Raw genomic sequence first — 57,671 nt, 5'->3', positions numbered from 1 at the left:
TGGCAACCCTTTTGGTTAGGATTTATGTAAATATAGTCATTAACAAGGTCACTTTCTTCATTTTCAAGAATAATTAAATCAATACCTAGTTTTTTGCATAGCTCAACTTCTTCTTTAGATTTTAATCCAACACCTAAAGTTATTAATAGTTCAGCACCTAAAAAATCTACGTTATTTTTTATATCTACCGAATTTATTCTAGCATCAGTTTCTTGCCTATCGTATATTAAATATTCTACATCAGCATTCAAATATCTTAAAACAAGAATTAACGATGAAACTGCACAAATCCCATCGACATTATATGTACCATAAACAACTATTTTTTGCCTATTATTTACCGCCAAAGCTAATCTCTCTATTGCTTTGTTCATACCCTTAAGTATAAATGGGTTATATCCGCTAATATAATTTGGACAATATATACTTTCCCAGAATTTACGCATGGTTTATTCCTCCATAAAATTAGAAAACACCTTTATTATAAATGATTATAATAAATTTTACAATTATTTTGTTAACAAATGAAAAAACCCCCATTGTGCTGGAGGTTTTTTTCATTTCCAGTAATTAAGCTTTTTGTAATTTTTTCTTTTGGCTTCTAACTCTATCTTTTAAGTATACCCAAATTGGTGATGCTATACATATCGATGAATATGCTCCACTTATGATACCTACAATTAAAGGAATCGTAAATGCTTGAACAGATGGTACTAAAAAGTTCATCGCTATTATAGTAACAACTGTTGCCGAAGAAGTATATAATGATCTTGCTATAGTTTCAGTCAAACTCACATCTGCTACTTCAATTGATTTAGCCCTTCTCATTATCTTTGTATTTTCTCTAATTCTATCAAAAATAACTATCGTATCACACATAGAATATCCTACTATAGTTAATATCGCTGCTATAAAAGGTGTATTTACTGGAATATAAAATATTGAATAAACAGAAATAGTTACTAATATATCATGAATTGTAGCTGCTATAGCCGCTACTCCAAATTTGAATTCAAATCTAATAGCTATATATACTAACATTACTGCAAAAGCCGCAAGTAATGCATATATAGAATTTTGAGTTAACTCTCTACCTACTGATGATCCTATTTCATTCTGTGAAACTAGTACTTTATCATCCAGTTTATATTTAGATTCTAAATCTGAGACAATTGATCCTAACTTATCACTATCAAGATCTGCTGATTTTATTTCATATTGATTATTATTAACTGTATTCGTTGAAGCATCTGGTGCATAACTTCGAATGATTGTATCAACCTCTTCTTTATTTATACTTTCATCTAGTTGAAGTACTATTTCAGAACCACCTTTAAAATCTATACCAAAGTTTAGTCCTCTAACACATAAGAATCCCATTCCGATTATAATAATTATTAGGGATATTGAAAACCATAATTTTGTCTTTTCCATTATTCTAAGCATGTTTTTCATCCCCCTTTTTCAAAGTAACACCAAAATGTGATGGTTTATTTATAATTCCACTTTCAACAGCTAAATTAACAAGTACTTTGGTTACTACTAGACCTGTAAATAAACTTATAACTATACCTATCATAAGTGTAATTGCAAAACCTTTTACCGCTCCAGATCCTATAAAATATAGAATTAGTGATGCAAGTAAAGTTGTCATGTTAGAATCTACTATTGAAGATAATGCATGCTCTGATCCTTTTTTCACTGCCGCCTTAACAGTATAACCTTTCTTTAACTCCTCTTTAGTTCTTTCAAACGTTAGTATATTAGCATCAACAGCCACACCAATTGTAAGTAAGAATGCTGCTATACCAGGAAGAGTCAATGTAACACCTACTTCTATAAAAGCAAAAAGTGTAAGTGTTATATACAAAGTCAAAGCAATATTAGCCATTAATCCTTGAATTCTATAATGGAATAGCATGAATAAAAATACTAATCCAACTCCTATAATTCCTGCCTTAACAGAGTTTGGAAATGCTGTAGCTCCTAGTTCCGCTCCAACATTGCTAACTGAAACTTCTTTAACTGGAAGTGGAAGTGCACCTGCATTAATCATTCCAGCTAATTCTTTATTCTTTTGTAATGTATCATGTGTTTCAATACTTGCTTTTCCACCTGAAATTTGCGAATTTACTCGCGCAGTTGATATTTCTTCGTCATCAAGGTAGATTGAAATATTTTGCCCAATATATTTTCCTGTTGCATCTGCAAACTTTTGTGCACCTTCATCATTTAATTCTAAACCAACTTCATATCCACCATTTTGTTGATTCATTTGTGCAGTTGCTTTTTTTACATCTGAACCTGTTAAAATTTCAGTTCCATCTGGCCCTTTAAAACTCAAATTACCAGACTTAACCAAACTATCTACTATTTCCTTAGAATTAGTTAATCCCGGTACATCTACTCTTATTCTCTTTGGACCTTCTGTTGCTACAATTGTTTCTGCAACACCAAGTTTATTTACTCTTAAAGATAAATGTTCCTTAGCACTTTGTAATTCTTCTGCAGTTACATCATCTTTTTGAATTTCCATAAGAACAGAAACTCCGCCTTGTAAATCTAGTCCTCTAGTTATTACTTTATCAAATGATTTAAATTCCCATCCTCCTAGAACAAATCCTTTAAATCCTGCAAAAGCTAACAGTCCAATTACAGCAATAATTAATATCAACAATGCTGAACTTTTGCTTTTTCTTTTCATCTTAATCCCCCTCTGCATATTATGTCTTTCATTAGGTTAGTATTTACTATATATTCCTTACTGAAAATTTTGGATTACAATTTCATTAACAGTTTCCTTTATTATGTAAAATACTTTAATATTTAAAATTAAGAAATTAAAGTCTTTAAGCTGAATTTTAAAGAACTTATTACTTCTTAATTTTAAATATTATTACATTCTTATGTTGCACATTGTTCATTATAGCACACTATAATTTCTTAATAAAGTTTTTTATTAATGTATGATATAACAATAAAATACTGTTTAACCTTCATTTAAATAAAAATGATTTCACATATGTATAACTTCTTTTAATCTTTGTAACGTTAGTCATTAAAAAGCTGAAGTATCTTATAAATTTATCCCTAGCATCCCAGCAAGAGTACCTACAACTAGTGCTATAATCAATTTAATGAAGTCAAAAAGCTTAAATGCTAATTCTCCATTAAAGCTACTAGATAGTATAAACAATACTAAATAATATGATAGTGCTACTCCAAAGCCTACAAGCCATCCCTTTGATTCATTTTTCTTTGCTCCTATCATTGCTCCTAAACTTAAACTGCATAAAGATATTATTACATATATCATGTTAAAAATACCTTTACTAAATACTAGTTTAGTCATCAATAAAGATAGAATTGTGACTCCTATGAAGCTTAAAATCAAAGTTCCAATAGTACCTTTTACTACTGATCTAAAATATTTACTATTTTCCATCAAAAACACCCCCCAACACTTCATTTTATGAAATATTAAAGGGCATTATGATTAATCCATCTTTATTTTATGAGATATTCCACTCTTCTCTAATTTAATCCTAGTTTTTGCAGGACCACTTTCAATTGTAACTGATTTTTCATCTATATGTGTAATCTTACCTATGATTCCACCTCTTGTCACAATTTCATCATTTACTTTTAATTCATCAATCATACCTTGATATTTCTTTTTTCTCTTCTTTTCAGGTAATATAAGAAGGAAAAAAAATATCACAAATACAAGTAAATAAGGCACTACGCTCGTAAGTAACGCTAACATATTATCCATACTCTTCCTCCAATGTGTTTATTATATTTTTTTCTATTCATGATATGTAGTTTACATTTTATTTACTTTAATGTCAATATAAACCTACTTTTGTTACTCATGTTCATTTAGAAATTGTGTAAAGATCTACATCCTATCCAAATTCATAAATAATCATTTTCAATTATCTGCCTTCCCATTGTGCTAATTTTTCTTCCTTAAATTGCTTGAAATAACCGCCTTCAATTGCATCTCTTATATCTTTCATTAGCTTATTATAAAAATACAAGTTATGTAAAACACATAATCTCATCGCAAGCATTTCCTTTGCTTTAAATAAATGTCTTATATATGCTCTTGTATAATTCTTGCACGTTGGACATTCGCAACCTTCATCAATAGGTCTATCATCAAGTTCATATTTAGCATTCATAAGATTAAGCTTGCCTTCACTACAAAATACATTTCCGTGTCTCCCATTTCTGGCTGGAAGTACGCAATCAAAGAAATCCACACCTCTGTCGACTGCTTCCAATATATTGCTAGGTGTACCTACTCCCATTAAATATATAGGTTTATCTTCTGGCAAATGTGGCACAACTGCATCTATCACTCTATACATTTCTTCATGAGTTTCTCCAACAGCAAGCCCACCTATGGCATATCCATCTAGATCCATCTTAGTTATTTCTTCAGCGTGCTTTATTCTTATATCTTCATAAACTCCACCCTGATTTATTCCAAATAGCATTTGTTCCTTATTTATTGTATCTGGCATAGAATTTAATCTATCCATTTCAATTTTACATCTTTCAAGCCATCTTGTAGTTCTTTCTACTGATCTTTCCACGTATTCTCTAGGTGCTGGATTTTCAATACATTCATCAAAAGCCATTGCTATTGTAGATGCCAAATTACTTTGAATTTGCATTGATTCTTCTGGTCCCATAAATATTTTCTTTCCGTCTATATGTGAATTAAAATACACGCCTTCCTCTTTTATTTTCCTCATCTTAGCTAACGAAAATACTTGAAATCCACCTGAATCTGTGAGAATTGGCCTATCCCAATTCATAAATTTATGTAATCCTCCAAGTTTTTTAACTACTTTATCACTTGGTCTTAAGTGAAGATGATATGTATTAGAAAGTTCAACCTGGCATCCTATCTCCTTTAAATCCATGCTAGAAACTGCACCTTTTATAGCTGCTAATGTTCCAACATTCATGAATACTGGAGTTTGTATAGTTCCATGAGGAGTTTCAAACTGCCCTCTCCTTGCTTTTCCATCCTTTTTTAATAAAGTATACCTTTTACTCACAAGCGTTCACCTCTTAATTATATTTTTACGAAACTCAGCTACCTTTGTTTACTGAGCAACTCTGAGATTCTTTAAAGAAACTAACTTCCATTTAGTTGTTAGCTGAATTATAAAATCAATATCTATTTTCTAATTCATCCCATTTTATATTGAAACACTTGACTATGTCACCTCATCAATGTAATCAAAACTTTTATTTAATAAACATAGCATCTCCAAATGAGAAAAATCTATATTTTTCATTTACTGCTTCTTCATATGCATTCATAACATTTTCTCTTCCTGCTAAAGTTGAAACAAGCATTATCAAAGTAGATTCTGGTAAATGGAAGTTTGTAATTAACTTATCCACTACTTTAAATTTATATCCAGGATAAATAAATATATTAGTCCATCCACTTTGTTCCTTAACAAATCCATTTTCATCGCCAATAGTTTCTAATGTCCTTGTTGAAGTTGTTCCAACAGATATAACCGCATTTCCTCTTTTTTTAGTTTCGTTTATTATATCTGCACTTTCTTTTGAAAGCATATAAAACTCTGAATGCATTTCATGCTCCTCTAGAGATTCAACTTTTACAGGTCTAAAAGTTCCAAGTCCAACATGTAATGTTAAATATACTATGTTAATTCCTTTATTCTTTATTTCTTGCAGCAACTCTTTTGTAAAATGTAATCCCGCAGTAGGTGCTGCAGCAGAACCATTTTCTTTAGAATACACTGTTTGATACCTTTCCCTATCTTCTAATCTCTCATGAATATATGGTGGCAAAGGCATCTCCCCAAGCGAATCTAGAACTTCCTCGAATATTCCATCATAGAAAAATTCAACTATTCTATTTCCATTTTCCTTCACTTCAACTACTTCTGCTTTTAACTTACCTTCTCCAAATGTAAATTTTCTACCAACCTTTGCGGATTTACCTGGCTTTGCTAGACACTCCCATTTATCCTTTTCAATTCTTTTAAGTAGAAGGAACTCAATTTTTCCGCCCGTACCTTCCTTTTCTCCAATCAATCTTGCTGGCATTACTCTCGTATTATTTAATACTAAAGTATCTCCTTCATTTAAGTATTCTATAATATCATGAAATCTCTTATGCTTAATTTCACCAGTTTTCTTATCTAAAACCATAAGTCTTGATGAATCTCTTTGTTCCAACGGATGTTGAGCTATCAACTCTTCTGGTAAGTAAAAATCAAAATCTTTTACGTTCATTTATTTATCTTCTCCTAACTAACAGCTTATTCTTATTATTGACACTTCTAACGAAGTTAAACTTTTGAGAAACTATATCAGTTGTTCAGAACTCAATTTTAAAGTGCTTATTAATAAATCACTACTTAATCTCTATTTATCAAAAAAGCTACCTTGTACTTTCCCATTATTACTTTTGTTTTTTGAAGTATTTACTCTTCCAAGATGTTCATAGGCCTTATCACTAGCTATTCTTCCTCTTGGTGTTCTTATTATAAAGCCTTTTTGAAGCAAGTATGGTTCATATACGTCTTCTATAGTTCCCAATTCCTCACCTATAAAATAGGAAAGTGTTTCAATTCCAACAGGTCCCCCGTTAAAATTATCAATAATAGCTTCAAGTATTTTATTATCAACTTTATCAAATCCCTGATTATCAACTTCCAATAATTCTAAAGCCTCTCTAGCCTCTTTTAATGATACTAGCTTATTAGATTTTACTTCTGAATAATCCCTAACTCTTTTTAATAGCCTATTGGCAATTCTAGGTGTTCCTCTAGATCTCTTAGCAATTTCCAAAGCTCCTTCTTCAGTAATTGTACACCCAAAAACTAAAGCGCTTCTACTTACTATCTCTTTAAGTTCTTCATCTGTATAATATTCCATGGCACAAAGCACACCAAATCTATCTCTAAGTGGAGATGTAAGCATTCCAATCCTTGTTGTTGCTCCAATTAGTGTAAATTTGGGAAGATCAATTCTTATAGATTTCGCTGTAGCACCTTTTCCTATAACTATATCTAAAGCATAATCCTCCATAGCAGGATATAATATTTCCTCAACATTTCTATTTAACCTATGTATTTCATCTATAAATAAAACATCATAATCTTTTAGTGTTGTTAATATCGCTGCTAAATCTCCTGCTCTTTCTATTGCTGGTCCAGAAGTAATTTTTAAATCCCCACCCATTTCTTTTGCTATAATATTAGCTAAAGTAGTTTTTCCAAGTCCAGGTGGTCCATATAAAAGTGTATGATCTAATGCTTCTTTTCTATTTTTTGCAGCTTTAATAAAAATATCTAATCGCTCTTTTACTTTATCTTGTCCTATATATTCATTTATTTTTTGAGGTCTTAAACTAAGTTCAGAATTAAAGTCTTCTTGCATCTCAGATGGATTAACTATTCTTTCCAAAAAACCTCCCCCTTTTCTTATGAGTCATATATGTATAATTTTTTGCTACTTATGTCTTAGAAGTTTTATCCCATTAACGCCTTTAATGCATTTTTAATGATATTTTCTACACTGTCATTCTTATCTATCTTTTTAAGTACTGATTCTGCTTCCTTCTCGCTATACCCTAGCGCAATTAACGCGCTTAAAGCTTCTGATAATGCCATAACATTCTCATTATCCTTAGTATGAATTTCCACACTACTATCCAATAATTCATCTGGCTTTAGTTTATCTTTGATCTCTAAAATAATTCTAGCTGCTGTTTTTTTCCCTATTCCCACACCTCTACAGATGTGTTTCTCATCGCCAATCATTATTGCATATTTTAAATTATTAACTCTGCTTATAGATAATAAAGATAATGCTGCTTTTGGTCCAACTCCACTTACTGTTAAAAGAAGCTTAAACATCTCTAGCTCTTCCTTTGAATCAAATCCATATAATCCAATAAAATCTTCCCTTACTATTTGCTCAAGGTAAAGCATAATCTCCTCTCCATTCTTTGGCATAGAGGACATTGTAGCACCTGATGTAAATATCTTGTAGCCTATACCGCTATTCTCTACTATTACATAATCTTTATTTATTCCAATATATTTACCTTTTATATATTCGTACATCTATTTCACACCAACTTTTCTATATCTATAACTATATTTAAAATTTAGCTAAAAAACTAATTTCTACATTATTAAAACCTAACTTATACTTTATCATTTTCAGCCAAATCTTTCAACAATGTATTTTTTAATTAATAAAAGGCATGTAAGTATTAAATTACTAACATGCCTTTTATCAATTAAAATTTACCTATCAGAATTTCCATTATGATAAAAATTCTGACAAGCTTTCTTCTGCATCGTCTTTTGAATTATATTCAAGCTCAAAATTCTTAATTTTGTCTTTATCTATCTCACTTAATTTATCTACTTTTTTGCTATTAGTATACACATCTTCGCTGTTTTCAATTGATAAAGTTCCATTATCATCAGTTTTATATATAGCTAAAAAGCCATCTTTTTCTCCAATATAATATTTATTAGGTTTTACAGCTTTAGAAGCATCTCTTTTATAAGTCATTTCTCCATTAGATTCTACTTCTAAAACATATCCCTTATCTTTTAATGCCTTTGATAATTCCGTTTCTGTTAAATTCTTATCTATATTTAACTCTTTCTTTAACTCTGACAATGTTAATTCTTTTTCTTTCTTTTCACCTGCATATAAATAAATTTTTATATTATCATTTAATTTATTATTTATTTCACTTGATGATACAGGATTATTTTTAGCATTTTTGTTACTTATATACTTTTCCGAAAAATAATATGTTATAGAAAATATAAGTGCTAATGCTAATGTCATACCTATGAATAATTTCTTTTTATTTACCATAATAATCACTCCTTATCAAGGAGTATAGCCATTATTTCTATATTTATACAAAAATATTCTTCCAAATGTATAAATTAAGAATCTTTATAAAGGATTTACTATTTAGGAGCGATTATCTATCAACTTTTTCTAAAAGCATGTTTTATGGCACTTATTAGTATAATCCATGTTATTTTGAAACAATTCCTATAATGTATAATAGCATTTATTATCAACACGAATATTATTAATTCAATATAATATAATAGTACTGTTAATATTGGCTTTGCATTCATCCACTTCATATCTAAAAACATTGAAGTTAAAAATGATAATCCGAATATAACTGCACTAAGAATTATAAGTCCTTTTATCATTCCCTTAAAATCTTCATGACTTGGTGCTATTCCACTTATTAGCACTAAAAATAAAAATATAGTTATTATACCTTCTTTACTCAATATTATTCTCGGATCTAGTATCCTAGATATATCAGCAACTTTATCTTTTAATACGAATTTACTCTCTATAAATATGAATAATGGTATATTTATTATGACAGGTGCTATAGCTATAAGAAATTCCTTAATGCTAATTAAAAATGGCATACTGCTTCCAACCCTTGACCTTATAAATCCTGGTCTGTTTCCTTTTGGCAAAAGTTGTACTTGTTCTATTTTAGCAAGGCATAAAATTGCAACCAATAAATGTGCAAGTTCATGAGCTGGTGTACTTAACGCATATATAAATTTAGCCACTCCTGCATTTATACTACTCAGTGCTCCTTGAAAAACCGATTGTATAAATCTTAATACATAGTAATACGAAAAATATATCAATAAAAAAATACCCACTGACTTAATTGCTGTTTCCATTTTAACAACGCCCCCACTATCTTACTCTATTTATAAAGCCACATTTCTTACATAATTCTTCTACTGCCTTTCTTCCGGAAAAACCATTATATATGTCTTTAGCTCTTTTTGAACTTAAAATTTCTTCTAATGTATTATCAAAGATATTACCAAGTGCTATGCTGCCATCACTATCTAAACAACAAGGCACTACTGTTCCATCTACTAATATTCCCACTTGATCTCTAAGTCCATAGCAGAAGACTCTTTCTCCTAACTCCTCAACTTGCAATGATGGCCACTTAAATTTCTCTCCCATACTAAGATATACATTATTTTTTAATTTAAAACTATTTTTTTCCTTCAAACTTTCTCTCAAACTGGATTTTATATCAAAACTTTGTTCAAGAAATTCAAAAATATCAATATTCATGCTATTACTAGCAGTATACTTTGTATCTAAATTCCACAACCTTAACGCAGTAATTATATTAGTTTTTTCACTGGCTTCTTTAACAAATTCAATTATATTATCTATATATTTACTAAAGTCAACCTGTCCCTCATTCGCTTCAAAGCTATGAAGGGAAATATTAACTTGCCTTAAAGCATTTGAACTAAGTAATACATCCTTAACTTCACTTATTAAAGTTCCATTAGTAGTTATATTAACCTTTAATGAATTTTCATTACTTATATCCAAAAAACTCTTTATATTTTCATTTAAAAATGGTTCTCCCATTAGATGAAAATATACATAATCAGTATGTGATTTCACACTATTTACGATATGTTGAAAACTTTTCTTATCCATAAACTTAAGTTCCCTATTTGTTTTAGGACAAAAATTACAACTTAAATTACACACATTTGTTATCTCTATATAAATCTTTTTAAATTTCTTCATTTAATTATTACTCCAATCAATACATTTAGATAAAAATAAAGTATATTTTATTTCTCAAACTAGTATATATTTTAATCCCCACCTTTGCAAGAAAATCACTACTTTCTTAAAATTATTTTACAATAAAAATTCCACCTAAATCTAATATAAAATTTAGATGGATATATGAATCAACTTATATTAAACATTTTAATTATAATAATCAATTATTATCTTTATAAAAGACAAAGAGCAAGTGAATCTTACTAACTTCACTTGCTCTTTCTTAGTTACTGATTTTAACGTTGTCCGCCAACTGGGTACGACCGTCTGTCGTACATTGCTTCCGGGATTTTTCCGTTGCCCGTCACCAACTGTGTATCTCTTGAGATATACTCTTCTGCCGGATTGAAGTGTCAGTACACTAAGATAAATTAAACCTTTATCTTGATTTAATTATATCTCATTTTATTATTAATTGCAATAGTTTTTTGAATTTTCTGAATAATTGTATTTTTTATAATAAAATCCATATACTAGATTTAATGCAATATATTTTCTTTTACGTTTAATTACTAAATGTAATTTTATATAATTATTCTTTTAACTTTTAAAGTATTCATCTATCCAAATATATAAATGAAAGTTAATTTATAACTACTTTAGTTCCCCTAGGTATATTGTCATAAATCCACTTAGCATTTTCTTTGGCTAACCTTATGCACCCATCTGATAGCTTCATACCTAACCTTCCATCCCTAACTGATCCATTCAAATTATAGATTATCGAATGAAATAAATAATTTCCTTTAAACTGTGTATAATACCAACACTTGTATCCCTTATTTACGCCAAAATACAGTCCCTTTATTCCAACTTTATAAGTTCCTTTAGGTGTGGGTGTTGAGGCTTTTCCCAAAGTGCACAAATAACTATGAATTAGGTTCCACTTATTTGTACTTCCTTTAAAAATATTCACTTTAAAGCTTCCAGTATCCACCCAAATCAAGTAGTTGGTTTCACTAGAATAATTCTTAGAGTTTACATAATCTGCAGAGCTAATACGGTCACCCGACACATCTGCTCTAATGCCATTTTTTTTAATCCTAATGCCTCTTAATACTTTAGATAAAATTTTTTTCATAATTAAAATCCTAATTTAGTAATACATATTAATATATGTATTATGCATTAATTTTGATTTCTATTATTCTAAATGCTCCACTCTATATCCAATTTCTTTATTTGCTAGTCGATAACCTTCCTTAATCATTTCAACCTCGCTAATTTCATTACCAAGTAAGCTATCTATAGTAATCTGATTCCTATTGCTGAAGTATTTACTTAAAAGTTTCTCTTCTATTTTTTCTTGAGACGCCAAAGTATAGTCATCCAAAATGTGCTTAACATTAAATCCGTTTTCCCTTAATGATCTTCCAACTAATATACTCCTATGACACCTTATAGGATCCTGCATAGCTCCAAGAAGTGCAATATTATAACCTTTCTGACATCCTGTTTTTAATCTCTCAATTCCTATTAAAAAATCTTCTTCTATAATTACCTTTTCAAAATCAGAATATCCTTCCTTATTATAAGACTTTTTATCTTGCCTTTGAGCCGCAAGTTCTTTAGCCATATATATGTATATAAATCCTTCTTTTTTTAAAGTTTCAGCTATTGTTTCCTTATTATATTGAACATTATATTTCGAATACGGAGTTCCTCTTATATCTACAACAGTATCAATATTATAAGTCTTTAGCATGTCTATTAATTTCTCTACAGGATAGTTAGAATGTCCTATTGTGTATATGTCCATTTACTTGAACTCCTCTCTTTATATTATATTATTTTTTCTTTTTCTGTAATTATACCTTGCTCTTTCCGTAAAATTCTCTTAGTATAACCCTTACTTGTATCTTCTCCACAGCTCTTTTAATTTTTTGATATTTTAAATCCTAGCTATAAAAATATAGTAACATAAAATCTAATTAGAAAATAAGAACATGTCTATAATAATACATTTTAAAATATACGTTCTAATAAAAAATATACATCTACCTGTAATTAATAAAACTTATACTATATCTTCATTGTGGTAATAATCACTAAATGGAGGTGTTTTAATGATTACTTTTATAAGAAACTATTCTCTTAAAAATATAAAAATAAAATTTTTAGCTCTATATATTCTGAATGTAACAGACATAATATTTACTATTTTACTCTTAAATACTGGTTTTTACGTAGAAGCAAATATTTTCATGTTAGAAGTAGTAAAAAGTCCAACTATAAGTTTTTTATTAAAAATATTAGCTCCTGCAGTTCTTCTCGTATTCATATATTTTAGAATGAAAGATGCAACGAATAAACAACTAAAGTACTGTAACTACTTTATTAATGGAATCATCATATTCTACGGTCTAATAAACACATTTCATATTATCTGGTTTGCATTATTACCTATGTTTATTTTCATATTTTGATTTGCTAACTCTTTTGAAAATCAGTATCTAATTTTTTAAATATAAATTTATTATATTAATTAATATGTTCAAGTTTCTATCCTAACCCATTTATCTTCGCGCTTTTCTGTTATTATTAAAAGCTAATTTTTCGTAAATGCCCCATATTAAGTTTATTAAAAATATAATTAATAACTAGTAATATTTTCAATTAATTGAACAACAAGAAAAAGATATATTCTTTATTTTTAAAAATGAATTTTTCCTAGAGACAAAATTCATTTTTTATGTTATAATTCAAAATGTTGCTAAGTTATCATAATAATTTGCAACTCGAAATGATAATAGTGTCATATTTAATATTATTTTTATTCAAATTTTAAACTAAGGAAGGAGAATTTACTATGAAGAAAATTAAATTTGGTCTAGCATTACAAATTCTTGCAGGACTTATACTTGGAATTATAGTAGGTGGATTTTTTTATGGAAATCCAGCTGTTGAGGCATATTTAAAGCCTATTGGAGATATTTTTATTCGTCTAATCAAAATGATTGTAGTTCCAATCGTCTTTTCATCTCTTATAGTTGGTATTGCTGGAGCAGGAGATATTAAGCAGGTTGGAAGACTTGGAGGAAAAACTCTTCTTTATTTTGAAGTAGTAACAACTATTGCTATTGTATTAGGACTTTTAATAGCTAATGTATTTCATCCAGGTACAGGAATAAATATGCAAGAGCTTGCTAAATCTAGCATCGATGCTTATGTAAGCACTGCAGAAAATGTATCGCATCATAGCTTTGCTGATACATTTATAAATATTGTTCCCACTAATATTTTTGATTCACTTACAAGGGGAGATATGCTTTCAGTCATTTTCTTTTCTGTTATGTTCGGTCTAGGAGTTGCTGCAATTGGTGAAAAAGGGAAACCTGTTATACAGTTTGCTCAAGGAACGGCTGATGCAATGTTTTGGGTAACAAATCAAATAATGAAGACAGCTCCTTTTGGAGTATTTGCTTTAATTGGTGTGACAGTTTCTAAGTTTGGACTTTCATCTTTAATTCCACTTGGAAAACTAATAGTTACAACTTATGGTTCAATGATTTTATTTATACTACTAATATTTGGACTAATTGCAAAATTAGTTGGGACAAGTATCTTTTCAATCATAAGAATTTTAAAAGACGAACTTATACTTGCTTATAGCACAGCAAGCTCAGAAACAGTTTTACCTAAAATCATGGAGAAAATGGAGAAATTCGGATGTCCTAAAGCTATTGCAACCTTTGTAGTACCAACAGGTTATTCTTTTAATCTAGATGGTTCTACTCTTTACCAAGCTATTGCTGCAATATTTATTGCACAATTATATGGTATTAATTTATCAATACCAGCTCAAATTAATTTAATGCTTGTATTGATGCTTACTTCAAAAGGTATAGCAGGTGTGCCAGGAGTATCTTTTGTAGTTTTACTAGCCACTCTTGGTTCTGTTGGAATTCCAGCCGAAGGCCTAGCTTTTATAGCTGGAATAGATCGTATACTTGACATGGCTAGAACTGTTGTGAATGTATTAGGTAATTCTCTAGCAGTTGTTGTTGTATCAAAATGGGAAGGAAAGTATAATTCTATAAAGGGTAAAGAATATGTAGAATCCATAAAAAAAGCGGCTTAATTCTACAACAAAAAGGTGACTGTTCATTTAGAAATTATTTTCTAAATGAACAATCACCTTTTTATTTCTATATCCTATTATTCTAGATCAATTGTTATATTTATTTATACTTATCTTAATATATAATTATATTAGATAAGTTCTTTTTCTATTATCTACAACTTATCTATAATCTTTTTCTGTATATATCTAATTACATCGCCTCTACTAATAACCCCAACTACTCTTCTATCTTTATCTATAACAGGTATCTTTTTAAAGTTATGTTTTGAGAAAATAGACAAAACCTTTTCCATAGTATCTTCTGGAAGAACACAGCAAATATCTTTACATTTTGCAATAGTCATGATATTAGTATCCTTTATCAGTCCAATCTCTTCTTCTAATTCTTCCCTTTTAAGATAAAATACATATGAAATAAAATCATACATTTTTCCTTCCTTAGGATTTATGCTTCTTATTATATCCCCATCACTTACAATACCCGAAAGTATTCCCTTGTTATCTACTATTGGTACTCCGCCTATTTTATTTGTGACTAATATCTTCATTACATCTTTAATAGTATTTTCTTTACTTGCGGAAATTACATCAGTAATCATAAAATCCTTTACTTTCATTATTCTATCCCCTTTACTCAATTTAATTTATAAGTATTTTCTTATTTATCTATTAAATTCATTAGTAAAATTTTATATTATTTTTATATTAATATCTTTTTAATTTATATATATCTATTATTAAATAACACATTCCTCTATCATGATTTAATTTTTTATATTATCTTCTAGTTCTCATAAATAATGTTAAAAATATAGCAACAACAGCTATAGCTCCAGTTACCGAAATAGAATATGCCATAGCATCTACAGATGCTTGTCCTTGAATAATTTTTGCCAATTGAGATAGTGCCATAACTTTAGAAGTTTCTTGCGGAAAACCTTCATACATATATGATTTTGTTAGTGAATTTATAGTTCCTACTGCTGTTTTATTATAAATATTTATTTGCTCTGCAAGTTTTGAATAATTATAGCTTGTTTTCGATTGTATTATTACTGTCATTATAGTTACAGCAAGAGAACTTGCCACCTGTCTTATAGTGCTATTCAATGCTGATGCTCTCGGAATCATTTCGCCTTTTACTACATTCATACCGGCAGTGCTAATAGGCATCATGGCTATTCCCAATCCAATAGATCTTATACAGTTAATAAATATTATTGATTCTTTGCTAGAATTCATATTTATAGCTGTTGACAGCTTAAATGTAGCTAGTGCTAATATAATAAGACCTGGTATAACTACAGGTTTAGCTCCGAATTTATCATAAAGCGTTCCGCTTAATGGCATTAATGCCCCCATAACTAGTGCTGATGGAAACATAATAAGTCCCGCCTGCATAGCGGTATATCCCCTTACATTCTGCAGAAATAAAGGCAATACATATGACCCTCCCATTAATCCTATAGTTAATACAGTTATTATAACTAAGCTCATACTAAAATCAAATAGTTTGAGAACTCTCAGATCTAATAGTGGGTCTGGATGTGTAAGCTCATTAATCACAAATAATATGAGACTTAAACTCCCCAACGCTACTAACATTGGATTTATCATATCACCCCAATCAATTGAGGATCCCTTTCCAAGTACATATAACAAACTTACTAAACCTACTGTAGATGATAAAAATCCTACTATATCAAATGCCTTAAATGGTTTCATCGGTTGGCCTTTTAAAATAATCATACCCAACAATACTCCTATTATTCCTATTGGGATATTTACAGTAAAAATTAGCCTCCAATCCATTTTTTCTATAATCAGTCCACCAAGAGTTGGTCCTATGGCAGGTGCTGCCATAGCTGCTATTCCATAAACCCCAAGTGCAAGTCCTATCTTTTTTCTTGGAAATACAGAATATATTATACTCATCCCAACAGGCTGCATCATCCCTCCTCCAATAGCTTGAAATACACGAAATGCTATCATACTAGAATTGCTCCATGCAAATCCGCATAGCGCGGACCCCATCGTAAAAATTGCCAATGCAACTATGTATACTTTTTTAGCACCAAAAATATCTTGAAGATATCCTGTTAAAGGAATAATTGCTCCAAGTGCTAATGTATAAGCTGTCATCACCCACTTCACATCATCCAATCCTACTCCAAATACAGACATCATTTTAGTTAATGCAACATTAATTATACTACTACTTAGTACCGACATAAATGTACCAATTATGATAACTATCATTGCTAACCATGGATTTGCCTGTTCATTACTACTATCTTTCATTCTTTGCTCACCTCATTATTTAACATATTACTAGGCATTAAATAAGCTAAAACATTTACATACTCCTGTATCTAAGTTACTTCAACTTCCTTATACGTCTCTTCGCATTAATTTATGACTTTTTATCATATCTACGATTTCGAAAATGTAAGTTACACCATGAAACTTATTTAAGTATAAGTTACACTGCGTAACTTGTCAATGAATTTTGAGTAACATTAGTAACTTGTAAGTTTATGATTCATTTGCTATTATGTAATTGTCAATTAGTAAGGAGGTAAAGAAATGGAATTTCAACGCGCTCGAAACGAAGAACAAAAAAGCATTAGGCGTGAACAAATCATAGAGGCTACATTAAAGCTATACGAAAGAGAGCCCTTAGAAAAAATCACACTTGCTTCAATTGCTAATGAGTTAAATTTTTCAAGAGCAAATTTATATAAATACGTTTCCACCAAGGAAGAAATTTTCCTATGGATATTAAGTTCAGATTTAGAAAAGTGGGTAAAAAAAACATATGATAAACTTAAAGATTATGATCAATTAGAACTTAAAACCTTTTGTCTGTTATGGTCAGAACAAATGTATGAAAATCAGCGTTTTTTAAAGCTGTTCTCAATTTTAGTTTCAGTATTAAGAAGTAATGTGACAACAAAATCACTGGAGATATTGAAACAAGATCTTGCTAATAGCTTTGGTAAATTAAGTTTGATTACTAAAAAATTTATTCCTAACCTGACAGACGATGAGCTTAAACTTTTTAATGAATATCAGATTTATTATGCCTCTAGTTTATATTCTCCGGCAGTATCCTCTAAAAACCAACGTCAAGAATTTCAAACTGTTTCACTGCTCGAAGCCCCTCCTGATTTTGTTTCGCGTTTTGCAGGATATCTTGAAGTAATTATATTGGGTCTTCAAGCGAAAAATAAATAATATTTATTTTATTATTCTTATGTATAAGTCAAACTGTAATTAGTATAATAATTTATCTAAAAAAAGTAGGAATCAATTAAAGATTCCTACTAATTATTTCAATATTAAGATATATCGAGATTATAACTTATTTATCTTTGTCTTCATCTAAAGATATAAACATCTTATTAATTTTATAAATATACATAATCATTCATTACAGGCTGTAAGCCTTTAGACTTAATTGCCTCATACACTTCATCTACAGATCTGTTATCTGCAATTTCAAATTGATTATCTCCCCTGTCTTCTGCATCTTCCGCATGGCTTCCTATTCCTGTACTTACACCTGCTGAAATCTTAGTAGCTGCTAAGCCAATTACATTATTACGAAATCTTTCGCATTCTCTTGTTGAAATTGTAATATTAGCAAAAGGCATAAAAAGACGGTATGCTGTAATAACTTGCAAAAGTTGTTTCTCATGCACATCCTTTGGATTAATTTTATCATTATTAATAATTGGTCTTAGCCTTGGACATGAAAATGCTATCTCTGCATGTGGGTACTTTCTTTGAAGAAGGTATGCATGTACCCCTGTCGCAAAAGCATCTTTTCTAAAGTCATCTAGACCAAGTAATGCTGCAAATCCGACACCACGCATCCCACCTTTTAGAGCTCTTTCCTGCGCATTAAGTCTATATGGAAATATGCGCTTATGCCCTTCAAGATGAAGTGTTTCATATTTATCTGAATTATAAGTTTCCTGGAATACAGTTACAAAATCTGCACCGCATTCTTGAAGATATTCATATTCATCAGAATTCATAGGATATACTTCTAATCCTACCATCTTAAAATACTTGCGTGCTATCTTACAAGCCTCTCCAATATATTTTACATCTGACATCTTTCTGCTTTCACCAGTAAGCAGAAGCACTTCCTCCAAACCTGTTTTAGCTATTGCCTGCATTTCTTTCTCTATTTCATCGAAATTTAACTTCGCTCTGCGTATTTTATTATGACAGTTAAATCCACAATAAATGCAATAGTTCTCACAATAATTTGCTAGATATAGTGGTGTAAACATGTAAACTGAGTTACCAAAATGCTTTCTTGTTTCCTCTTTAGCTAATTGAGCCATTTCCTCTAAAAACGGCATAGCTGCTGGTGATAATAATGCTGCAAAATCTTCTATGGTACGATAATCATTGTTCAAAGCTATTCTAACATCTGTTTCTGTATACTTATCATAGTCATAAGCTTCCATATGATTAATTACTTTATCCATTATATCCGATTCTAATACTTCCATCCCAGTCATATATTCCATGTGATTTATACGTTCTTCGCTCATTGTCTGCCTCCTAATCTTCTAAAAATCCAGTTAATGGTGAAGACGCAGAAGCACCTTTATCTAGAACTCTACCTAGTCCTGAAAGATATGCTGCACGTCCTGCTTCAATTGCTTGTTTAAATGCTCCTGCCATAGCTGGAATATCACCAGCTGTCGCAATTGCAGTATTAGCCATAACTGCTGCTACTCCCATTTCCATAGCTTCACAAGCTTGAGATGGTCGCCCAATACCTGCATCCACAATAATTGGAAGATCTATTTCATCTACTAATATTTTTATAAATTCTTTTGTAGCTAAACCTTTATTAGATCCAATCGGTGATGCAAGAGGCATAATACATGCTGCTCCAGCATTAACTAGATCACGAGCCACATTTAAATCTGCATGCATATATGGCATTACTATAAAGCCTTCTTTAGCAAGAATTTCAGTTGCTTTAATAGTCTCATAATTATCTGGAAGCAAATATTTTGAATCATGAATTATTTCAACTTTTACAAAGTCACCACAATTCATAGCCCTTGCAAGTCTTGCAATTCTAACTGCTTCTTCTGCATTCCTTGCCCCAGATGTATTTGGAAGCAATGTAACACCTTCTGGAATAAAATCCAAAATATTTTCACCTCCGCTTGTATTAGCGCGTCTTAATGCCAAAGTAATCATCTGTGCGCCTGCATTCTCAACTGCAGCCTTAATTAAATTCAAATTATATTTTCCAGAACCTAGTATGAATCGTGATGAGAATTCGTGTCCCCCAAGTGTTAATACATCTTTTTTCATTCCAATACTCTCCTTTAACATTTTTCAGCAAGAACTAGAAGTATATAAAATTCGATTATTAAAATAAATTAATATGTATAACCAAATTATTAAATAAATAACTTAATTTAAAAGCTTGTCCTTTCTAATCTAGATCTTGCAGAAAATTATTATTATTATTTTTGATAATATACATTAGTAATATTTCTAAATTTATTAATACATCAGCCTCCTCCAACAAAGCTAATTACTTCTAAAGAATCACCATCTTTAATATTTGTCTGCTTATATTGAGATTTTGGCATTATTTCACCATTTAGCTCAACTACAATCTTATCTATTAAATATCCTTCACTGATAAGAAAGTCCTCTAACGATAATCCAATTGCATTATCTGCCTCTTTTCCATTCACTTTTACCATTTAATCACCTCTTAAATATTTAATATAACTAAAAAAGGCCACACGAAAAAATACACCCAAGGTGGTGTACCCCTTCGTGTGACCTTCACACTCTGTAAACCATTATACCATTACACTAAGTTAGTGTCAAATTAACTTTAATTCAAAATGTCGTTATAAGTCTATTGTTTAATATTACTATTTGTAACATCAGCAGTTTTATTATAATTTGTTTCTCATACATTCATTTTATTTCTCAATTACCAATTTACTTTAATAAAAAATGCATTACAAAATCAAAAAGCGAATTTTTGTAATGCATTTGTATCTTATTCTGTCTATTTTTCATTATATATTTTAAAAGCATTCTTTAATAAACCTTTATATAAAAGACCACTTCCAACAAGTGAAATAATAATGCAAATTCCAAATATAATCACATAATTCCTCAGAATTATGGCAGCAGCTACTAAACCAGCTCCTAATATAAATATAATAAGCATAATTAACAGAGGTATATAATTATTTTTAAACATTGCTTTTTCATTTTCCCATTCCAATTTTGGTGATCTAAAGTCTATATATAATCCTAATAAAGTTATCATAAGTATTGATCCGAAAGAAGATATTGTTCCTAGTAATATTATAATAGGACTTACATTTACTAGCAAAAGTCCTAAGACAACTATAACCATTCCAAATTCATTTATAAATAATGACGAAAGAATCTTAGAGTATAGCTGAGTTTTATATTCCACAGGAATATACTTCGATACAATAAAATCTTTCCCCTCTCTTGAAAGTGCACTTGCACCTGCTCCACCTGACATTATACATACCGTTCCACCTACAAATGCAATTGCTATGGTAATCGCATTCCATTTGGGACTACTATTTAATAAATACCTATACTCTGATAGTTTACCACCGGAAAAAAATGCAACACCCATTACTGCCGGCATGTAAAACATCATCGCTATGCAATTAATAAAGAATTGAGGAGTTCTGAATAAGATTTTAACATCTTTTATAATTAATGCTTTTAATTTTGAATTTTCTTTTATTATTTTATTTGCCTTACCGTTTTCTAAAATATTTTCCCTCTTGCTATAAGTTTCAGAAATACCTATTACTCCCTTTAAATATAACTTTCCTCCTATATAATAATATATTATGAAAATTATTAAACTTAGGCATAAAGACATAAGTATATTAAGCAAGCCTCTAATGTCATTATTATATAATAGCCCATTTGAAGAAAATCTACTTGTTATGAAAATATCATTTAGTGTACTTATCGCGCTGTTATTTCCATCTGAAAATCTTTGAATCATTTGCTGTGAATTTGTACTTCTTCCAGAACTTGATGTAAAAAGATTGAATCCTACTATCAAAATTAGTGATGCACACCCTGTAAATACTCTAAATGCATCTTTATGCTTAGATAAGCTAGTAAACCTCATAAGAATCATGCATATTAATGATGCCAATACCATCGGTACAATAGGAGTTATTAATAACACTATAATTCCATATAAGTAATATAAGAAGCTTGCCTTTGACACAAATCCATAGACTATAAGTGGCAAAATTAACATTGATGTATACACATACATATTAATTAACACTGCCATAAACTTTCCAAATACTATTTCACTGCTTTTAAAAGGAAGTGGTAATATAACTTCAATATCATTTGAAAAGTATAAGATATTTATTATTGTATACATTCCAAAGATAAAAGAAACACTCTCCCCAATTGACAGTATTATTGATAATAATATTCCTTCCTGTCTCATAGCATGAAGTGGTCCGTAGCCTTCACTTATTATTACAGTAAAAGGCATAGATAGCATTACTACAATAAATATCATTAGCATTACTGCGAACACAGGTTTCATTTTCTTACTACTAGCAAACATTTCCTCAAATGCATTTCTTATAAAATATTTTGTTATTATCTTAAGCCTATTCATCTTGAATCATCTCCAAAAACATCTCTTCTAAGGATTCATTTTCTTTAAACTCTTTTCTCATATTGCTTAGTGTTCCATTAAATATTAATTGCCCTTTATTAATAATCGCGACTTTATCACAGACTTTCTCTGCAACTTCCAACACATGTGTAGAAAAAATCACGGTATTTCCTTCATCAGCATGTTCTCTCATCATTTCTTTTAATGTAAATGCTGATTTTGGATCTAAACCTGTCATCGGTTCATCTAAAATCCAAACTTTTGGCTTATGAATCAAAACTCCCATAAGAACTACCTTTTGTCTCATACCATGAGAATATGAATGTATCTTATCTCCTAATGCCAACTCCATTTCAAACCTTTTTGATATTTCTCTTATCCTTGATAATCTTTCTTCCTTTGAAACCCCATAAACATCAGCCATGAAATTTAAATATTCCATTCCACTTAATCTTAAAAACATATCCGGGCTATCTGGGACATAACCAAATTGCTCTTTTGCTCTAACTGGCTCTTTACTAATATCAATTCCATTAATTTCAATCTTTCCCGATGTAGGCGCTATTATTCCAGTTATCATTTTAATAGTTGTTGTCTTTCCCGCCCCATTAGGTCCTAATAATCCATATATTTCTCCATCCTTGATTTCCAAATTTAAATTGCTTACCGCATTATAATTTCCATTATAACTTTTTGTTATATTGCATATATTTATCATAAATTTATCCTCTCCTTGGAATTATTATACTAAAACTCGGTCTTATAACAACTTAAATAAATCTTAATTTTAGATTAATTATTCATCTCCTTATAATTTAGATAACATTTTTCTCAATTCATCAATATCATTTACTGGAGCCATACACGATTTTCCTTTACATAAATAATATGTAGATTTTTCATTTATAAGATCATATTCCTTAAGAAATGGTGCTAGCTTCTCTATTTTATTTCTATTTTCATCATTCTTAATTATTGTTGTTAAATTGAAAAGAGATCTTTCACTTAATAAATCCTTAATTTTTTCTTCTTCACCTTTATCATTAGTAACACATACTAATTCTTGTGATTCATTTAAAGCAAATGATGCCGCCATTAAAAAAAATGAATGATTTATTTCTTCATTAAATACTGAGCCACAAATAAAATTAAATTGTTTCTCTGCCATTTCTTCAAGAGTTAAATCTCCAGTAAGTCTTGCAAGCTTTATTAAATTATAAGCTGCAACAGAATTTCCTGAAGGCATAGCGCCATCAAAAAGTTCCTTAGGTCTAGCAATTAATTTTTCACTATCCTCACCATAAAGGAAAAATCCATCTTTTTCATTATCCCAAAATAAGTTAATCATATCCTTATTTATTTCAATCGCCTTATTTAAAAACTCAATATCATAGCTACTTTCATAAAGCTCTATAAGTCCAAAACAAAGAAAAGCATAGTCATCCAAATAAGCTTTATGACGTGAATCCTCATCTCTATACCTTGCGAGAAGTCTTCCATTTTCATCAATCAAGTTATTAAAAATAAATTCTACTGCCTTTTTAGCATATTCAAAGTATCTTTCATCCTCAAGAACTTTATAGGCTTTTCCAAGTGCAGCTATCATAAGTCCATTCCATGAAGTTAGGATTTTATCATCTTTATGTAGTTCCGTTCTGTCACTTCTATATTGAAGTATTTGTTCACTAAGTAACTTTATCCTATCATCTGACTTATGAAAGTTTTTATTTTTTATTAAATTTGGAATGCTCTTGCCCTCAAAGTTCCCATCAGAAGTTATGTCAAAATAATCATTAAAATATGTACCATCTTCTTCTCCTAAAACACTTAAAATTTCTAAAGGTTCAAACACATAATATTTTCCCTCTTCACCTTCACTATCTGCATCCTCAGCACAGTAAAATCCACCATCTTTACTAGTAAGTTCTCTAAATACATATTCTAGCACTTTTGTTGCAACCTCTTTGTAAATCTCATTTCTTGTAACCTCGTATCCCTCTAAATATACAATGACAAGCAAAGCATTATCATAAAGCATCTTTTCAAAATGTGGTACCAACCACTTACTATCCGTAGAATATCTTGAAAAGCCAAAACCTATATGATCAAATATTCCACCTCTATACATAGAAATCAAAGTTTTTTCAGCCATTTCTAAAGCTTTAATTTCTTTATGGGATTTATAATACCTAAGCAAAAACATTATAATATGAGGCGTCGGAAATTTAGGTGCATCGCCAAATCCTCCATACTTTTCCTCAAAAGCATGTGAAATTTGATTATATCCATTTTTTAATGTTTTAGATGTCAACTTCATTTTGCTTCTTTCACCATCAAAATAGCTGCCAAGTTCTGATAAAATACTATCACCAGATGATATAAGCTTATCCTTATTATCCTTCCATTGCTTATTTATTGAATTTAAAATATCCATAAGTCCTGGCATATTATATTTAGCCTTTTTAGGAAAATAAGTACCTGCAAAAAATGGTTTTTGATCTGGAGTCATTATCACTGTAAGCGGCCAACCTCCATGGCCGGTTAAGGCTTGGCAAACTGTCATATATACACTATCAATATCTGGTCTTTCCTCTCTGTCCACTTTAATTGCAATAAAACTATCATTCATAATTTCTGCAATTTCTTCATCTTCAAATGATTCATGAGCCATTACATGACACCAGTGACAAGTTGAATACCCAATTGATAAAAAAATAGGCTTATCTTCCTCTTTAGCTTTTGCAAATGCTTCCTCACTCCATGAATACCAATTTATTGGATTATTAGCATGTTGCAATAAATAAGGAGATTTTTCATTTATTAAATTGTTGGCTTTTATTGTAGATAACATATAAACAACACTCCTTTTATGATTTATTAAAATTATCTTTGCCACGCTGAAAAAATATATACACCGATATAAAACATATAATAAAAAGCTTATTACTTTATTATTTTCAGATTAAAATCTTTCTACCTATCCATACTATACTTATGAAAGGAGTGATAATATGAGTAATGATAGCAGTAAATTTGATAATGAATTCAGTGATTTATCTACAGAAGATATATATTTCATAAGACAAATGGAAAATAAAATAAATGAACACCATAATCCTCCAGTATGCCTCATAGCATATGATAAGCAAACTGAAGATAAATAAAATTTATAAATCAGATAATTTAATATTTTTTATAAATCATTATTTAGTATAAAAATATTTTTAGATGGAAAATTATTAATGCAAATAATAAATCTTAAATAAAAAAATGTTAGTATTACTATACTCTATTAGTTTAAAGGAGGAATGAATATGAGAATTCGAGAAGGAGCAATACCAACTGCATTAGGTACAGTTGTAACAGGTGTAGGTGCAGCTATGGTGGCAGTAGAAATGGCACCAGTTATCGCTGCTGGAGTTGTTGGGTTTGGCGCAGCTCACATGGTTCTTGGCGCTATCGATCTAGTTGAACATAAAAAACACCATAGAAGAAGATAAATAAAATAGGCTAATATAATTATCTGACCTGGTAGATTATTAAAATTTAATTCACCAGGTTTTTTATTTATTTGTACAATTTGATTTCAATTATATTGATTATTTGGTATTTATAGATTATACTAAAATTAATTTGTCGACAGTATACATTGTATAAATATTGAAATTAATTAATCGTTTTAACACAATATGTAGGAGGATAAAGTAATGGAAAAATATAAAATTGAAAAAGCGCCTTCTTACTATGATCAAGCTTATAATTCTATAAAATCTATGATATTTAATGGCATTCTAAAGCCTGGAGATAGGATTTATGAATCCAAACTTGCTAGCGAATTTCAAATAAGCAGAAGTCCAGTAAGAGAAGCCATACGTTCTTTAGAAAAAGATGGACTACTTGTTATTGGAGATAAATCAAAAATTACAATTTATAAGCCAACCAAAGAAGACATCGAAAATATTTATGAATGTCGCCAAGCTTTAGAATCTCAAGCTGCAAAATTAACTGCTCTTAAAGCATCTAATAAAGAATTAGATGAAATTGAAAAGATATTAGTAAAAATTCAAAAAAACATAGAAAGCTTTGATGATACACTTACTAAAAGTATTATTGAACTAAATACTAAATTTCATGATTTAATCTTAGATTTCAGCCAAAATAATCATCTAAAAAAATTGAGTAAAGATTTGAGTTCTCTCACTTATTTTTATAGATCTATAGATGTTTATGAACCTGAGCGTAATATGGATATTTTCAATCATCATCTTGAGATATTTCATTATATTAAAAAGAGAGATGAAGAAAAAGCATATAAAGCTATGTACAACCACATAGACAATGATTTAAAACATTTGAAAAACATTTTATCAAAGGATTGCATTATATAAGTCAAAGTGTAATCCATTATTCTTTAATTCAATTAGTTAAAAAATATATTAAAGGAGAATTTATAATGGTTATTTTTAATGCATTAGGAAGTGTATTCAGTATAGTTCTCATGATTTCTACTGGATTCTTTTTATCTCATAAAGGCTGGTTTGATGAAAAAACTTCAAAGCTTTTTTCAAGATTAGTGTGCAATCTTGCTATCCCCTGCCTCATGATTTCACAATTTACAGAAAGCTTTGATAAAGAGAAACTATTGAGTCTTGGTGGTGGATTATTCGCGCCATTTACCTCCATGGCTATTGGTTATATAATTGCCGTAATTGTTTCTAAAGCTATTAAAGTGGAAAAGAAACGAATTGGTACCTTTAGATCAATGTTTTTTGTATCTAATTCTATATTTATTGGTCTTCCGGTGAATATGGCTTTATTTGGTGAAAAAAGTATCCCGAACGTGTTATTATACTACATAGCAAATACTACTTTTTTCTGGACTCTCGGTGTATATGAAATTAGTCGTGATGGCGACTCTACCAATGCCAATATATTTTCCTTTGATACAATAAAACGTATCATGTCACCTCCTTTATTAAGCTTTACTTTTGCTGTTTTACTTATATTACTAGATATTCATCTTCCAAAGTTTGTTCTAGATACTTGCAAATATTTCGGCAATTTAACAACACCATTAGCTATGTTGTTTATAGGGATAACAATTCACTCTGTTAATTTCAAAGAATTTAGATTTAGTTGGGACATGCTGGCAATAATTTTAGGAAGGTTTATCATTTCTCCAATATTAATTTTGTTATTATGTAATTTTGCAAATACTCCCTTACTTATGAAAGAAGTATTTGTTATTCAAGCCGCAATGCCTGTCATGACTAATACAGCAATAGTATCTAAACGATATAATGCAGATTATGAGTATGCTACGGTAAATACAATCATAACAACTATTCTTAGCTTAATTGTCATTCCTATTTATATGCTATTACTAACTTAAATTCATAGCATTTATTTAGCCATTATATATGTATATTATAGAATTTCTTCATTGTAAAATTATTAATCACACACTTTATTCCTTAACACTAAAAAAAGAGCAGCGTTTAAACTACTCTTTCTACTATTAAATTATATATTTATTTTTTATTAAACTTTACAATTTTGATTATATAAAAATCTATTTTTCTTTATTGGATGCGGTACTTGGTTTACGTACCATTGAATAAATTACAAATACTGTTATTATTACAAATGTCATATGTACCCCTCCTAATCTATTTGTTAATTATATATTACTATAACTATGTAATCGTATCAATGAACAATTAGTGGCATGAAAAGATAACAAATACATTTTTTAAAGTAATAAATAAAATATCTTTAGTCATTTTTTGAAAAATATAACTTATATTTTTTCGTATAAAAAAGTTCCATTAACTAATAATATTATTGTTAATTAAAATAATATTATTAGGAGGTAACAGCTATGAAACCAGAAAAAATGGACTCACCAAACCAAGGAATCAAATGTGTTGTTAATACATGTCAATATTATATGTCAGGTGATCACTGTTGCGCACAACAAATAGAAGTGCAACCTAGAAATGCTAGCGATACTCAAGAAACAGACTGTGCTACATTTATCGCTGAAAACCAAATCTAATTTTATTTATGTGCTCGTTGGAATCGCTCCAACGAGCTTTATTTTGTATTTATAGGAATCTTTAATCATAAGACATCAGACATCACCCTTGAAAGCTAGATTTTTTTATTATATTATATAAACATAACCTAAAAGGAGGTTTGTTTATGCCACGAAAAGAAAAAAGCTTATCAGAAAGTGTTGCTGATGATATACTAGCGATGATTACTATAGATAAAAAATTTAATATTGGTGATAAACTACCAAATGAAAATGAGCTTTCTACTGAATTAAAAGTAAGTAGAACTACTCTAAGAGAGGCCATCCGTATTTTAGTTGCTCACAATATTTTAGAAATTAGGCGAGGCAAAGGCACATTTGTATCAGAAATAAAAAACATTACTGAAAGCATGGGATTAGAGAATCTTTCTACTCAAAAATTAGATGTTAAAGATTTATATGAAATGAGATTAATTTTTGAACCCGAGACTGCCTACTATGCTGCTAAACGCGCTACTGATAAAGAATTAGAAAGAATATTATATTACGGAAGACTCGAAGAAGAAATGATCTTAAATAATGAAGATCGAACCGAGGTAGAAAGATCATTCCATAAATCTATTGCAAAAGCCACTCATAATGAATTTATGAATAAGCTGATGCCTATATTATATAAAGCAATTGATAATGGTGTTATTTTATCCGATGAAAATAAATCAATTCTTCAAAATACTTTAAATGATCATCGCATGATAATGGAATTTCTGGAGGCTAGAGATGCTGAAGGCGCAAAAACTGCCATGAAAATTCATATTATTAGAGCAATGAAAGATTTAGGTATACCAAATGAATAAGATAAAGTGCTAATTCTTTATATTTATAGAAATAGCACTTTTTATTTTAATCTTATCTTGCAATTGACAACAGACATCATACAACTTATAATTAGAACATACAACGCGATAATTATAAATATATGTAAGGAGAATATGCTATGAGAAGTGATGTAATAACAAAAGGCTCAAAAAGTGCACCTCAACGTTCATTACTTAGTGCCTTAGGTCTAACAAAAGAAGAAACGGAAAGGCCTCTTATAGGTATCGTAAGCTCACAAAATGATATCGTTCCTGGCCATATGAATTTGGACAAAATAGTTGAAGCTGTAAAAATGGGAGTTTCAATGGCTGGAGGTACTCCAATTGTCTTTCCTGCAATTGCTGTTTGTGATGGTATTGCTATGGGACACGAAGGAATGAAATATTCATTAGTTACAAGAGATCTAATTGCAGATTCTACTGAAGCTATGGCAATGGCTCATGCCTTTGATGCATTAGTGATGGTTCCTAATTGTGATAAAAATGTTCCTGGCCTTCTAATGGCTGCGGCAAGAGTTAATATTCCTACAATTTTTGTAAGTGGCGGACCAATGCTTGCTGGAAAAGTTGACGGATGCAAGACAAGCTTATCAAGTATGTTTGAAGCTGTTGGAGCTTACAATGCTGGAAAAATTACAGCTGAAAAATTAGATGAATATGAAAATAACGTATGCCCTACTTGTGGTTCTTGTTCAGGAATGTATACTGCAAATAGTATGAACTGCTTAACAGAAGTACTTGGTATGGGGCTTCAAGGAAATGGTACAATCCCTGCAGTTTATTCAGAAAGAATAAAACTCGCAAAGCATGCTGGTATGAAAATCATGGAATTACTTGAAAAGAACATAAGACCAAGAGATATTATGACAGAAGATGCATTTATGAATGCTATGACTATGGACATGGCTCTTGGATGTAGCACCAATAGTATGTTGCATTTGCCTGCAATTGCACATGAAGTTGGCTTTGATTTAAATGTTGATATAGCTAATGAAATTAGTGCAAAGACACCGAATCTTTGTCATCTTGCCCCTGCAGGACACACTTATATTGAAGATTTAAATGACGCTGGTGGAATTTACGCTGTTATGAATGAAATAAATAAACTTGGTTTATTAAAAACTAACCTTATAACATGTACAGGAAAAACTGTTGGCGAAAACATTGAAGGATGTATAAATAAAAATCCTGAAGTTATTAGACCAGTCGAAAATCCATATAGTCAAACTGGTGGAATCGCAGTTCTTAAAGGAAATCTAGCGCCTGATTCATGTGTCGTTAAGCGTTCAGCTGTTGTACCAGAAATGTTAAAGCATGAAGGTCCAGCTAAAGTATTTGATTGCGAAGAAGATGCACTTGAAGCCATAAATACAGGAAAAATTGTTGAAGGAGATGTTGTTGTTATACGATACGAAGGACCTAAAGGAGGCCCTGGTATGAGAGAAATGCTTAATCCAACTTCTGCAATTGCAGGAAGAGGTCTCGGAAGCTCCGTTGCTCTTATAACAGATGGACGTTTTAGTGGCGCTAGCAGAGGTGCTTCAATCGGACACGTTTCTCCAGAGGCAGCAGTAGGTGGTAACATAGCATTAGTTGAGGATGGAGATATCATCCAAATTGATATTAATGCTAACACTATTAACTTCTTAGTTAGCGATGAAGAATTAGCAAGAAGAAAAGCAAATTGGAAACCAAGAAACCCAAAAATAACTACAGGTTATCTAGCAAGATACGCTGCTCTTGTTACATCAGGAAATAGAGGCGCTATCTTAGACATTCCTAGATTTTAATTAAACTAATTGTTAATTATATACTTATAGATAACCCAACTAAAACCTGAACTTATGCATATAACTCGCCGAAATGAATAACATACTTTTGTTCCAGTTTCTAGTTGGGATATATTTCATAGTATAAATCTAAAACTAAATTTATGTGGTAACTTACCGAAATCATAAATATTTTGTTCCGAAAATCTATGAAAATATCGCTGAAGATTCCAAGCAGCAGGTTGTTTCCACTTTATTTAATGATAATATAGCTACAGATTTCTGATCTAGGAATAATTCCTATCAGCAGAATTTCTGTAGCTATATTTTTTAACTCCCATCTACTATACTCTCCCTAAAAGTAATTATTTCATTATATCACGTATAATTTACTTGTATTATTTTTACATAAATATGTTATAATTCAAGATATATTTATAGAAATCTTAACAATTATATAGATATAAATAGTACTTTCGGAGGTATATTTATATGACACAAATAGTTAAAAGAGGCTTTGTTCCATCTGACGAAATTGAATTTAATGAAGAAAACCTAAAATCATTAAAAAAAGCTCAAAAGGATATCTATTACTTAATAAATCAAGGGTATAGTATAGATAAAAGTGTTGAATTTGTAGGAAATCATTTTCTATTTTCTGCTAGGCAAAGATTAGCTTTAAAAAGAAGCATATCTTCTTACGAAGATATTATTAGCAGGCAGAAGCGTAAAATATTAGATAAATACGAAAATAGCACGCTACATATTGATGGTCTTAATATAATTATTACTCTTGAAGTAGCTTTGTCTAACTCAACACTAATTAAATGTATGGACGGAACTCTCCGCGATTTAGCTGGACTTCGTGGAACATATAAGTTAATCGATAAAACGGATACAGCAATAGATTTGATTGGTAAAAAATTAGATGAAATGAAGATACGTAAGGCTATCTTTTATCTTGACTCTCCTGTTTCTAATACAGGAAGATTGAAATCAAGAATATTAGAAATTCTGCATAAATACAATTTTGATATAGAAGTTATTCTTATTCCAAATGCAGATGTCATTCTAAATAAATTGGATCATGTTGTAACTAACGACGGGATAATCCTCAATACATGTGAAAATTGGATAAACTTGGCCTATGAAATTGTAGATGAAAAATTACCTAATACGTCTTATATTGATTTTGAAATTAGCTATTAGCATATTAAATTATATAAAAATATAAACATTATATTAACGTAAATTATAACAATCTGAAACTCTTATGAATATATTATTTATAACTAATTTCTGAGGAGTAAAATATAAATGTTAATTGATAATGAGTTCATTAGTGACGATACTATGAACTTTCAAGACTTTCATAACTTTGAATTTTCACCAATTTTAGATGAATCTGCTGAAAAAAAACGTGCACCTTTTACACCCAATAGTGGAGGTTTTCTACCTATAGGAAACTATCCACCTAACTTTAATTTTAATCCGCCTAATTTTGACTATGATGATTCTCCAAATTTTAATTACCCTGGCGGTGGTGTATTCAATCCTCCTGGAGCACCTAAATCTCCACCACCTAATTATGTCCCAAGAAAAAATGATTCTGGAGTTCAAAAAGTCGGAGTTAGCGGTGGTGTAAATGCTAAAGCTGTTAGTTCTAACTCTATAAGATTTTGTCTTTATAAATACACATATATCTGGGAAGAGAATGGAAATAACTATTGGACTTTCTTATTAAGTGTTAACAGACGTACAGTATCTGGTTTTAGATGGTTCCGTAGAAATTGGGTCTATTTCGGATTAGATTTAAGAAGAATAGATTCTTTCATATGCTATAGATCTGATTCTGAATCAGAAGAAAAATGCAATGATTGCCTAGATTTAAATAGAAATGATACAACAACATTGCTAAATAATGAAAAAGAATATTCCGTAAATGGTACCAGAGATGTTTACACTAAAACTTTAGCATCAATCGATATACCTAATATCAAAGAAGATGTTGTAACTAAAACAGTAGGTTATTTGGATGATAACGAAATTACTAGTGAAATGCCTTGCGTAAAAGCTAGAAATATTTGTTATAGAATTAACTTAGAAATAGCTTATCCAAGCGAATATGATATAAATTTAAAAAGAGATATAAACGAATTAGTAGAAGAAGCAAGTAACGATGCTTATAAAATTATATCTTTAAACAGAAACAGTGACAATGATTCTGATCCACTTGAAACTTTTAATTTATCTGCTAAATCAATTCCCGATGCTCTTAAAGCTTTCTCTGATTCCTTTAGCAGCAAGCTTGACCTTTTAGATTATCTTTCAAACTTGAATGACATTACCTACTGCATAAGGAGTGAAAAGATTTATAACAATTGGAAACCTTATTTTTATAATGATTCATTGTATTAGCTAGAAAATAAACTTCATCTGTTTCTTAAAATGTACAATAAGGCTAGAGAAATAATTCAACTCTCTAGTCTTACTTTTTATCATTAAAAGTATTTAAATCGTATAATTTAAATATAAGCCTTCAACTTTTTCCCAATCTATTAAGTTCCATATATTTTTTACATAGTCTGCTCTTAGATTTTTATACTTTAAATAATAAGCATGTTCCCATACATCTATAGTTAAAATTGGAACAAATCCATTCATTGCAGGTGAATTCTGATTTAGCGTATTCCTTACTGATAATTTTCCTTCTTTGTCTTTAACCAAAAAACCATAACCAGATCCAAATTGGCCTATAGCAGCATTGCTCACTTCAGTTTTTAGAGTGTCTAAATCTCCAAATGTATTATATATTTCTTCTAATAGCTTTCCTTCTGGGGCTTTCTTTGGAGTTGGTGAAAGAAGTGCAAAATATAAATTATGATTTGATACTCCTCCACCTTGATCTATCACTCCTTGCCTAATTTCTTCTGGCAATTCGTTCACACTTGCTAACAATTGATCTAAGGATTTACCTTCTGTATACTGCTCATAGCCTTTTATAAGGGAATTTAAGTTATCTACATATTTTTGAAGATGCTTGCTATAGTGTGTTTCAACTGTTTCTGCATCTATATATGGTTCTAATGCATCAAATGCATATGGTAATTGAATTTTATCAAACATATTTCATCTCTCCTTACTATTTTATTAATCTGAAATATTAATAGTTTTAGCAAGAAAGAGCGATTTATGTATTGTAACTTATATTTATAATGCTATATATTTATCTCCCATGGATTCTCTTTATTTTCTGAGAATAATATGCAGCTTCTTATTGAATTTTCAATCATATCACTTACTGCTTGATCTGTGTAAAAAGCTGCATGAGGTGTTATTATTACATTAGGAAAAGACTTTAGAATAGCTAAATTTCTATTTTTTAAAGTTTCTCCCTTTAGATCACTATAATAAATATTAGATTCCTGTTCAGTTACATCTAAAGCAGCTCCACCTATCTTCTTACTTTCAATTCCTTGTATCAAATCATTTGTATTAATTAATGATCCACGGGCAGTATTAATAATAAAGACTCCATCTTTCATTAATTTAATAGCTTTCTTATTAATCATATGATAATTATCATCTGTAGCCGGCATATGCAATGTTATAATATCACTATATTTAAATAGATTGTCCAAGTCTACATACTTAGCATTTGATTTCACTTCATCATTTTTATATATATCATGTGCTAATATTTTGCAACCAAAACCACTTAAATGACTGATAACAGTCCTCCCTATTTTTCCTGTGCCTACAACACCTATAGTCAAGTTAGGTAATTCCTTACCTTGAATACCTCTTAAAGAAAAGTCTTGCACATTGCTTCTTTCCATTATAAGTTTAACTTTTCTAATTGCCATTAATATTAGCATTATAGTATAATCTGCTACACTATTTGTTGAATACGTTACATTTCCTACGCGAACTCCAAGTTCCTTAGCCTTTTTCAAATCTATATGATCATACCCTATAGTCCTTGTTGATATAAATTTAACACCTAACTCATGAAATTTTTCAACTAATTCTGAGTTTATATTTGTTGTAATTATACTGATACAATCAAAACCTTTTGCAAGGGGTGCTGTTTCTAAATTTGGTTCTTCATTACATAGAACAACTTCAACATTATACTTTTTACTAAATTCTTTAAAATACTGTGTTTCATCACGCCTATGACTATATGCTAAAATTTTCATTTAATATCAGTTCCTTTCAGAAATTATTATTTCTACAATACTTATTTAATTCTAATTTTACCATACTTTTCAAGTCGATTTACTACAAAAATAAAACTATTTTCATTATACTTTATCGAGCCTTTTCCTTAATGAGCAGTTTCCCCAAAATGGAAAAGGGAGCATAACTGCTCCCCTTACAACTATGAATTCTAAATTGTTTTAAAACGAACTTACTAATAGCATAATATTTAAAATAGTAACTATTCCTGCAATACTCCATAAAACAATCTTTTCTAATGTAGTGTTTTTATATTTTCCCATTACTTTCTTTGATGATGTTAAATATATTTGAGTGAAAATTGTTACTGGTAATTGTATACTTAATAGCATTTGGGAATAAAGTAATCCCTCAAATGGATTGCTAACAAAAAATATTATAACTAGTGCAACCAATATAGTTATTAATACTCCTATCTTACTGCTTTTACTGTTTATATCATATTCTTCTCCAAATAAACCAGCGAATATTGATCCTCCAGCCATACCAGCTGTAACTGATGATGCTAATCCAGCAAAAAGCAATGCTATAGCAAATATTATCGAAGCTGAATTTCCAAGCAATGGTTTTAACATTGTTTGAGCTTGTTCAAGTTCGGTAACCTGAACATTATTATTATAAAATGTTATTGCAACTAAAATCATAGCACTATTTATTATAAATCCAATTATCATAGATAACATTGTATCCATAAATTCATACTTTAATTGCCTCTCTAATATGGATTTATCTTTTAAATTCCATTTTCTACTCTGGATTACTTCTGAATGTAAAAATAAATTATGTGGCATAACTACAGCCCCTAATACACTCATTATTATTGGTAGGGAATTTACTGGAATACTAGGTACAACTGCACTACGTATTGCTTCTCCCCAATTTATATTAACTAAGAAAGTTTCAAATATAAATGATATTCCTATAATTGATACAAATCCAATTATTACTTTTTCTATTTTCTTATACGAATTGGAAAATAGCATAAATGTAATTACTAACGCAGAAATTAATGCACCTAATTTTAATGGAATATTAAACAACATGTCCAAAGCTATTGCTGCTCCTAATATTTCTGCCATAGCAGTACTTACTGCTGCTAACATCGCTGTTATTGTAATTGCTCGTCCTAAAAATTTATTTATATGTTTATTAATTGCTTCCGAAATACATAATCCTGTTACTATACCCAAGTGAGCAGCATTATGTTGTAATATTATAAGCATTATTGTTGATAGAGTAACAATCCAAAGCAACTTATAGCCATAATTAGATCCTGCTGCAATGTTTGATACCCAATTTCCTGGATCTATAAAACCTACTGTAACTAAAATTCCTGGTCCAATATATTTTAATAGATCTTTTCCGATTAATTTATTTTTAGTTAAATCTTTATTTTTCTCATTCATATATAGATCCACTCCTTTCTTTTACTTATTATATGATAATGATTATCAACTGTAAAGTGCCTTTTATTTTCTTTATTATATAACTTATTATTATTTACCTAATTTATCCCTTCTTAATTATAATATATAAAGATATAGTTTTTAACCCTAATTTGTGACAAACTTCTAATTGTTTTAATAAAAAAATAACATAAGTTATTGAATCATAAATAACCTATGTTACTACCATCATATATAAACCAATATAAATCAATTTTCCTTCTAATTATCTCCGTCTAAAATATTTCCAAGCATTCCAAGTACACTACCTTCTTCTCTATTTTTTCCGCCCGAAGTTGGAGCTGCTGCAAATACACGTTCTGCAAGTCTGCTAAATGGCAAGCTTTGAACCCATATCTTTCCTGGTCCTGTTACAGTTGCAAAGAATACTCCTTCCCCACCAAATAACGTATTCTTAATTCCACCTACAAATTGTATATCATAATGTACATCTTTAGTCATAGCAACTAAACATCCAGTATCTATTTTTAATGTTTCTCCAGGCAATAAGTTTCTTTCAACTATTGCACCACACGCATGTATAAAAGCTAAGCCATCTCCTTCTAATTTTTCGAGTATGAACCCTTCACCTCCAAAAAAACCTACACTTAACTTTTTCTTAAAATCTATTCCTACAGATACACCTTTAGCTGCACATAGAAAAGCATCTTTTTGACATATTAATTTTCCTCCTAATAAACTCAAGTCCATAGGAATTATTTTTCCTGGATAAGGTGCCGCAAAATAAACTTTTTCTTTTAATGCTCCCGAATTTGTGAATGCAGTCATAAACAAACTTTCACCAGTCAGCACTCTTTTTCCTGCTGAAAAAATTTTATTCATAAAACTGCTTCCACTTTGTTTTGATCCATCTCCAAATATAGTTTCCATTTGTATGTTTGGGTCCATCATCATCATTGCTCCAGCCTCTGCTATCACAGTTTCTGTGGGATCAAGTTCAATTTCTACATATTGTATATCGTCACCTTTTACCTTATAGTCAATCTCATGCGAATACATCAGTTGTACTCCCCCTTATTACTAAAATTTTAATTTTCTTAATCAACTTTTTATTGATTATTTATAATAAATTTATCATTCTGTAACATTTCTGTAACATAAATCTATTATAATAATATTTGTAAAGTAGTTAAAGCATTATTATTAACCCTAATTTAAAAATACTTATAAATAGTATTTTAGAATGGCTTATTCCCCTAAATAAGTCATTCTTTTTTTCTATCATATTTTATTATATTGAGTCACATATGTTCTCTAAATCACTTTAAATTCTTTGTAAGACCCAACGTTGTATCTGTTGTTTCCATATCTACCTTATACTGCTCGCCTAAGTCATAAGCGTTGTAATAGCCTTTCTCCATCATGTAATTTGATATTTTTTCATGAGTTTGAATTGCATCTTGTAATTGCTTCTTTAATATAGTTCTAACTTCTAATGAAATTGATTCTGTTATCGCAACTGCATAATTTTGTACTCCGCTCTTGGCCGAAATTAGAAAGTCAGTAGCTATAACTTGATCAGTCATTTTACTCATTCCTGTAAGATTTTCTATTAATCCATTCATAATTCCCTCTCCTTTCTAAAATTAAATATTTATTCTTCTGAAGACGCAATATTAGATTTCTCCATAAGACTTCTCAACTCTTCAATATGTTTTTCTGATACAGATACCTCTTGTTGCAATATTGATTTTAATTCTTCATCCGAAACTAATGGTGACATAGTAAGAGCTTTAGTTAAACATGTATTTTTGAATGTTAGTATTTCATGCAACTGCATAGTTTCATTTGGTGCAATACTTTGATCATTCATATTTTTTACCCTCCTTAATAAATAAACTTTTCCTATGGCTTTAGAACAACTTTAATACATCCGTCAGTTTTTGTATCAAATACTTCATATCCATATGGCGCTTGATCAAGGGGCAATCTGTGAGTAATAATATCACTTGGATCTACTTTTCCTTCAGCAAGTAATTTATAAAGTGTTGGCATATATGGAATAACTGGAGCTTGACCTGTTCTTATATTAATATTACGATTCATTATATCTCCTAAAGGAAATGCGTTATATCTTCCTCCATAAACTCCGGTAACTTGAATCATTCCACCTTTTCTCACTGCCTGAGTAGCTATAACAAATCCACCTAATGATCCACTTTGAAGTTTTAAACCTGATCCTAAAAACTCCATTGGTGTCATTTTTCCATCCATTCCAACACAGTCTATTACTACATCCGCTCCACCATGAGTGATTTCTCTTAGATATTCCCCTGTATTCTCATGTTGTTCGAAATTAACAGTTTCAACTTTATTATGTCTCCTTGCATGCTCTAACCTATAATCGATATAGTCAACAGCTATTACTCTCTCTGCACCGTGCATCCAGCAGAACTTTTGTGCTAGCAGTCCTACAGGTCCACACCCTAACACAATAACAGTATTACCTTTCTTAACCCCAGCATTTTCTACGCTCCAATAAGCAGTTCCCATTGCATCTGACATCAATAATAATTTTTCATCCTCTACTTCACAATCTTCTGGAATTTTGAAAGGAGTAAAATTAGCATAAGGCACTCTCATATACTCTGCCTGGCCTCCTGGATATCCTCCAAATGTATCTGAATATCCAAAAAACCCTCCATTTTCTCCATTAGGATTTGAATTATCGCACATACATGTTAAATCATGTTTACAATAAAAACACTCTCCACAACTTACATTAAAAGGCACTATTACTCTATCACCTTTTTTCAATTTCGTAACTTCTGGTCCTACCTCTTCAACAATTCCCATTGGTTCATGTCCTATGATATAATCTTGTGGTAAGTTTGGAACCATATCATGAATTAAGTGCAAATCAGAACCACATATTGCTGTACTTGTAAGCTTAACGATAATATCGTCAGCCTTTTGAATTTTAGGATCTTTGACTTCTTTAACTTTTACATTCTTTATTCCTTGAAATGTTACAGCCTTCATTAAATAATTACCTCCTTTTTTATTTTTCTAGTGTTGCAAACATACCACTTCTACTTGTGTCTCCAGGAAATAAATCCAAACTAGCAATTTGAGATATTGTTGTAGATGATTCAATATCCATTTGAAATTGCTTTTCTAGGTTTGTAGGATGAAACCAACCTTTTTCTACCATAAGATTTGATATTTGTTCATGCATAAGAATTGCATCATTTAACTGATTCTTTAGAACAGTTCTAACTTCTGGAGTTGTTGCCTCAGTCAATGCAATTGCACAATTTCTTACACCACTTTTGGCATTTAATAAAAAACCTAGAGACATATTCGCATCCACAAGTTTAGGCATTCCCTCTGCATTTCTTATTTCTAAATAATCATTAATCATAATTTTCCCTCCTTTGTTTTCTAGCATTTTTACAAACAATTTATATACAAAATGCTCATCTTATTTTAGGAGCTTTTTTTAATAAATTTTGTAAGTTACTTATTGCTGCTATAGATTGTTGCACATCCTTCTCTAATAATGCCTTTAGATCTTGATCAAAAACTACACCTTCCATCATTTTTGATGTAGTCATGCAGATAGTTTTGAAGTTTAGCATTTCATGAACTTGCATTGTCTCATTTGGTGCCAGATGTTGCTTTTCCATAAATTCACCTCCTAACTTCCTTCTAATAAATGTATTCTTCCACGCGCAGCTTTTGGTTATGCAATTAATTAAACAAAATAGATAAAATCAAGGAGAGCATAAATAAAGCTACTAACGCTAAATACCCCTATAGGATAAAATTTAATTTTCTATCCTATAGGGGTAAAAATCATTCGCTTATGTTATTAAGTCCCTTTATTATAATACTCATATACAAAAATATAATTCTTTATATAAAATTAATTAAAATACTTAACTCTATATTTTTTACAACGAGCAATCAATTTTTATATATGTATTATCCACAATTTGATAATTTAATTTTGATTTTAAATTTTTAACTGCAGATAACTTCTCAATATAATCAATATCAGATAAAGTTATATCTTTCAATCCTGCGATAAATTCAACCTCAGAATTTCTCTTCAATTTATCATTTATAACTTCCTTAAGTTCATTGTTTATATTCATAAAATACCCACACTCCTCATCTACATAGTAATTATTCTCTATACATAACATAGATATATGATAGCATATTTTGTTGAATTATGCAATTTATTCACTATTTTCATTTTATTTGAATAAAGTATACTAGTACTTAATCTTCTAATAATTTTAATAGAAATCTTTTTTTAATTGACATAATATTGCCACAATTATCCTTTATTATAATATTATAAACAATTCATATTAATTGTTCTCCTATTAAATAAATATACAACAAATCAGTATTCAGGATAACTTGATTCCCTTATACAAGTTATCCTTTTTATTATTTATTATATATTTAATTCATATAAAACTAATAATTCTAATAAAATTGTGTAACACTTTAAGCATAGCGAATTTTGTAATTCTTTATATCAAAATCGCTCTATATTCATATAATAAGTTAAATATTTGACAATCATATAATTCAATATCAAAAAAAGGCTTAAGTATTAACTACTCAGCCTTTTTTGGTGATTACCATCTCTCACAAACCATATTTTTTATACCCTATTTTTATACCCACTTATATTCTACCATATTCCAACATAATTTCACGTATTTTCGTAATACATTTTCATCTATATATTGATGTTTTATAACAAAATACATCAATTATTCTGTAATTATATGTCGTTTAAAATCATTATTAATCTAAATTTACATAAAATATTCGTTAAAAAATTATCTAGTTACCTGTAATATTTTATAAATATTATTATTTTAATATAATATTATTTTATTCTATAAAAATAATACTTGAAACTAAAATAAATTCTCCATATTTATTCACTATCATACGCATTAATTGCTATTGGTAATGATTGAATTACTATATTACCTACGGCTGGTAATCCGATTAAAACAGCACTTATTATTTCTTCCCTTGTTGCTCCAAGAGATTTTGCATGTTTAACATGGAAAGGCAGACCACCTTCAAGTCTTGAAGACGCTAAAACTGCAATATATGCAAGTTCCTCTGTTTTCGAATCAAGTTTACTCACTGAATCTAATTTTTGAACTGTCTCCATCCATATCTCCTGATACTCTGGTGCCTCTTTCATAAAAGTTTTAAACGCATTACTAACTGATGACATATCACTCATTCTCTTATCCTCCAATCATTTTTGTTAATTTAACTTATTAAGTATATAATCCCATATAGCAAGTGCTGAATTTTTCTTACCATCTGAGGATTCCAACAATTTTTTTAATGTATTTATATTTTCTTTATATGAGGTGTCTTTAATTATATTTCTTATAGCCAATTGTATTTTTGGTGCATTCCATCTGTTAATTGGTATTCGTATTCCAGCACCTTTCATTACTACATTATCAAGATTTATCTGTTGTTCTGGCTGCATTGCAAATCCAACAATAGGAGTACCACTTGCAATAGCAGTTTGGACTGTTCCTTGCCCACCATGAGATACGACCACATCTGCAAGTCCATTTACCAAAGGTGCTGGCACAAATTCATCTGTAATGTAAACATTAGGGCTATTTCCCGCACATTCGATTGCTTCCTTAATTGGACATACAGCTTTAGGTGCCAAAATCACAGCGCTCCATTCCTTTCCTATGTCTTGAGTGAGAGCTTTTATTGCTTCAAATAAATATTCCTTTTTTCCAGAACTTCCAAGCGTACAGAAAATTTTAATTTTTTTGTTCTCTGAATTAAAAGTTCTTAAAATATTGTCATCTATTTTTGAATTACTTGATGCTGATGCATATAATGGTCCTACAACCTTAAAATTATCAGGAAGTTTATGCTCTTTATTAAATTCTTCAAGATCATTTATTATTGTCAAATCTGCTTCAAGCATATCGAACACTGTTTTAACTGGAGTTCCATTCCACTGAAATTCCTTAAGTGCTTCGATAATATTAGTTTGAACAAAAGCTGGTACTTTTAGCTTTATTGCTTTAGGAATTAATTTCATAATACTTTTTCGAAAATTTAAGGGAAGGTATGTCAGAGGTTTAATATTGTCAGGGGCATCTTTCATTAACGTAGTAAGATATACGTCTTTTTGCATAGGTATCGGCATATAACAAATTCCTGGTATTGGCTTGTCAGCCATTCTTCTAGCAAGACCTGCTATAGGATTAAATCCATATATAACTACATCTGGTTTTAAGTCATTAAAAGCATCTATCTCCCCTTTTAGCAATTCACCTGCAAGCTTTACATCTCCTATTATATTACTGCCTTTAGTTTTAAAATCTTCACGAAATCCTATCCCCGGAAGCGATGGCAAGCATTTGTAAATCTTAAATCCATTTGAAATTACTTTATCCTCAAAAACACTTCCTGTAGATAAAAAAGTTATATCTACTTCATAATCTTCTGGACAGAAACGTCTAATTCCATCTGCTATTTCTATTGCACGTGTTACTTCCCCAGCATCTGAAATTACGCTTGAAAAAACAATTTGTAAAACTTTTTTATTTCCCATATAAACCACCCCCATTATAATGAGCTTTGCCTAAAAATTTTCATCAATAAAGTTTTCAATCCAAGAAATCTCAGTATCTATAAATGCTATTGGTCTTTCAAACAATGCTTTTATATTTGGTCTCTCCTTCGCTGTAGGATGCTGATTATATCTTTTATTTAAGAATTCTTTTCTATCTTTTAAATTTTCCTTATGGTTAATTAAAGCCTTTTTAAATTCTTCCTTGGTCACTAAATAAGAAAATAATAAACCTATATCAAATTCACTAGGGTCATTCTTATATTCGCTTATCATTTTTATAATCTGATTCCTAATAATTACTTTGGTTTCTTCTTTTATAAAATATACTTTTCTCTTAGGCGAACCATATTCTTTTTCATATCTGGAACCAATATAGCCTTTCTTTTCAAGTTTATTCAAAGAATTATAGATTGACGAAAATCCAATATCCGTCCACCCTCTCATATTTCTTTGTTCTATTACAGTTTCAAATTCGTATCCATAATAATCTTTATCATATAAAAGTGATAAAAGTATCACCTCAATTTGTGTCATATTCATCCCACCACCTATTCTATGGTTAGAATAGCATTTTAGGAAGAATGTGTCAACAACTTATAAAAAATAAGTTAAATAAAGATTAATTTCAATAATTCTAGTAATTAATCTTTATTTAACTTAATATATATTCATTTATCTACTCTATAGTTGCATACAACTCTATTTTTAAGCTGCCCTTCAGAACTTTTCATAGCTTCTCCTTATATGTAACTTATCAATATAAACCATAATTTAATTACTATAAGGATAATAATGTGGAATTTTAGATTGGAATTCTTTTAAGCTTACGATGTAATTATTATCATTGAATTCAATAAGCGATACTCCATCAAATTCTTCAATTTCTCCATCATATCTGCATTTAAAATACCACTCAACTACTGTTATATTTCCCTGTTGAATAAACTGCTTTATATCCCAAACCAATACTTTTCCACATTTGTTCCATTCTTTAAACCATGTTGTAACTGTATCTATTCCATGATATTCAGGACCATAACATTCGCTATAAGTTACATTTAAATCAAAAATATCTTTTAATACTGAACAATTATTCTCTAACCAAGATTTAAAATATTTTTTAGTTATTTGTTCTCTAATATTCATTACTCACCCAGCTTCTTTCTTAAATCTGAAATATAAGTATTTTGTATTTTGCCTAAATCCATAAAAAAATATGAAAGAATCCTAATAATAGGATTTTTAATAAAGACATTTTCTTTAAATACTATTTTAGTTCCACCATTTTCTGTTTCTGAAAAACTACCTTTCCAAAATCCAGTAAACATTTTATTTTCCATATTAAAAGCATACTCACTATATTCATCCTTTTTGGATATAATAAACTTTGTAGCATTCCCGTTATGAGTGTATTCAATAAATTCTTTACCATTATTATAAATTTCAATTTTTTTAATATCACTTCGCCAACTATAATCATTATTATTTGTTACTATATCCCAAACCGATTTTATATTAGAATTAAATTCTGCTGTTATTTCTGCTACTCTCGCCCTTTTCAAACTCCTCACCCCTATTATTTTTTCCCTTTTATTTTCTTTTTAACTTTTTGCATTGGCAATTCTTCATAGGTTGCTGATACAACTTCAGTTAAATAGTCTCTATCATCTAAAGATTCAATTAAAAAGGAAGGTTTTGCTCCTTCATAAGCAGGGGCTTCTATAACTTCACATAATAAATTTCTGCCTCCTTTTGTTATCTTTAAAAAGAATTGATTATCACATATTAATCCTATTATTTTTTGATTACAGTAGATTCCGTAATCTCCAAACATTTTTCTATACGTTATTCTTCCTGCACCACTTATCTGTTCGCATACATATTCTACAAACTCTATATTCGAAGCCATTTTCTTTCCTCCCGTTAAGCTCATTTTATAACATCTCTATTGCTTATATCACAACCATTTATAAATATACCTTTTATGTATAATTTTAGCATAAATAATAATTCAAAAGATAGCTATTATTTAAAAACCATTTTTAAATTTCACCTCTAACCCGCATGTTTCCTATAAATATTTATATATGTATATATTTTTCTTTGTATCTATGTTTCTAGGTAAATATATTTCTATGAATAAATTTACCTAGGAACATATAAACATATTTGTATTATTTGATTTTTCTTTATAAAATGTTTATATTAAGTTTATTAACTTGACATAATACTGTCACAAATACCACTTATAATAAAGACATAAGGTTGATAAAACTTTTTTTCATATATATTTACCCCTATTAAATATATATAACACAGTATTCAGGATAATTTGTTGCACCCTAGCAGATTATCCTTTTTATTTTTTATTATAGAATTTATATATTGACACAATTTACAATTTTATCCTATAATATTATTGTAAAGTGACTAGAACATATTATAAAACTCCTATCAAAGATGACTTATCCCCCTAAAGTAAGTCATCTTTTTTTGTAGTGTATTATTAATTTATTCACATTAATTTAATAAGTAATAAAGAATTATTTAATATTTGTATTTTATAATAGTAATTGTAAAATAATTAAAGCATTATTATTTTATCCCCGTATTGGTAAATGTATTTTACCTTTATAAGTTCAACCTGCTCCCCTAAGCAGGTTGTTTTTTTCTTCAATTGTTTACCAAGCCTTAAATTTATTTAAGAAATTGTTTATATTTAATTAACATTTTTAGCATAATTTTGTAATATGTATTTGCTATAATAATAATGTAAGATAATTTCTTATTAAATATTTGTCCTTCTACTTATTAAAAAAATATAATAATCTTTTAAAGGATAACTTGGCTAGTAAAACAAGTTATCCTTTTCCATTTAAATAAATTATATAAATCTATTTAATTTATATTTTTATCCTGTAATATTATCGTAAAAAATTATCATTATTTGTAATACGATTTTCTTTGATTAGTTTCCTCTTATGTTATAAAATGTAAAAGTCGGGTTAAATCAAATTAAATAAAAAGAGGTATTATTGTGAACAATTTTAAATTATTTCAATTAAAATATAGAATATTCCTAAGAAAATCTATTTTAAATAAGTTGTTAAGTTTTTTCTCCCCAAGTAATAAATTTATGATTATACTATCACAAAATTTGGACAAACATATTGTTGCATATTATAAAAATAAGGAAATTCATGAAGTACATAATTCAAAACAACTTTATTCAGTTTCGAAGTTTTTCTAAAGGACTTGTAATTTACTGAATACTTTTAAAGTTAAGCTTGACTTCATACCTAAGTAACTATACGCTTTTTATCTGAGTTAGACGCAATTCTCCAGCAACTCAAAAAAATACTGAAGAAATTACAATATCGCTCTTTAGAGCCTCGACGTGTATACGAATCACGTACCGTTGCAAACATAATTTACATAGAAAACTCTATGTATAGTCTTTTTATATGCGTCAACTCCCTACTACATATCATATCTTTCAATATTTTGACTACCTCCGATTAAGTTACCCTAAACCGCTCTAATGCCATATCCTCATGAAGGACTTAGTCTATAACATGGTAATAATCTATCTATTTTTTTAGTTTTTTAAAGTTTTAATAATCTTTTTTAATCTTTCAATTCATATATGTCTAATGTAATTATTCTTTCATTAAATCCATTAGTTGTTTTATTATGATTAATGTTTACTTGCATATCAACACCTACTTTCTTAACTTAATATTTTTCTCTTTAGAATTTTCCAACTTAATAGATTCCAAAGGATTTTGTGCAATATTTTCGTAATTTAAATCTTCTGTTAACATTTCAACGTAATGTTTCAAAATTTCTAAATTACTATGCCCTAATAAATGTTGTAGTTGAACTATGTTAATTCCGTTCATAACTGCCTTTTTTGCATACCAATGCCTAAACGCATGAATTGATGTACGTTCTATTTCTCTTGATTTGTTGTAGTCTTCTATGGCTCTTGTAAGTCCTCTCTCTTTCATTTTTTCACCTTGAACTGTTGAGAATAAATAAGTACAATCTACTAGCAAATATTCAATATATTCTTTTTAAATATTAATTAAAGATAATGTTATTGGAACAATTAATGTTTTTATCTTTGTCATAATACTTATAAAAACCGTATTTCATGTTCTCAATATAATATTTCTTAGTATGTTCACTCATATTTTTCAACGTACAATGCTCTAATAGAAATTGTTGAAAGCATTCATCAAAAGTTTTATCAATATATTTTCTATTCATTTTTATCATAAAAAAATAGCACCCCTTTCTAAAGTCGTGGGTACTAAAATCATGTATAAAAAAATACCCACACCCATTAATAATTAAATTAATATAGTGTGAGTATTTATATTAGCTAATTAATTCACTCTTAAACCAGTAAAACCTTGATTTTCAGACTATTTAGCTAAAGCTTCTTGAACAGCAACAGCTACAGCAACAGTCATACCAACCATTGGGTTGTTACCTGCTCCGATAAGACCCATCATTTCAACGTGAGCTGGAACTGATGAAGATCCTGCGAATTGCGCATCTGAGTGCATTCTTCCCATAGTATCAGTCATACCATAAGAAGCTGGACCTGCAGCCATGTTATCTGGGTGAAGAGTTCTTCCTGTACCACCACCTGATGCTACTGAGAAGTATTTCTTACCTTGTTCGATACATTCTTTCTTGTATGTTCCTGCAACTGGATGTTGGAATCTTGTTGGGTTAGTTGAGTTACCAGTGATTGATACGTCAACTCCTTCTTTATGCATGATTGCAACACCTTCTCTAACGTCGTCAGCACCGTAACATCTTACTTTTGCTCTTTCTCCGTTTGAGTATGCTTTTTCTTTAACTACTTTAACTTCTCCAGTGTAGTAGTCAAATTGAGTTTGAACATATGTGAATCCATTAATTCTTGAAATAATGAATGCAGCATCTTTTCCAAGACCGTTTAAGATAACTCTTAATGGTTCTTTTCTTACTCTGTTTGCTTTTTCAGCTATTTTAATAGCACCTTCAGCAGCAGCAAAGCTTTCGTGTCCTGCTAAGAATGCGAAACATTTAGTTTCTTCTCTTAAAAGCATAGCTCCTAAGTTTCCGTGTCCTAAACCAACTTTTCTGTCATCTGCAACAGAACCTGGGATACAGAATGCTTGTAATCCTTCTCCGATTGCTTCAGCAGCATCAGCAGCCTTAGTGCAACCCTTCTTTATTGCTATAGCAGCACCTAAAACGTATGCCCATCCAGCGTTTTCGAATGCGATTGGTTGAGTTTCCTTAACGATTGTATATGGATCTACTCCAACTTCAGCACAAACTGCTTTAGCATCTTCCATAGTTTTCATTCCGTATTTTTCTAATACTGGAGTGATTTGGTTAATTCTTCTTTCATAACTTTCAAATAATGCCATTTTAAAAATCCTCCTTTACAAATAATTATTTATGTCTTGGGTCTAATAATTCAGCAGCGTCAGCAACTCTTCCGTATTGACCTTTAGCTTTTTCTAATGCTTCGTTAGCATCCATTCCTTTAGCAATACTTTCCATCATTTTTCCTAAGTTAACAAACTTATATCCGATGATTTCTTTATCTTCGTCTACAGCAACTTCAGTAACATAACCTTCAGCCATTTCTAAGTATCTTGGTCCTTTAGCTAAAGTTCCGTACATAGTACCAACTTGAGATCTTAAACCTTTTCCTAAATCTTCAAGTCCTGCTCCGATAGGTAGTCCACCTTCTGAGAATGCAGTTTGAGTTCTTCCATAAACGATTTGTAAGAATAATTCTCTCATAGCTGTGTTTATAGCGTCACAAACTAAGTCTGTGTTTAATGCTTCTAATATAGTCTTTCCTGGTAATATTTCTGAAGCCATAGCAGCTGAATGAGTCATTCCTGAACATCCAATTGTTTCAACTAACGCTTCTTGGATTATACCATCCTTAACGTTTAATGTTAATTTACAAGCTCCTTGTTGTGGTGCACACCAACCTATTCCGTGAGTTAATCCTGATATATCAGTTACTTCTTTAGATTGAACCCATCTTCCTTCTACAGGAATTGGCGCTGATCCGTGATTAGGACCTTTAGCAAGTACACACATTTCTTCAACTTCTTTTGAATACATCATATATTTTTGCTCCTCCCTAATTAATAGATAATTACAAATTATTAAATCTTATTTCTAAGTTTAAAATTGTAGTTGGGCATAAAATAACCCAGTGGGGCACTTTTCCCTATTCCTATTCTAGCAAATGATTTGATTCCCCACAACCTTTATTTAAAAATTTATGCACATTTATCTACTTTTATTTGAAAATCTGAACTACAAATGAATAAAAATCTTATATTAGCTTTAATTAGATAAAATTTTGTCTAATACTTTCATTATGTATTTTTATATGGATATTATAAATTAATTTTCCAAAAATAAAAATAAATTAAAAATACCTATTGAAATATTCTTTAAGACATGGTAGAATAATTTTTGTCAGTTTACATGCCGCTGTGATGGAATTGGCAGACGTGGTGGACTCAAAATCCTCTGGTAGTGATATCGTGCCGGTTCGAATCCGGCCAGCGGCACCATTTATTTTGGTGGATTGCTGTATTACTTGGTTTAAATACCTTGTAGTACAGCTTTTTTTATGCGTTTCCCACTTCTTTTCCCACTTCTGCAACAAATCCTACATTTACCAGTAATTAATCCTCTAAACCCTGTAATCATGCCATTTATAGCGTTTTGTAATATTCTAGTTATAAATCCATCTTATCTTAATATTTTCCTTTTGGACATTAAATAATATTAGCTATAATTGCAATTATATCTTACATTAATTGTTAAAATATATTGATGATAACTTTATCAACAAATTTCTTATGCCGTAAAATTAAATATTTTTTGATTACTATTTGCATAAAATTTATTATTATTTCTGATAAAAATAATAGATGAAGAAAACTATTAAGCTAAAAAACATTTTTCAAATCTTTTAGGTTGTTGATTTTATTTTAATGTTCTAGATAAACCGTAAGCCGAGTTCTGTATTAGAGTCAGCTTGTACTAAATCATATTTTATTGTATCTTATAATACTTTGAAATATTGCTGTTTAGCCTATTTAGATCATTATTATATTTAATCATAATTTACTGTATTTTATTTTGTTTTTTCCCTTAAGGGAAAGCTAAGGGAAATTTCCCTTACAGAATATATGCAGATTATATTTCTATCATTAAAATACATAATTCTAGATATTACAAAATACGCCTCATGTTGGATTACAGTTTCAACGTGAGGCGTGTGTTGAAGAATTATACCAAATTTTAACTTAACATATTTTATTGTATCCATTAGTAATTGAAATCACTTCAAACCTCAGATTAAAAACATCATATCTTTACATATTGTAATTTATAATATTTTATCATATCTTACTGGTGGTTGGCAAAATGTTGGCAAATTAAAATTTGCCGACCATCCTTTCTCTAATCCAAGTAATATCAATGCTTTTGCTTTAACATTTTTATATCTTAATTTCTAAATTATATTTATCTATTATATGAATGATGTGAACTTTGAATATTAATTTTATAGTTAGTAAAATTAACTTAAAGTTATTCTTCTATTCATTCAAACCTTTTACTTGTAATTCTTTGAACTTCTATTGTACTTATTCATTTTACGTGTAAAATGTTAGGCCTCTGATGCAGTTGTTAGGAGTTTACGAGTGACTTGCTATTTTACTAATACGATATAAGTCATAAGCCCAGTTCTGTATTAGTTGTAACTTGTACCTGGTAAGTTTCTACAATGCACTGACCCCTTTGTGAGTGTTACGAACTTGCTAATTTAACACAATAAATCTCCATACTATTTAATAATTCTTTTAATTCATTAATTTCATAACTATTTAATTTAATCCTTTGCTCAATCATTTATCAAAAGTTAACTTGTATTCATTCTTTAACATTTTCATTTCATATACAGGAATCCCATTTTCCTTTGCAATCTTTTGCAATCGCTCTACATCTTTAAACTTCTTTTGCTTACTGATTGCCCCAATATAAATCGCAGATATTGCATTTATAAATTGCACCGGATTCTTATGCTCTTTAAAATAGTCAGCAGTCCCAAATGCTCTCCATTCATGCTCATAATTCCATACTTCATCTTTAAAAAATATTGCATTTATTGAAATATTTCGAGATAGTGTAGTCAAACACGGTGTGCAATCATACCTTTCACCTCTATATATTACTGGCAAAACCATATCTCTAAACAAGGGATTTTTTGTATCATACTCTATACAATAACCACTATGATTTTCCGCATAATGACTCCACATTAGTGTATTCTTTTGACTTGTAGTGAAGCAAGCTATTCTAATATTATTTTTGAAACTTCTATATGTTTCATTGTAATGATTATCTAATATTTTTTTCAGTTGAGGTTCTTTTTCTAATAGATTTTCTAGTTCTCTACGATTAATATTTGTGAAATAATTTAACGCATAAGCTATATAATCAATTTCAATTGCAGAATCAAAGGGATCATTAAACTCACTAGGATCAGAAAAATAAATTTCCCCCGCCAAATTATTTTCTAAATATTCATCAAATTTCCTATATCTATATAGCTTTTTAGGCATATATTCACTAATATATTTTTTTATACTCTCATATGACACATTATGGTCTATAATTCTTTTTTCATACTCTTCCATCCATTTTTCCCTATAAGTTTTTATCTTCTTACTTTTCATTCTATATCCCACTCGCTCAAATCATATTTTGGATCTTTATCCTTCCAAAAAATTAAATTTAATTCTTTCTTCCTACCTTTTGATGATTCTGAAAGAATTCTAAAGTTTCTTTTATTTCAAATTTAATATCTGACATTTTGAATTAGTCCTCCCCATATTGAGATTGTGTTTCAGCTACTTCTAACGTATTTTGGTACTCTGAAGTTAGGGTAGGATTAGAAATCATCTCTTGATTTACAAGTCCCAAATACTTTTCGAAGAATTTTAGTAGCTTTTCAATAACAGTTTGCTTTTTTTCTGTTCTATTACCACCACCAAAGCGTGATACAGGGGGTAGAATTTTATCAATATCTGTTCCTGTGGTTTTTAATATACCATCACGGAATGCATTATTAATAAATTTTTGAGTTTCTTCTGGTTTAAGTTTTTCATCTGCCATGATAACAGATAAATCCTGATCTTTTTGTCTTTTTATAAATTCTTTCCAATCCTTGTCCACATTTGTTGATGCATTAATTTCTTCTATAAAGTCTTCTATAAGTTTCTTTTTGCTACGAAGTTCAATACTTGAATTTATAGCTTTATCAATGGTTGTAAGAATACTTTTATCCTTACAATTAGAATCATGATATTTTAAAACAAGCATCAAGATATAATCGATATTTACTTCTACTTGTTTAACTAATTCAATTTCAAAAACAATATCTCCATTTATATTTTCCTTTTCGCTATCTTTCTTTTTTGAATATTTTTGATGAAGGTCAATATAAACACTTTGATAATCCTGAAAATCTCTCTGGTTTAGCATTTCATTATTTTTAAATTCATCAAAAGAAACAAGAATGTTTCTTGTACGTAAAATAGAACCAAATAACTTTATAAATTCTTTTTCAGCTTCTTCACCAACGATGTCTGTACCTATTGGATAAAGATTTTCAAGTTTTTCAGTAAGCTCTGCATATCCTTCAATATGTTTACCTTTATGCTCATATCCGTTTATATATTCATCATATTTTTTTAAAAGTAAAATACCGCTGGCATCCTTGTCCCCAAATAAGGCAAGGGCACTATTTACTTCATCATCAAGATTTCTAAAGCACACAATATTACCAAATGTTTTTACTGAATTTAATATTCTATTTGTACGAGAAAAGGCTTGGATAAGTCCATGTTGTTTAAGGTTTTTATCTACCCATAAAGTATTTAAAGTTGTTGCATCAAATCCTGTCAAAAACATATTTACAACAATTAGCAAATCTATTTCACGGTTTTTCATTCTGAGGGAAACATCCTTATAGTAATTAGGAAACTTATCAGCTGACGTATCATAGTTTACATTAAAAGTATTATTGTAGTCTTTTATGGCAGAATCAAGAAAGTCCCTTGATGTCTGGTCTAGACCATCAGTTTCAAAGTTTTCATCAAATAAAGCATCCTCAGGATCTTCTTCGTTTGGACTGTAACTAAAAATTGTTGCAATAGTAAGCTTTTTACCCTTTTCATCCATTTGTCTTCTAAATTCATTGTAATATTTTATTGCCATAGGAATAGAGGCAACCGCAAAAATAGAGTTAAATCCATTTACTTTAGTGTTTTGCTTTTTTTCTTCAACTGTATTATTTTTTGAAGCTGCCATTTTATCTACATTAGTGATAATCTTATGGTCATAATAAGAGCGGCTTTGGTTTCTATAAGTCTTTTGCTCAAAGTGTTCCAGAATATAAGCAGTTACCTCACTAATACGCTTTGGTTCAAGCATTGCATTTTCTCTGTCAATGGCTTTTACTTTTTTATCATTTATATTATTTGATTCTTTCATTGTTTTAATATAATCAATTCTAAATGGCAATACATTTGCATCACCTATTGCATCTACAATAGTATATGTGTGTAGCTTATCTCCAAAGGCTTGCTGTGTTGTTTTAAGTTTAGGATTCTTCCCACTACCAGAATTCTTTGTGAAAATAGGTGTACCTGTAAAACCAAATAAATGATAATTCTTAAATGTTTTTATAATTTGAATATGCATATCTCCAAACTGAGAGCGGTGACATTCATCAAATATAATGACTGTATGCTTATTATAAATATCATGAGTTTTATTTTTTCTAATAAATACATCTAACTTTTGAATTGTTGTAATTATAATCTTAGCATTTAAGTCTTCTAGTTGTGTTTTAAGTATTTTAGTTGAAGTGTTGCTGTTTGCAGCCCCCTTTTGAAAACGATCATATTCTTTCATTGTCTGATAATCCAGGTCTTTTCTATCAACTACAAAAAGCACTTTATCAATATAATCAAGGTTTGTAGCAAGCTGTGCAGTTTTAAAACTGGTTAAGGTTTTTCCTGAACCTGTTGTATGCCATATATAACCGCCAGCTTCTACTGTACCTGTCTTTTTATAGTTTGTTGCAATCTCAATACGATTTATTATTCTTTCAGTTGCTACAATTTGATAAGGACGCATTACAAGTAATAAATCTTCTGATGTAAAAACACAATAGTGAGTTAGAATATTCAAAATTGTATGTTTTGCAAAAAATGTTTTTGTAAAGTCTACAAGATCAAGAATAGTTTTGTTGTATGCATCTGCCCAATAGCTTGTAAACTCAAAACTATTGCTGGTCTTTTTCTTTTTATAGGATTCTTTCTCTTTTGAATCATTTATGTGTTGATTCCTTGTAGTATTAGAATAATATTTTGTATGTGTTCCATTTGATATCACAAATATTTGAATATATTCATATAACCCAGAGCCAGCCCAAAAACTATCCCTTTGATAGCGTTTTATTTGATTAAACGCTTCCCTAATTGCCACCCCTCTGCGTTTTAGTTCAACATGCACCAGCGGAAAACCATTCACTAAAATAGTTACATCATACCTTGTTTCATGGCTTCCTCCATTTTCCTCATACTGGTTTAAAACCTGCAAAAAGTTATTATGAATATTCTTTTTATCAATTAGCTTTATATTTTTGGTTGATCCATTGTCACGAATTAGAATTTGCATATTATCATCTTGAATTTTACGTGTTTTCTCTAAAATACTCTCATTACCATTAGATATAATTTTAGAATAAAACTGATTCCACTCTTTATCAGAAAAGGTGAACTGATTTAGTTTTTCCAATTGTTTGCGAAGATTTGAAATCAAGTCCTTTTCATTTTTAATATTTATATATTCATAACCTTGCTGTGTTAAGCTGTAAATAAAATCTTTTTCAAGCTCAGCTTCGCTTTGATAATCAGTACTTTTTCTTTCTTCTGGAGTATACTTTGCTACAACCGTAGCTTCATTTGTTTCAGCTATTATGTTAAAGCTACTCATTTTTCAATCTCCTTAAAAGTTAATAATTTATCACGATAGTATTCATATTGTTTTTTACGTGCTTCAATTTCAGCAGGTAAATCTTGTGTAATATCAGTACATATCGAGTCAAATCTATCAAGAATTGCAACAATGCGCTGTTGTTCTTCAATAGATGGGACAGGAATTATTGTTTTTTTTATGTTGTCATTATATAACCTTGAAATTGTCCCACCTTCTGAAACTGCCCATTTAATAATTTTATAAATATGAAATAAAAATTTATTTAATACGTGTTTTTCATCATTTGCAATCCAAACTATATTGGAATCTTGAAAATAAGATGGTGCCCCATCAAAAATCACTGTCCTCCCAATTGTACCAGAAGCCGAAATTAGAATTTCACCTTTTTTAGGGTATGAGTATTTCTGTTTATATTCCTCAAATAATTCTTGTGAAATATAAGCATCTGGTTCTTTACCAAATGTACCAATTTTATAGAAAGGAATTTCACCATTTGATTGAGTTTGTTCCTTGAAAATTCGTTTACACATTGATACTTTACCAATATCTCCCAACATCTTCCACTCAACCTCATCACCAAAGGTCAAGAGCTTACCTCTATAATACTCATACTGTTGTTTTCTAGCTGTAAGCTCTGCTGTAAGTTTTACGGTAAGCTCAGCTGTAAGCTCCTTAAAATTATCCAGTATACGAACAATTTCACGCTGTACTGGTAATGGTGGAAGTGGTATACAAATCTGTTCTAATTTTTGAGGTGAAACTTCAATTACTTTTGTTCCATTTGCAATTTTTCGCTTTTGAGAAAAAAAATCTGCTGTTTGAAAACAATATGAAAGATATTTTGGATCTTGATTATGTTTAAAAATAGCAGCGTGTCCGCCAGTTACTATTTCATTTTCACCAAGCCAGGCAACACATTTACATACATCTTCAATATTTTCACTTGTTATAGCAATTATTAAGTCACCTGTATTTACCTTTTTTAATTTATTAGCAAGTTCTTCTGAAACGAATGTTTTTGTTTCGGATGTAAATGTCCCATAATAGGTATAAATTTGACCATAGTGAATACATCCAATCCCTTCTTCTGTAAAATCTTTTTTCTGCAACCCATTACCACGAATCATCGTGCCAAACTCGCAAAATGCCTTATACTCCACTCCATCAGGGCAAAGTTCCTTAATCAGTTTTTCCAATTTACTCATTCATCCACCTCAATTTCTGCGATAATCTTATCAATTTCATAACGCAAAACCTGCTCTTTGGCAACAATTTCTTTGATTTCTTCATTGAGGACTTTAATATCAATAACTTCTCTTGTATCCTCTTGCTCAACATATGTACTAACCGAAAGATTATAACTTTGTTTCTCAATATCAGCATTAGGGACAACCTTTGTAAAATATTCTATATCTACTCGATCGGTATAGGCATCTATAATATTTTTAATATTATCATCTGTAAGCTTATTGTTATTCGTTACCTTAACACATTCTTTTGACGCGTCAATGAATAATGTGCTGTTCTCTGTCTTTGATTTCTTTAACACCATAATACATGTAGCTATACTTGTTCCGTAAAAAAGATTACCTGGAAGCTGTATAATACAATCGATATAATTATTATCAATCAAGTATTTACGAATTTTCTGCTCAGCACCCCCACGATACATAACTCCTGGGAAACATACAATTGCAGCAGTTCCATTAGTTGCAAGCCAAGAAAGGGAATGCATAATAAATGCTAAATCAGCCTTTGACTTTGGTGCAAGAACTCCAGCAGGAGAAAAACGCGGATCATTAATTAAGAGTGGATTAGCATCCCCCTCCCACTTAATAGAATAAGGTGGATTTGATACTATTGCTTCAAAAGGTTCATTATCACTATGTTGTTGAGTTTCAGTAAGTGTGTCACCGTGAGCAATGTCAAATTTATTATAATCAATATCATGCAAAAACATATTTATACGACAAAGGTTATATGTTGTTATATTGATTTCCTGCCCAAAGAATCCTTGACGTACATTATCTTTACCTAGAATTTTTGCAAACTTTAAAAGAAGCGATCCACTCCCTACAGCTGGATC

The 57,671-nt window shown here is 29.8% G+C and carries 58 protein-coding genes and 1 tRNA gene (2 of these 59 running past the window's edge); 13 read left to right on the top strand and 46 right to left on the bottom strand.

The features are described from left to right. The 14 genes from PZA12_RS08385 to PZA12_RS08320 all read right to left on the bottom strand — a co-directional run. On the bottom strand, positions 1-446 hold the 5' portion of the coding sequence (locus PZA12_RS08385) for a DHH family phosphoesterase (RefSeq protein ID WP_077837481.1). The gene continues 430 nt to the left of window position 1, outside the view; the window shows 446 of its 876 coding nt (coding positions 1-446); the start codon lies at positions 444-446; its stop codon lies off the left edge, out of view. Positions 447-570: 124 nt separating this feature from the next. Then, positions 571-1,446, bottom strand: coding sequence for a protein translocase subunit SecF (gene secF / locus PZA12_RS08380; RefSeq protein WP_077837480.1), 876 nt, complete (start codon positions 1,444-1,446; stop codon positions 571-573). Further along, a complete protein-coding gene (gene secD / locus PZA12_RS08375; RefSeq protein ID WP_078115176.1) occupies positions 1,439-2,704 on the bottom strand; it encodes a protein translocase subunit SecD in 1,266 nt (421 codons plus the stop codon). Before secD ends, secF begins: the two co-directional genes overlap by 8 nt. 372 nt (positions 2,705-3,076) lie before the next feature. After that, the gene (locus tag PZA12_RS08370; RefSeq protein ID WP_011968863.1) at positions 3,077-3,445 is read right to left on the bottom strand and encodes a TIGR04086 family membrane protein; all 369 of its coding nucleotides are present in this window, start codon (positions 3,443-3,445) and stop codon (positions 3,077-3,079) included. A 51-nt stretch (positions 3,446-3,496) separates the two neighbouring features. Continuing rightward, positions 3,497-3,775 (bottom strand): preprotein translocase subunit YajC, encoded by a 279-nt coding sequence (yajC, locus tag PZA12_RS08365; protein WP_017208831.1) that lies wholly within the window; start codon positions 3,773-3,775, stop codon positions 3,497-3,499. A gap of 163 nt (positions 3,776-3,938) precedes the next feature. Continuing rightward, positions 3,939-5,075, bottom strand: coding sequence for a tRNA guanosine(34) transglycosylase Tgt (gene tgt, locus PZA12_RS08360; RefSeq protein WP_077841713.1), 1,137 nt, complete (start codon positions 5,073-5,075; stop codon positions 3,939-3,941). A gap of 193 nt (positions 5,076-5,268) precedes the next feature. Next, the gene (gene queA / locus PZA12_RS08355; protein ID WP_077841714.1) at positions 5,269-6,294 is read right to left on the bottom strand and encodes a tRNA preQ1(34) S-adenosylmethionine ribosyltransferase-isomerase QueA; all 1,026 of its coding nucleotides are present in this window, start codon (positions 6,292-6,294) and stop codon (positions 5,269-5,271) included. 132 nt (positions 6,295-6,426) lie between these two features. Beyond that, complete coding sequence (gene ruvB, locus PZA12_RS08350; RefSeq protein WP_077841715.1) at positions 6,427-7,470, bottom strand: Holliday junction branch migration DNA helicase RuvB; 1,044 nt, start codon at positions 7,468-7,470, stop codon at positions 6,427-6,429. A gap of 65 nt (positions 7,471-7,535) precedes the next feature. Continuing rightward, positions 7,536-8,132, bottom strand: a complete 597-nt coding sequence (ruvA, locus tag PZA12_RS08345; RefSeq protein WP_078115175.1) for a Holliday junction branch migration protein RuvA — start codon at positions 8,130-8,132, stop codon at positions 7,536-7,538. Positions 8,133-8,337: 205 nt separating this feature from the next. Continuing rightward, positions 8,338-8,907 carry a hypothetical protein gene (locus PZA12_RS08340; protein WP_077841717.1) on the bottom strand — a complete coding sequence of 190 codons (570 nt, stop codon included), beginning with the start codon at positions 8,905-8,907 and terminating at the stop codon, positions 8,338-8,340. A 119-nt stretch (positions 8,908-9,026) separates the two neighbouring features. After that, positions 9,027-9,761: a hypothetical protein gene (locus tag PZA12_RS08335; RefSeq protein WP_078115174.1), complete on the bottom strand. Its 735-nt coding sequence runs from the start codon at positions 9,759-9,761 to the stop codon at positions 9,027-9,029. A gap of 16 nt (positions 9,762-9,777) precedes the next feature. Beyond that, positions 9,778-10,647: a radical SAM/SPASM domain-containing protein gene (locus PZA12_RS08330; protein WP_077841719.1), complete on the bottom strand. Its 870-nt coding sequence runs from the start codon at positions 10,645-10,647 to the stop codon at positions 9,778-9,780. Positions 10,648-11,272: 625 nt separating this feature from the next. Then, positions 11,273-11,770: a L,D-transpeptidase gene (locus PZA12_RS08325; protein ID WP_078115173.1), complete on the bottom strand. Its 498-nt coding sequence runs from the start codon at positions 11,768-11,770 to the stop codon at positions 11,273-11,275. Positions 11,771-11,833: 63 nt separating this feature from the next. After that, positions 11,834-12,448 carry a DUF488 family protein gene (locus PZA12_RS08320; RefSeq protein ID WP_078115172.1) on the bottom strand — a complete coding sequence of 205 codons (615 nt, stop codon included), beginning with the start codon at positions 12,446-12,448 and terminating at the stop codon, positions 11,834-11,836. Positions 12,449-12,755: 307 nt separating this feature from the next. On the opposite strand from PZA12_RS08320, the gene PZA12_RS08315 reads away from it, so the two are divergent. Both PZA12_RS08315 and PZA12_RS08310 read left to right on the top strand, forming a co-directional pair. Continuing rightward, positions 12,756-13,115: a DUF5658 family protein gene (locus PZA12_RS08315; RefSeq protein ID WP_078115171.1), complete on the top strand. Its 360-nt coding sequence runs from the start codon at positions 12,756-12,758 to the stop codon at positions 13,113-13,115. 383 nt (positions 13,116-13,498) lie between these two features. Then, positions 13,499-14,770: a cation:dicarboxylate symporter family transporter gene (locus PZA12_RS08310; RefSeq protein WP_078115170.1), complete on the top strand. Its 1,272-nt coding sequence runs from the start codon at positions 13,499-13,501 to the stop codon at positions 14,768-14,770. Positions 14,771-14,925: 155 nt separating this feature from the next. Here the strand turns inward: PZA12_RS08310 and PZA12_RS08305 are convergent, their stop codons facing one another. Continuing rightward, the gene (locus tag PZA12_RS08305; RefSeq protein ID WP_078115169.1) at positions 14,926-15,390 is read right to left on the bottom strand and encodes an HPP family protein; all 465 of its coding nucleotides are present in this window, start codon (positions 15,388-15,390) and stop codon (positions 14,926-14,928) included. 160 nt (positions 15,391-15,550) lie between these two features. Next, the gene (locus PZA12_RS08300; protein WP_078115168.1) at positions 15,551-17,074 is read right to left on the bottom strand and encodes a DHA2 family efflux MFS transporter permease subunit; all 1,524 of its coding nucleotides are present in this window, start codon (positions 17,072-17,074) and stop codon (positions 15,551-15,553) included. Between the two features lie 285 nt (positions 17,075-17,359). Here PZA12_RS08300 and PZA12_RS08295 point away from each other — a divergent pair, with 285 nt between their 5' ends. Further along, on the top strand, positions 17,360-18,010 hold the full coding sequence (locus PZA12_RS08295) for a TetR/AcrR family transcriptional regulator (protein ID WP_078115167.1): 651 nt from the start codon (positions 17,360-17,362) through the stop codon (positions 18,008-18,010). Between the two features lie 173 nt (positions 18,011-18,183). Here PZA12_RS08295 and thiH read toward each other — a convergent pair whose 3' ends face one another. The 6 genes from thiH to PZA12_RS08265 form a co-directional block, all read right to left on the bottom strand. Next, positions 18,184-19,344 (bottom strand): 2-iminoacetate synthase ThiH, encoded by a 1,161-nt coding sequence (gene thiH, locus PZA12_RS08290; protein ID WP_077841726.1) that lies wholly within the window; start codon positions 19,342-19,344, stop codon positions 18,184-18,186. A 10-nt stretch (positions 19,345-19,354) separates the two neighbouring features. Next, on the bottom strand, positions 19,355-20,125 hold the full coding sequence (locus tag PZA12_RS08285) for a thiazole synthase (RefSeq protein ID WP_011968847.1): 771 nt from the start codon (positions 20,123-20,125) through the stop codon (positions 19,355-19,357). 203 nt (positions 20,126-20,328) lie between these two features. Then, positions 20,329-20,526 (bottom strand): sulfur carrier protein ThiS, encoded by a 198-nt coding sequence (gene thiS / locus PZA12_RS08280; protein WP_077837462.1) that lies wholly within the window; start codon positions 20,524-20,526, stop codon positions 20,329-20,331. Positions 20,527-20,843: 317 nt separating this feature from the next. Beyond that, positions 20,844-22,481 (bottom strand): putative ABC transporter permease subunit, encoded by a 1,638-nt coding sequence (locus PZA12_RS08275; protein ID WP_077841727.1) that lies wholly within the window; start codon positions 22,479-22,481, stop codon positions 20,844-20,846. After that, positions 22,474-23,199 carry an ABC transporter ATP-binding protein gene (locus tag PZA12_RS08270; protein WP_077841728.1) on the bottom strand — a complete coding sequence of 242 codons (726 nt, stop codon included), beginning with the start codon at positions 23,197-23,199 and terminating at the stop codon, positions 22,474-22,476. Before PZA12_RS08270 ends, PZA12_RS08275 begins: the two co-directional genes overlap by 8 nt. 90 nt (positions 23,200-23,289) lie before the next feature. Continuing rightward, positions 23,290-25,332, bottom strand: coding sequence for a thioredoxin domain-containing protein (locus tag PZA12_RS08265; protein ID WP_103699147.1), 2,043 nt, complete (start codon positions 25,330-25,332; stop codon positions 23,290-23,292). Positions 25,333-25,492: 160 nt separating this feature from the next. Between PZA12_RS08265 and PZA12_RS08260 the strand changes: the two genes are divergently transcribed. From PZA12_RS08260 to PZA12_RS08220, 9 genes are all read left to right on the top strand, one after another. Next, positions 25,493-25,645, top strand: coding sequence for a hypothetical protein (locus PZA12_RS08260; RefSeq protein WP_171983621.1), 153 nt, complete (start codon positions 25,493-25,495; stop codon positions 25,643-25,645). 150 nt (positions 25,646-25,795) lie between these two features. After that, a complete protein-coding gene (locus tag PZA12_RS08255; protein WP_011968842.1) occupies positions 25,796-25,981 on the top strand; it encodes a hypothetical protein in 186 nt (61 codons plus the stop codon). 207 nt (positions 25,982-26,188) lie between these two features. After that, a complete protein-coding gene (locus tag PZA12_RS08250) occupies positions 26,189-26,869 on the top strand; it encodes a GntR family transcriptional regulator (RefSeq protein WP_103699146.1) in 681 nt (226 codons plus the stop codon). Between the two features lie 65 nt (positions 26,870-26,934). Continuing rightward, positions 26,935-27,873 (top strand): AEC family transporter, encoded by a 939-nt coding sequence (locus PZA12_RS08245; RefSeq protein ID WP_077841732.1) that lies wholly within the window; start codon positions 26,935-26,937, stop codon positions 27,871-27,873. A 489-nt stretch (positions 27,874-28,362) separates the two neighbouring features. Next, positions 28,363-28,539 (top strand): DUF1540 domain-containing protein, encoded by a 177-nt coding sequence (locus PZA12_RS08240; protein ID WP_103699145.1) that lies wholly within the window; start codon positions 28,363-28,365, stop codon positions 28,537-28,539. Positions 28,540-28,685: 146 nt separating this feature from the next. Next, entirely contained in the window at positions 28,686-29,372 is a 687-nt protein-coding gene (locus PZA12_RS08235) for a FadR/GntR family transcriptional regulator (RefSeq protein ID WP_065416304.1), read from the top strand. 140 nt (positions 29,373-29,512) lie between these two features. Continuing rightward, a complete protein-coding gene (ilvD, locus tag PZA12_RS08230; protein WP_103699144.1) occupies positions 29,513-31,183 on the top strand; it encodes a dihydroxy-acid dehydratase in 1,671 nt (556 codons plus the stop codon). Between the two features lie 471 nt (positions 31,184-31,654). Next, the gene (locus PZA12_RS08225; RefSeq protein ID WP_103699143.1) at positions 31,655-32,371 is read left to right on the top strand and encodes a DUF434 domain-containing protein; all 717 of its coding nucleotides are present in this window, start codon (positions 31,655-31,657) and stop codon (positions 32,369-32,371) included. Positions 32,372-32,479: 108 nt separating this feature from the next. Continuing rightward, positions 32,480-33,580: a hypothetical protein gene (locus tag PZA12_RS08220; RefSeq protein ID WP_103699142.1), complete on the top strand. Its 1,101-nt coding sequence runs from the start codon at positions 32,480-32,482 to the stop codon at positions 33,578-33,580. Positions 33,581-33,673: 93 nt separating this feature from the next. Here the strand turns inward: PZA12_RS08220 and PZA12_RS08215 are convergent, their stop codons facing one another. The 20 genes from PZA12_RS08215 to PZA12_RS08120 all read right to left on the bottom strand — a co-directional run bounded on the left by PZA12_RS08215 (position 33,674) and on the right by PZA12_RS08120 (position 49,621). Next, positions 33,674-34,288, bottom strand: a complete 615-nt coding sequence (locus PZA12_RS08215; protein WP_077837451.1) for a superoxide dismutase — start codon at positions 34,286-34,288, stop codon at positions 33,674-33,676. 92 nt (positions 34,289-34,380) lie between these two features. Continuing rightward, on the bottom strand, positions 34,381-35,364 hold the full coding sequence (locus PZA12_RS08210) for a D-isomer specific 2-hydroxyacid dehydrogenase family protein (RefSeq protein WP_103699141.1): 984 nt from the start codon (positions 35,362-35,364) through the stop codon (positions 34,381-34,383). 201 nt (positions 35,365-35,565) lie between these two features. Continuing rightward, on the bottom strand, positions 35,566-36,810 hold the full coding sequence (locus PZA12_RS08205) for an Nramp family divalent metal transporter (RefSeq protein WP_103699140.1): 1,245 nt from the start codon (positions 36,808-36,810) through the stop codon (positions 35,566-35,568). Between the two features lie 261 nt (positions 36,811-37,071). After that, positions 37,072-37,869: a TIGR00266 family protein gene (locus PZA12_RS08200; RefSeq protein ID WP_103699139.1), complete on the bottom strand. Its 798-nt coding sequence runs from the start codon at positions 37,867-37,869 to the stop codon at positions 37,072-37,074. 260 nt (positions 37,870-38,129) lie between these two features. Beyond that, complete coding sequence (locus tag PZA12_RS08195) at positions 38,130-38,435, bottom strand: spore coat protein (RefSeq protein WP_077844007.1); 306 nt, start codon at positions 38,433-38,435, stop codon at positions 38,130-38,132. A gap of 29 nt (positions 38,436-38,464) precedes the next feature. After that, entirely contained in the window at positions 38,465-38,683 is a 219-nt protein-coding gene (locus PZA12_RS08190; RefSeq protein WP_041895638.1) for a spore coat protein, read from the bottom strand. Positions 38,684-38,715: 32 nt separating this feature from the next. After that, positions 38,716-39,852: a zinc-dependent alcohol dehydrogenase gene (locus tag PZA12_RS08185; protein ID WP_103699138.1), complete on the bottom strand. Its 1,137-nt coding sequence runs from the start codon at positions 39,850-39,852 to the stop codon at positions 38,716-38,718. Between the two features lie 19 nt (positions 39,853-39,871). Continuing rightward, positions 39,872-40,234: a spore coat protein gene (locus tag PZA12_RS08180; RefSeq protein WP_023976371.1), complete on the bottom strand. Its 363-nt coding sequence runs from the start codon at positions 40,232-40,234 to the stop codon at positions 39,872-39,874. Between the two features lie 55 nt (positions 40,235-40,289). Next, positions 40,290-40,499, bottom strand: a complete 210-nt coding sequence (locus tag PZA12_RS08175) for a spore coat protein (RefSeq protein WP_077844010.1) — start codon at positions 40,497-40,499, stop codon at positions 40,290-40,292. 267 nt (positions 40,500-40,766) lie between these two features. Further along, on the bottom strand, positions 40,767-40,970 hold the full coding sequence (locus tag PZA12_RS08170) for a hypothetical protein (RefSeq protein ID WP_077856586.1): 204 nt from the start codon (positions 40,968-40,970) through the stop codon (positions 40,767-40,769). Positions 40,971-41,776: 806 nt separating this feature from the next. Beyond that, a complete protein-coding gene (locus tag PZA12_RS08165; protein WP_039769022.1) occupies positions 41,777-42,097 on the bottom strand; it encodes a carboxymuconolactone decarboxylase family protein in 321 nt (106 codons plus the stop codon). 24 nt (positions 42,098-42,121) lie between these two features. Then, positions 42,122-43,450 carry a glycosyltransferase gene (locus tag PZA12_RS08160; RefSeq protein ID WP_103699220.1) on the bottom strand — a complete coding sequence of 443 codons (1,329 nt, stop codon included), beginning with the start codon at positions 43,448-43,450 and terminating at the stop codon, positions 42,122-42,124. Between the two features lie 30 nt (positions 43,451-43,480). Next, positions 43,481-44,005 carry a PadR family transcriptional regulator gene (locus tag PZA12_RS08155; RefSeq protein WP_242984893.1) on the bottom strand — a complete coding sequence of 175 codons (525 nt, stop codon included), beginning with the start codon at positions 44,003-44,005 and terminating at the stop codon, positions 43,481-43,483. Positions 44,006-44,242: 237 nt separating this feature from the next. After that, a complete protein-coding gene (locus PZA12_RS08150) occupies positions 44,243-44,617 on the bottom strand; it encodes a nuclear transport factor 2 family protein (protein WP_103699218.1) in 375 nt (124 codons plus the stop codon). Continuing rightward, positions 44,617-45,033: a hypothetical protein gene (locus PZA12_RS08145; protein ID WP_103699217.1), complete on the bottom strand. Its 417-nt coding sequence runs from the start codon at positions 45,031-45,033 to the stop codon at positions 44,617-44,619. Before PZA12_RS08145 ends, PZA12_RS08150 begins: the two co-directional genes overlap by 1 nt. A gap of 14 nt (positions 45,034-45,047) precedes the next feature. Continuing rightward, the gene (locus tag PZA12_RS08140) at positions 45,048-45,380 is read right to left on the bottom strand and encodes a TfoX/Sxy family protein (RefSeq protein ID WP_011968825.1); all 333 of its coding nucleotides are present in this window, start codon (positions 45,378-45,380) and stop codon (positions 45,048-45,050) included. Between the two features lie 1,813 nt (positions 45,381-47,193). After that, positions 47,194-47,529, bottom strand: coding sequence for a site-specific integrase (locus tag PZA12_RS08135; protein ID WP_278286308.1), 336 nt, complete (start codon positions 47,527-47,529; stop codon positions 47,194-47,196). A 25-nt stretch (positions 47,530-47,554) separates the two neighbouring features. Then, positions 47,555-47,752 carry a hypothetical protein gene (locus PZA12_RS08130; RefSeq protein ID WP_103699215.1) on the bottom strand — a complete coding sequence of 66 codons (198 nt, stop codon included), beginning with the start codon at positions 47,750-47,752 and terminating at the stop codon, positions 47,555-47,557. A gap of 149 nt (positions 47,753-47,901) precedes the next feature. Continuing rightward, a complete protein-coding gene (locus PZA12_RS08125; protein ID WP_011968824.1) occupies positions 47,902-48,903 on the bottom strand; it encodes a GGGtGRT protein in 1,002 nt (333 codons plus the stop codon). A 25-nt stretch (positions 48,904-48,928) separates the two neighbouring features. Continuing rightward, positions 48,929-49,621 carry an iron-sulfur cluster assembly scaffold protein gene (locus PZA12_RS08120; protein WP_011968823.1) on the bottom strand — a complete coding sequence of 231 codons (693 nt, stop codon included), beginning with the start codon at positions 49,619-49,621 and terminating at the stop codon, positions 48,929-48,931. A 371-nt stretch (positions 49,622-49,992) separates the two neighbouring features. Here PZA12_RS08120 and PZA12_RS08115 point away from each other — a divergent pair. Next, positions 49,993-50,079 (top strand) — tRNA-Leu (locus PZA12_RS08115). Between the two features lie 1,344 nt (positions 50,080-51,423). Here PZA12_RS08115 and PZA12_RS08110 read toward each other — a convergent pair. The 4 genes from PZA12_RS08110 to PZA12_RS08095 all read right to left on the bottom strand — a co-directional run. Continuing rightward, complete coding sequence (locus tag PZA12_RS08110; RefSeq protein WP_103699214.1) at positions 51,424-52,254, bottom strand: DUF2971 domain-containing protein; 831 nt, start codon at positions 52,252-52,254, stop codon at positions 51,424-51,426. Positions 52,255-52,396: 142 nt separating this feature from the next. Then, positions 52,397-55,582: a type I restriction endonuclease subunit R gene (locus PZA12_RS08105; RefSeq protein ID WP_103699213.1), complete on the bottom strand. Its 3,186-nt coding sequence runs from the start codon at positions 55,580-55,582 to the stop codon at positions 52,397-52,399. After that, a complete protein-coding gene (locus PZA12_RS08100) occupies positions 55,579-56,790 on the bottom strand; it encodes a restriction endonuclease subunit S (protein ID WP_103699212.1) in 1,212 nt (403 codons plus the stop codon). The genes PZA12_RS08105 and PZA12_RS08100 overlap by 4 nt, the downstream gene beginning before the upstream one ends. Then, on the bottom strand, positions 56,787-57,671 hold the 3' portion of the coding sequence (locus PZA12_RS08095; protein ID WP_103699211.1) for a type I restriction-modification system subunit M. It continues 687 nt past the right edge of the window; only the last 885 of its 1,572 coding nucleotides appear in the window; its start codon lies off the right edge, out of view; it ends in the stop codon at positions 56,787-56,789. Before PZA12_RS08095 ends, PZA12_RS08100 begins: the two co-directional genes overlap by 4 nt.

Source organism: Clostridium beijerinckii, from assembly GCF_036699995.1.
Taxonomy (GTDB): Bacteria; Bacillota; Clostridia; order Clostridiales; family Clostridiaceae; genus Clostridium; species Clostridium helianthi.
This window is presented reverse-complemented; position numbering and strand designations above follow the sequence as displayed.

Coding starts and splice junctions, on each gene's coding strand:
- PZA12_RS08335 (WP_078115174.1), bottom strand. CDS start 9,761: ATGGAAACAGCAATTAAGTCAGTGGGTATTTTTTTATTGATATATTTT.
- PZA12_RS08105 (WP_103699213.1), bottom strand. CDS start 55,582: ATGAGTAGCTTTAACATAATAGCTGAAACAAATGAAGCTACGGTTGTA.
- yajC (WP_017208831.1), bottom strand. CDS start 3,775: ATGGATAATATGTTAGCGTTACTTACGAGCGTAGTGCCTTATTTACTT.
- PZA12_RS08260 (WP_171983621.1), top strand. CDS start 25,493: ATGAGTAATGATAGCAGTAAATTTGATAATGAATTCAGTGATTTATCT.
- PZA12_RS08140 (WP_011968825.1), bottom strand. CDS start 45,380: ATGGCTTCGAATATAGAGTTTGTAGAATATGTATGCGAACAGATAAGT.
- PZA12_RS08275 (WP_077841727.1), bottom strand. CDS start 22,481: ATGAATAGGCTTAAGATAATAACAAAATATTTTATAAGAAATGCATTT.
- PZA12_RS08165 (WP_039769022.1), bottom strand. CDS start 42,097: ATGAGTGATATGTCATCAGTTAGTAATGCGTTTAAAACTTTTATGAAA.
- PZA12_RS08245 (WP_077841732.1), top strand. CDS start 26,935: ATGGTTATTTTTAATGCATTAGGAAGTGTATTCAGTATAGTTCTCATG.
- PZA12_RS08100 (WP_103699212.1), bottom strand. CDS start 56,790: ATGAGTAAATTGGAAAAACTGATTAAGGAACTTTGCCCTGATGGAGTG.
- PZA12_RS08190 (WP_041895638.1), bottom strand. CDS start 38,683: ATGAATGATCAAAGTATTGCACCAAATGAAACTATGCAGTTGCATGAA.
- PZA12_RS08155 (WP_242984893.1), bottom strand. CDS start 44,005: ATGACACAAATTGAGGTGATACTTTTATCACTTTTATATGATAAAGAT.
- PZA12_RS08295 (WP_078115167.1), top strand. CDS start 17,360: ATGGAATTTCAACGCGCTCGAAACGAAGAACAAAAAAGCATTAGGCGT.
- PZA12_RS08130 (WP_103699215.1), bottom strand. CDS start 47,752: ATGATAAAAATGAATAGAAAATATATTGATAAAACTTTTGATGAATGC.
- PZA12_RS08240 (WP_103699145.1), top strand. CDS start 28,363: ATGAAACCAGAAAAAATGGACTCACCAAACCAAGGAATCAAATGTGTT.
- PZA12_RS08270 (WP_077841728.1), bottom strand. CDS start 23,199: ATGATAAATATATGCAATATAACAAAAAGTTATAATGGAAATTATAAT.
- PZA12_RS08370 (WP_011968863.1), bottom strand. CDS start 3,445: ATGGAAAATAGTAAATATTTTAGATCAGTAGTAAAAGGTACTATTGGA.
- PZA12_RS08150 (WP_103699218.1), bottom strand. CDS start 44,617: ATGAATATTAGAGAACAAATAACTAAAAAATATTTTAAATCTTGGTTA.
- PZA12_RS08170 (WP_077856586.1), bottom strand. CDS start 40,970: ATGAATATAAACAATGAACTTAAGGAAGTTATAAATGATAAATTGAAG.
- secD (WP_078115176.1), bottom strand. CDS start 2,704: ATGAAAAGAAAAAGCAAAAGTTCAGCATTGTTGATATTAATTATTGCT.
- PZA12_RS08330 (WP_077841719.1), bottom strand. CDS start 10,647: ATGAAGAAATTTAAAAAGATTTATATAGAGATAACAAATGTGTGTAAT.
- PZA12_RS08120 (WP_011968823.1), bottom strand. CDS start 49,621: ATGATGTATTCAAAAGAAGTTGAAGAAATGTGTGTACTTGCTAAAGGT.
- PZA12_RS08185 (WP_103699138.1), bottom strand. CDS start 39,852: ATGAAGGCTGTAACATTTCAAGGAATAAAGAATGTAAAAGTTAAAGAA.
- PZA12_RS08195 (WP_077844007.1), bottom strand. CDS start 38,435: ATGAATGGATTAATAGAAAATCTTACAGGAATGAGTAAAATGACTGAT.
- PZA12_RS08265 (WP_103699147.1), bottom strand. CDS start 25,332: ATGTTATCTACAATAAAAGCCAACAATTTAATAAATGAAAAATCTCCT.
- ruvA (WP_078115175.1), bottom strand. CDS start 8,132: ATGTACGAATATATAAAAGGTAAATATATTGGAATAAATAAAGATTAT.
- PZA12_RS08310 (WP_078115170.1), top strand. CDS start 13,499: ATGAAGAAAATTAAATTTGGTCTAGCATTACAAATTCTTGCAGGACTT.
- PZA12_RS08235 (WP_065416304.1), top strand. CDS start 28,686: ATGCCACGAAAAGAAAAAAGCTTATCAGAAAGTGTTGCTGATGATATA.
- PZA12_RS08160 (WP_103699220.1), bottom strand. CDS start 43,450: ATGGGAAATAAAAAAGTTTTACAAATTGTTTTTTCAAGCGTAATTTCA.
- queA (WP_077841714.1), bottom strand. CDS start 6,294: ATGAACGTAAAAGATTTTGATTTTTACTTACCAGAAGAGTTGATAGCT.
- PZA12_RS08300 (WP_078115168.1), bottom strand. CDS start 17,074: ATGAAAGATAGTAGTAATGAACAGGCAAATCCATGGTTAGCAATGATA.
- PZA12_RS08215 (WP_077837451.1), bottom strand. CDS start 34,288: ATGTTTGATAAAATTCAATTACCATATGCATTTGATGCATTAGAACCA.
- PZA12_RS08315 (WP_078115171.1), top strand. CDS start 12,756: ATGATTACTTTTATAAGAAACTATTCTCTTAAAAATATAAAAATAAAA.
- PZA12_RS08220 (WP_103699142.1), top strand. CDS start 32,480: ATGTTAATTGATAATGAGTTCATTAGTGACGATACTATGAACTTTCAA.
- thiH (WP_077841726.1), bottom strand. CDS start 19,344: ATGAGCGAAGAACGTATAAATCACATGGAATATATGACTGGGATGGAA.
- ilvD (WP_103699144.1), top strand. CDS start 29,513: ATGAGAAGTGATGTAATAACAAAAGGCTCAAAAAGTGCACCTCAACGT.
- PZA12_RS08110 (WP_103699214.1), bottom strand. CDS start 52,254: ATGAAAAGTAAGAAGATAAAAACTTATAGGGAAAAATGGATGGAAGAG.
- PZA12_RS08180 (WP_023976371.1), bottom strand. CDS start 40,234: ATGATTAATGATTATTTAGAAATAAGAAATGCAGAGGGAATGCCTAAA.
- PZA12_RS08305 (WP_078115169.1), bottom strand. CDS start 15,390: ATGAAAGTAAAGGATTTTATGATTACTGATGTAATTTCCGCAAGTAAA.
- thiS (WP_077837462.1), bottom strand. CDS start 20,526: ATGGTAAAAGTGAATGGAAAAGAGGCAGATAATGCAATTGGATTATCG.
- PZA12_RS08285 (WP_011968847.1), bottom strand. CDS start 20,125: ATGAAAAAAGATGTATTAACACTTGGGGGACACGAATTCTCATCACGA.
- PZA12_RS08320 (WP_078115172.1), bottom strand. CDS start 12,448: ATGGACATATACACAATAGGACATTCTAACTATCCTGTAGAGAAATTA.
- PZA12_RS08225 (WP_103699143.1), top strand. CDS start 31,655: ATGACACAAATAGTTAAAAGAGGCTTTGTTCCATCTGACGAAATTGAA.
- PZA12_RS08205 (WP_103699140.1), bottom strand. CDS start 36,810: ATGAATGAGAAAAATAAAGATTTAACTAAAAATAAATTAATCGGAAAA.
- secF (WP_077837480.1), bottom strand. CDS start 1,446: ATGCTTAGAATAATGGAAAAGACAAAATTATGGTTTTCAATATCCCTA.
- PZA12_RS08210 (WP_103699141.1), bottom strand. CDS start 35,364: ATGAAAATTTTAGCATATAGTCATAGGCGTGATGAAACACAGTATTTT.
- PZA12_RS08175 (WP_077844010.1), bottom strand. CDS start 40,499: ATGGAAAAGCAACATCTGGCACCAAATGAGACAATGCAAGTTCATGAA.
- PZA12_RS08325 (WP_078115173.1), bottom strand. CDS start 11,770: ATGAAAAAAATTTTATCTAAAGTATTAAGAGGCATTAGGATTAAAAAA.
- PZA12_RS08200 (WP_103699139.1), bottom strand. CDS start 37,869: ATGTATTCGCATGAGATTGACTATAAGGTAAAAGGTGACGATATACAA.
- PZA12_RS08340 (WP_077841717.1), bottom strand. CDS start 8,907: ATGGTAAATAAAAAGAAATTATTCATAGGTATGACATTAGCATTAGCA.
- PZA12_RS08255 (WP_011968842.1), top strand. CDS start 25,796: ATGAGAATTCGAGAAGGAGCAATACCAACTGCATTAGGTACAGTTGTA.
- PZA12_RS08250 (WP_103699146.1), top strand. CDS start 26,189: ATGGAAAAATATAAAATTGAAAAAGCGCCTTCTTACTATGATCAAGCT.
- PZA12_RS08125 (WP_011968824.1), bottom strand. CDS start 48,903: ATGGCATTATTTGAAAGTTATGAAAGAAGAATTAACCAAATCACTCCA.